The 57671-nt window shown below is 30.2% G+C and carries 55 protein-coding genes (1 of these 55 running past the window's edge); 6 read left to right on the top strand and 49 right to left on the bottom strand.

Annotated features, from left to right (window positions below; genetic code table 11):
- The 3 genes in view from B5E92_RS05605 to B5E92_RS05595 are tightly spaced (at most 13 nt apart) and all read right to left on the bottom strand, a layout consistent with a single transcriptional unit that may run on beyond the window.
- Window positions 1-202 carry the 5' end (the start) of an HAD family hydrolase gene (locus tag B5E92_RS05605; RefSeq protein WP_087300038.1) on the bottom strand. 422 nt of this gene lie to the left of the window's left edge, so only the first 202 of its 624 coding nucleotides appear in the window; the start codon lies at window positions 200-202; its stop codon lies beyond the left edge, outside the window.
- Window positions 202-903 (bottom strand): purine-nucleoside phosphorylase, encoded by a 702-nt coding sequence (gene deoD, locus B5E92_RS05600; RefSeq protein WP_087300036.1) that lies wholly within the window; start codon window positions 901-903, stop codon window positions 202-204. Before deoD ends, B5E92_RS05605 begins: the two co-directional genes overlap by 1 nt.
- Window positions 904-916: 13 nt before the next feature.
- The gene (locus tag B5E92_RS05595) at window positions 917-1381 is read right to left on the bottom strand and encodes a hypothetical protein (RefSeq protein ID WP_087300034.1); all 465 of its coding nucleotides are present in this window, start codon (window positions 1379-1381) and stop codon (window positions 917-919) included.
- Window positions 1382-1672: 291 nt separating this feature from the next.
- Between B5E92_RS05595 and B5E92_RS05590 the strand changes: the two genes are divergently transcribed.
- Genes B5E92_RS05590 through B5E92_RS05580 form a run of 3 tightly spaced genes read left to right on the top strand, consistent with a single transcriptional unit; the run spans window position 1673 to window position 3414 of the window.
- Window positions 1673-2038 carry a hypothetical protein gene (locus tag B5E92_RS05590; protein WP_087300032.1) on the top strand — a complete coding sequence of 122 codons (366 nt, stop codon included), beginning with the start codon at window positions 1673-1675 and terminating at the stop codon, window positions 2036-2038.
- 15 nt (window positions 2039-2053) lie between these two features.
- A complete protein-coding gene (locus B5E92_RS05585; RefSeq protein WP_087300030.1) occupies window positions 2054-2479 on the top strand; it encodes an NfeD family protein in 426 nt (141 codons plus the stop codon).
- Between the two features lie 11 nt (window positions 2480-2490).
- Window positions 2491-3414: an SPFH domain-containing protein gene (locus B5E92_RS05580; RefSeq protein ID WP_087300028.1), complete on the top strand. Its 924-nt coding sequence runs from the start codon at window positions 2491-2493 to the stop codon at window positions 3412-3414.
- A gap of 18 nt (window positions 3415-3432) precedes the next feature.
- Here the strand turns inward: B5E92_RS05580 and B5E92_RS05575 are convergent, their stop codons facing one another.
- Entirely contained in the window at window positions 3433-5004 is a 1572-nt protein-coding gene (locus tag B5E92_RS05575; protein ID WP_204245239.1) for a DUF1593 domain-containing protein, read from the bottom strand.
- A gap of 137 nt (window positions 5005-5141) precedes the next feature.
- The gene (locus tag B5E92_RS05570) at window positions 5142-6125 is read right to left on the bottom strand and encodes a LacI family DNA-binding transcriptional regulator (protein ID WP_158095193.1); all 984 of its coding nucleotides are present in this window, start codon (window positions 6123-6125) and stop codon (window positions 5142-5144) included.
- Between the two features lie 199 nt (window positions 6126-6324).
- Here B5E92_RS05570 and asnB point away from each other — a divergent pair, with 199 nt between their 5' ends.
- Window positions 6325-8145 (top strand): asparagine synthase (glutamine-hydrolyzing), encoded by a 1821-nt coding sequence (gene asnB, locus B5E92_RS05565; protein ID WP_239406406.1) that lies wholly within the window; start codon window positions 6325-6327, stop codon window positions 8143-8145.
- 9 nt (window positions 8146-8154) lie between these two features.
- On the opposite strand, the gene B5E92_RS05560 is transcribed toward asnB, so the two are convergent.
- The 6 genes from B5E92_RS05560 to B5E92_RS05535 form a co-directional block, all read right to left on the bottom strand.
- Window positions 8155-8532, bottom strand: a complete 378-nt coding sequence (locus tag B5E92_RS05560; protein ID WP_087300024.1) for a hypothetical protein — start codon at window positions 8530-8532, stop codon at window positions 8155-8157.
- An 89-nt stretch (window positions 8533-8621) separates the two neighbouring features.
- Window positions 8622-9380 carry a type I 3-dehydroquinate dehydratase gene (gene aroD / locus B5E92_RS05555; protein WP_087300023.1) on the bottom strand — a complete coding sequence of 253 codons (759 nt, stop codon included), beginning with the start codon at window positions 9378-9380 and terminating at the stop codon, window positions 8622-8624.
- A gap of 125 nt (window positions 9381-9505) precedes the next feature.
- The gene (locus B5E92_RS05550) at window positions 9506-10390 is read right to left on the bottom strand and encodes an ROK family protein (protein ID WP_087300021.1); all 885 of its coding nucleotides are present in this window, start codon (window positions 10388-10390) and stop codon (window positions 9506-9508) included.
- Between the two features lie 60 nt (window positions 10391-10450).
- The gene (locus tag B5E92_RS05545) at window positions 10451-11356 is read right to left on the bottom strand and encodes an ABC transporter permease (protein WP_087300019.1); all 906 of its coding nucleotides are present in this window, start codon (window positions 11354-11356) and stop codon (window positions 10451-10453) included.
- On the bottom strand, window positions 11353-12270 hold the full coding sequence (locus tag B5E92_RS05540; RefSeq protein ID WP_087300017.1) for an ABC transporter ATP-binding protein: 918 nt from the start codon (window positions 12268-12270) through the stop codon (window positions 11353-11355). Before B5E92_RS05540 ends, B5E92_RS05545 begins: the two co-directional genes overlap by 4 nt.
- On the bottom strand, window positions 12254-15331 hold the full coding sequence (locus B5E92_RS05535) for a VCBS repeat-containing protein (protein WP_087300015.1): 3078 nt from the start codon (window positions 15329-15331) through the stop codon (window positions 12254-12256). Before B5E92_RS05535 ends, B5E92_RS05540 begins: the two co-directional genes overlap by 17 nt.
- A 266-nt stretch (window positions 15332-15597) precedes the next feature.
- On the opposite strand from B5E92_RS05535, the gene brxF reads away from it, so the two are divergent.
- A complete protein-coding gene (gene brxF, locus B5E92_RS05530; protein ID WP_087300013.1) occupies window positions 15598-16026 on the top strand; it encodes a BREX-3 system P-loop-containing protein BrxF in 429 nt (142 codons plus the stop codon).
- A gap of 20 nt (window positions 16027-16046) precedes the next feature.
- On the opposite strand, the gene B5E92_RS05525 is transcribed toward brxF, so the two are convergent.
- From B5E92_RS05525 to B5E92_RS05480, 10 genes are read right to left on the bottom strand one after another with little or no spacing between them, the layout of a single operon-like run.
- Window positions 16047-16655 carry a V-type ATP synthase subunit D gene (locus B5E92_RS05525; RefSeq protein WP_087300011.1) on the bottom strand — a complete coding sequence of 203 codons (609 nt, stop codon included), beginning with the start codon at window positions 16653-16655 and terminating at the stop codon, window positions 16047-16049.
- Window positions 16656-16657: 2 nt separating this feature from the next.
- On the bottom strand, window positions 16658-18100 hold the full coding sequence (locus tag B5E92_RS05520; RefSeq protein WP_087300009.1) for a V-type ATP synthase subunit B: 1443 nt from the start codon (window positions 18098-18100) through the stop codon (window positions 16658-16660).
- 13 nt (window positions 18101-18113) lie between these two features.
- Complete coding sequence (locus B5E92_RS05515; protein WP_087300007.1) at window positions 18114-19865, bottom strand: V-type ATP synthase subunit A; 1752 nt, start codon at window positions 19863-19865, stop codon at window positions 18114-18116.
- A 15-nt stretch (window positions 19866-19880) separates the two neighbouring features.
- On the bottom strand, window positions 19881-20477 hold the full coding sequence (locus B5E92_RS05510) for a V-type ATP synthase subunit E (protein WP_087300005.1): 597 nt from the start codon (window positions 20475-20477) through the stop codon (window positions 19881-19883).
- 12 nt (window positions 20478-20489) lie between these two features.
- Window positions 20490-20798: a V-type ATP synthase subunit F gene (locus tag B5E92_RS05505; RefSeq protein ID WP_087300003.1), complete on the bottom strand. Its 309-nt coding sequence runs from the start codon at window positions 20796-20798 to the stop codon at window positions 20490-20492.
- 19 nt (window positions 20799-20817) lie between these two features.
- Window positions 20818-21249 (bottom strand): ATP synthase subunit C, encoded by a 432-nt coding sequence (locus B5E92_RS05500; protein ID WP_087300001.1) that lies wholly within the window; start codon window positions 21247-21249, stop codon window positions 20818-20820.
- 20 nt (window positions 21250-21269) lie between these two features.
- Window positions 21270-23162 carry a V-type ATP synthase subunit I gene (locus tag B5E92_RS05495; protein WP_087299999.1) on the bottom strand — a complete coding sequence of 631 codons (1893 nt, stop codon included), beginning with the start codon at window positions 23160-23162 and terminating at the stop codon, window positions 21270-21272.
- Window positions 23163-23174: 12 nt separating this feature from the next.
- Complete coding sequence (locus tag B5E92_RS05490) at window positions 23175-24536, bottom strand: hypothetical protein (RefSeq protein ID WP_087299997.1); 1362 nt, start codon at window positions 24534-24536, stop codon at window positions 23175-23177.
- A 14-nt stretch (window positions 24537-24550) separates the two neighbouring features.
- Window positions 24551-25582, bottom strand: coding sequence for a V-type ATPase subunit (locus B5E92_RS05485; protein ID WP_087299995.1), 1032 nt, complete (start codon window positions 25580-25582; stop codon window positions 24551-24553).
- Between the two features lie 9 nt (window positions 25583-25591).
- Window positions 25592-25903 carry a hypothetical protein gene (locus tag B5E92_RS05480; RefSeq protein WP_087299993.1) on the bottom strand — a complete coding sequence of 104 codons (312 nt, stop codon included), beginning with the start codon at window positions 25901-25903 and terminating at the stop codon, window positions 25592-25594.
- A 518-nt stretch (window positions 25904-26421) separates the two neighbouring features.
- On the opposite strand from B5E92_RS05480, the gene B5E92_RS05475 reads away from it, so the two are divergent.
- A complete protein-coding gene (locus B5E92_RS05475; RefSeq protein ID WP_087299991.1) occupies window positions 26422-28167 on the top strand; it encodes an aminopeptidase P family protein in 1746 nt (581 codons plus the stop codon).
- A gap of 38 nt (window positions 28168-28205) precedes the next feature.
- On the opposite strand, the gene B5E92_RS05470 is transcribed toward B5E92_RS05475, so the two are convergent.
- The 28 genes from B5E92_RS05470 to B5E92_RS05340 all read right to left on the bottom strand — a co-directional run.
- Window positions 28206-28508: a hypothetical protein gene (locus B5E92_RS05470; protein ID WP_087299990.1), complete on the bottom strand. Its 303-nt coding sequence runs from the start codon at window positions 28506-28508 to the stop codon at window positions 28206-28208.
- Window position 28509: 1 nt separating this feature from the next.
- Complete coding sequence (gene nrdG, locus B5E92_RS05465) at window positions 28510-29025, bottom strand: anaerobic ribonucleoside-triphosphate reductase activating protein (RefSeq protein ID WP_087299988.1); 516 nt, start codon at window positions 29023-29025, stop codon at window positions 28510-28512.
- Entirely contained in the window at window positions 29025-31337 is a 2313-nt protein-coding gene (locus B5E92_RS05460) for an anaerobic ribonucleoside triphosphate reductase (RefSeq protein ID WP_087299986.1), read from the bottom strand. Before B5E92_RS05460 ends, nrdG begins: the two co-directional genes overlap by 1 nt.
- Before the next feature lie 160 nt (window positions 31338-31497).
- Window positions 31498-32937 carry a 6-phospho-beta-glucosidase gene (locus tag B5E92_RS05455; RefSeq protein ID WP_087299984.1) on the bottom strand — a complete coding sequence of 480 codons (1440 nt, stop codon included), beginning with the start codon at window positions 32935-32937 and terminating at the stop codon, window positions 31498-31500.
- Window positions 32938-33018: 81 nt separating this feature from the next.
- On the bottom strand, window positions 33019-34647 hold the full coding sequence (locus tag B5E92_RS05450) for a B12-binding domain-containing radical SAM protein (RefSeq protein ID WP_087299982.1): 1629 nt from the start codon (window positions 34645-34647) through the stop codon (window positions 33019-33021).
- A 38-nt stretch (window positions 34648-34685) separates the two neighbouring features.
- Window positions 34686-35930 carry a M15 family metallopeptidase gene (locus B5E92_RS05445; protein WP_087299980.1) on the bottom strand — a complete coding sequence of 415 codons (1245 nt, stop codon included), beginning with the start codon at window positions 35928-35930 and terminating at the stop codon, window positions 34686-34688.
- Between the two features lie 14 nt (window positions 35931-35944).
- Window positions 35945-36499, bottom strand: coding sequence for a Fe-S-containing hydro-lyase (locus B5E92_RS05440; RefSeq protein ID WP_087299978.1), 555 nt, complete (start codon window positions 36497-36499; stop codon window positions 35945-35947).
- Entirely contained in the window at window positions 36496-37338 is an 843-nt protein-coding gene (locus tag B5E92_RS05435) for a fumarate hydratase (protein WP_087299976.1), read from the bottom strand. The genes B5E92_RS05440 and B5E92_RS05435 overlap by 4 nt, the downstream gene beginning before the upstream one ends.
- A 39-nt stretch (window positions 37339-37377) precedes the next feature.
- Window positions 37378-38193 carry a MurR/RpiR family transcriptional regulator gene (locus B5E92_RS05430; protein WP_087299973.1) on the bottom strand — a complete coding sequence of 272 codons (816 nt, stop codon included), beginning with the start codon at window positions 38191-38193 and terminating at the stop codon, window positions 37378-37380.
- Window positions 38194-38483: 290 nt separating this feature from the next.
- A complete protein-coding gene (locus B5E92_RS05425; protein WP_087299971.1) occupies window positions 38484-39455 on the bottom strand; it encodes a dipeptidase in 972 nt (323 codons plus the stop codon).
- A gap of 84 nt (window positions 39456-39539) precedes the next feature.
- A complete protein-coding gene (locus tag B5E92_RS05420; protein ID WP_087299969.1) occupies window positions 39540-40391 on the bottom strand; it encodes a DegV family protein in 852 nt (283 codons plus the stop codon).
- Between the two features lie 11 nt (window positions 40392-40402).
- Window positions 40403-40657: a hypothetical protein gene (locus B5E92_RS05415; protein ID WP_239404256.1), complete on the bottom strand. Its 255-nt coding sequence runs from the start codon at window positions 40655-40657 to the stop codon at window positions 40403-40405.
- 176 nt (window positions 40658-40833) lie between these two features.
- A complete protein-coding gene (locus B5E92_RS05410) occupies window positions 40834-43863 on the bottom strand; it encodes a SpaA isopeptide-forming pilin-related protein (RefSeq protein ID WP_087299965.1) in 3030 nt (1009 codons plus the stop codon).
- Between the two features lie 371 nt (window positions 43864-44234).
- A complete protein-coding gene (locus B5E92_RS05405) occupies window positions 44235-45395 on the bottom strand; it encodes an iron-containing alcohol dehydrogenase (RefSeq protein ID WP_087299963.1) in 1161 nt (386 codons plus the stop codon).
- A gap of 19 nt (window positions 45396-45414) precedes the next feature.
- Window positions 45415-46050, bottom strand: coding sequence for a flavodoxin (locus B5E92_RS05400; protein ID WP_087299961.1), 636 nt, complete (start codon window positions 46048-46050; stop codon window positions 45415-45417).
- 12 nt (window positions 46051-46062) lie between these two features.
- On the bottom strand, window positions 46063-46710 hold the full coding sequence (locus B5E92_RS05395; protein WP_087299959.1) for a DUF4405 domain-containing protein: 648 nt from the start codon (window positions 46708-46710) through the stop codon (window positions 46063-46065).
- A gap of 299 nt (window positions 46711-47009) precedes the next feature.
- Window positions 47010-47177 carry a hypothetical protein gene (locus B5E92_RS15480; protein WP_158095192.1) on the bottom strand — a complete coding sequence of 56 codons (168 nt, stop codon included), beginning with the start codon at window positions 47175-47177 and terminating at the stop codon, window positions 47010-47012.
- A gap of 16 nt (window positions 47178-47193) precedes the next feature.
- Window positions 47194-48078 carry an alpha/beta hydrolase gene (locus B5E92_RS05390; RefSeq protein WP_087299957.1) on the bottom strand — a complete coding sequence of 295 codons (885 nt, stop codon included), beginning with the start codon at window positions 48076-48078 and terminating at the stop codon, window positions 47194-47196.
- Window positions 48079-48232: 154 nt separating this feature from the next.
- Window positions 48233-48616, bottom strand: coding sequence for a DUF956 family protein (locus tag B5E92_RS05385; RefSeq protein ID WP_087299955.1), 384 nt, complete (start codon window positions 48614-48616; stop codon window positions 48233-48235).
- A 38-nt stretch (window positions 48617-48654) separates the two neighbouring features.
- Entirely contained in the window at window positions 48655-49572 is a 918-nt protein-coding gene (locus B5E92_RS05380) for a PTS system mannose/fructose/sorbose family transporter subunit IID (protein ID WP_087299953.1), read from the bottom strand.
- A gap of 23 nt (window positions 49573-49595) precedes the next feature.
- Window positions 49596-50408: a PTS mannose/fructose/sorbose transporter subunit IIC gene (locus tag B5E92_RS05375; protein WP_087299951.1), complete on the bottom strand. Its 813-nt coding sequence runs from the start codon at window positions 50406-50408 to the stop codon at window positions 49596-49598.
- A 19-nt stretch (window positions 50409-50427) separates the two neighbouring features.
- On the bottom strand, window positions 50428-51423 hold the full coding sequence (locus B5E92_RS05370; protein ID WP_087299948.1) for a mannose/fructose/sorbose PTS transporter subunit IIA: 996 nt from the start codon (window positions 51421-51423) through the stop codon (window positions 50428-50430).
- Between the two features lie 199 nt (window positions 51424-51622).
- Complete coding sequence (locus B5E92_RS05365; RefSeq protein ID WP_087299946.1) at window positions 51623-52450, bottom strand: PRD domain-containing protein; 828 nt, start codon at window positions 52448-52450, stop codon at window positions 51623-51625.
- Window positions 52451-52463: 13 nt separating this feature from the next.
- Window positions 52464-54560: a PTS transporter subunit IIABC gene (locus B5E92_RS05360; protein ID WP_087299944.1), complete on the bottom strand. Its 2097-nt coding sequence runs from the start codon at window positions 54558-54560 to the stop codon at window positions 52464-52466.
- Between the two features lie 256 nt (window positions 54561-54816).
- Window positions 54817-55407 carry an ECF transporter S component gene (locus B5E92_RS05355; protein WP_087299942.1) on the bottom strand — a complete coding sequence of 197 codons (591 nt, stop codon included), beginning with the start codon at window positions 55405-55407 and terminating at the stop codon, window positions 54817-54819.
- 151 nt (window positions 55408-55558) lie between these two features.
- The gene (locus B5E92_RS05350; RefSeq protein ID WP_087299940.1) at window positions 55559-56203 is read right to left on the bottom strand and encodes a hypothetical protein; all 645 of its coding nucleotides are present in this window, start codon (window positions 56201-56203) and stop codon (window positions 55559-55561) included.
- Window positions 56204-56473: 270 nt separating this feature from the next.
- Window positions 56474-57091, bottom strand: a complete 618-nt coding sequence (locus tag B5E92_RS05345; protein WP_087299938.1) for a flavodoxin family protein — start codon at window positions 57089-57091, stop codon at window positions 56474-56476.
- Between the two features lie 22 nt (window positions 57092-57113).
- On the bottom strand, window positions 57114-57671 hold a 558-nt coding region (locus tag B5E92_RS05340; RefSeq protein WP_143357569.1), incomplete at its 5' end, for an aldo/keto reductase.

Here is a 57671-nt window from a genome sequence, read left to right as displayed (position 1 = left end):
TATCCATCGGAAATAACCAGGCACTTTTAGCCTTTTGAAAACTCACAATACCTATTAAATATAAAACAAACAAAATCCCAACTTTAAACAAACGCCAAAAAGCTAAGGGATGTTTTTTTAAATAATAGCCAAGTAAGGCCCGTCCTGAATCGCCATGAATTAAAGTATCATCAAAATCAAAAAAGGCAAATTTTTGTTTCATTAAGCAATCTCCAAAGCAATTTCCATCATGGTAGTAAATGTTTTTTCTCTTTCTTTAGCAGTTGTGATTTCATCACTTACCAAAGAATCAGAAACTGTTAATAAAGTAATCGCTTTTTTATTAAAATAAGCTGCAGTTGCAAATAGTGCATAAGACTCCATTTCTACTCCTAAACATCCCATTGAAGCCCATTTAGCGCCACTATCTTTGTCAGCATGATAAAAAATATCTGATGAAATAACATTCCCAACATGAAACGCTGCATCTTTTTTACGGGCTTCATTAACCGCTTTTTCTAATAAATCAAAACTAGAAATAGCACTATAAGTACCCGGCAATTCATATTGATGAGCAAAATTAGAATCCGTACAAGCACCTTGAACAATAATAATATCTCTTAATTTAATATCCTTTTTCAAAGAACCGCATGAACCAATTCGAATAATGCTTTCTACCCCATATTGGCTATACAATTCATGACAATAGATTCCCATTGAAGGCATTCCCATACCAGAACCCATTATTGAAACCTCTTTTCCTTTATATGTTCCTGTATAGCCTAACATATTACGAACAGTATTAAATTCCTTAACATTTTCTAAATAAGTATTTGCTAAAAACTTAGCCCGTAAAGGATCTCCAGGCATTAAAACTGTTTTAGCAATTTCACCAGGATTGGCTTGATTATGTGGTGTTGCCATGTCATATTCCTCCTTAATTTTCTGATTTGACTAATCCGTCATTGAAATAATAATATGTTTCAATTTCGCCAGGCTCACTTAATTTTTCTCCTGATACCGCAGCAATTAGATTGTCTAAGTATTTATCAACATCTTCAACCCCTAATTGAGCATAGTACCCTTCTAAAACTAAAAATGGACCAAAGCCATAATCATCTTGATTAAAATCAATAATATTATTAACAAAATTATCATAGGCTGCTTTTACTTCATTAATAGTATTACGATCATCCATATTGTACTTAACAATTTTCATATGATCACCAAACTCTTCTTCAATTAGTGGTAAACCATTTTCGGTAAAATTTTGACAATTAGGACAGCTTTCTAAATAAAAATAATGTAGCGTATAAGTATCGGTATATTCTCGTTTTTCTTGACAACCCGCTACTGTAATTGCCAAAATGAACATCATTGTTAATTTAATTAATTTTTTCATATTACACCTCTAAGTCATTATACCCCAATCGCCCATAGTTGTAAAAGACTATAATCCCCAATTTATAGCAGTAGTCGTACTATTAATTTTGACAAACTTTAACTAGATATACTATGACTAATTACCTTTGTCTTTATAATATTATTTTGATTTAATGGGATAAAAATAGATTTTTTGTGTTCAATTTAAAAATCATGTTATAATAGTTAATTATATTTTTGATTTTATAATGTAATATTATTGAATAAAAATAATTTTTATAATATAATATTAATAGAAAGGATGATACTTATGGAATTTGAATGGTCAACTAATGATATTGCCAAAAAAACAGTTACTATCTATAGTACAAACTTAACATTAAATAAAGCGGCATGTCGTCATTTTGAAGATGTGGAATATGTTTTATTAGGAATTGATCGAAAAAATAATGTTTTAGGAATTAAGCCAGTAAAAAAGAAAGAAATTAACGAGCAAATATACCCTGAAGATCAATTGCATCGAATTTCTATTGGAAAAAGCTATGGCCGTATTTCAAACAAAAATTTTATAAGTGATTTAGCTAATAGTTATGGCTTTGATTTGGAAAATAATAAGTGTGTTAAATTTTCAGCAAAGTTTGATGTTGTCCATCAAATTCTATTAGTTAATCTGTAAAGGAGGGGAAGATAAATGATACCAATCTGGTTAGGAATTACCATTGTCGCTGCGATAATCGAAATCCTTACAACTGATTTAGTTAGTATCTGGTTTGCTGCTGGTGGTATTGTTTCTTTGATTGCCTGTCTATTAGGTGCTAGTCAAACGATTCAAATCGTATTATTTGCAATTGTTAGTATTTTTACAATTATAATAGTACGACCTATAGCTAAAAAATATTTACGAACAAACATTGAAAAAACTAATGTCGATCGTGTGATTGGTAAACATGGTTTAGTAACTAAAACCATCACAGCTGATAATAAAGGTGAAGTAAAAGTTATGTCAACTTCATGGCCAGCAACAAGTCTTGATAACGCTGTTATTAGCGAAGGAGATTATTGTGAAATAGTTGCCATTGAAGGAGTTCATCTTGTAGTTAAAAAAATTGAAGAATAGAGGGATATTTTATGACTGATTTATATGTTTATGTTTTATGGGGTATTTTAGCAATCTTATTGATCATCATTATTGCTACAACAATTAGAATCGTACCACAATCAAAAGCCTATGTTGTTGAACGAATCGGAGCTTATAATCGTACTTGCAACGTTGGTTTGCATATCTTAATTCCATTTTTAGATCGAGTAGTTAATAAAGTTTCTTTAAAAGAACATGTTGTTGATTTCGCACCACAACCAGTTATTACTAAAGATAATGTTACTATGCAAATCGACACTGTAGTATATTATCAAATTACTGATCCAAAACTTTTCACTTATGGTGTTGATCGACCAATTAATGCAATTGAAAATTTAACAGCAACTACACTTCGTAATATTATTGGTGATCTTGAATTAGATGAAACACTAACTTCTAGAGATATTATCAATTCAAGAATGCGCAGTATCTTAGATGAAGCAACTGATCCATGGGGAATTAAAGTTCATCGTGTTGAAGTTAAAAACATTATTCCACCTCGTGATATTCAAGAAGCAATGGAAAAACAAATGCGTGCTGAACGCGAAAGACGTGAAGCTATTTTACAAGCTGAAGGTAAAAAGACTGCTTCTATCTTAAATGCTGAAGGTGATAAAGAAGCAATGATCTTAAGAGCAACAGCTGATAAGGAAGCTAAAATCGCGATTGCTGAAGGGGAAGCTGAAGCCTTAAGACTTGTATACGAAGCTCAAGCTAAAGGTATTAGATATATTAATGATGCAAAACCTGAACAAGCTTATGTTACATTACAAGGTTTTAAAGCATTAGAAGAATTAGCTAAAGGTAAGGCTACAAAAATTATTGTTCCTAGTGAAATTCAAGGTCTTGCTGGTTTAGTTAGTTCAATTAAAGAATTAGTTGTTGATGAAAAACCTGAAGATGATGAAAAATAGGATGCGCTAGCATCCTATTTATTTTACAGTAATTATAACTCTTTGATAATGTTTTAATTGATGAGCCCCATCATCTTGGACTTCTACTACCATGTGAATTGTATCACCGCTTTTAGCATCTTCTGGAACTACAAATGACATTTTAGCTTCGTTGCTATTTTTAATTTCAATTGTATCTATTTTTTCATTTTCACCAACTTGGCGAGTAATATCCATTTGTAAACCATCTAAATCTTGAACTTCTTCTTTAGTAGTCACTTTGCTATCTTGATAAGTATCAGCTTCATGATAACGCCACCATCTATAAGTTAAATTATTATCATCTCGGTCTTTACCTTTAGCTGTTAATGTTACTTCATCACCAGCACTAGCTTCGATATCAATTCCTTCTTCAACACTAACACTAGGAGCATGATTTACAGCTTTGTCATCATCTGTCAAACACCAATCTACACGTGCTGCAAAATCATTTTGGATATCAGTAAACCAGCGACTTAAACTATATTGTGCTTCGTATTGTTTAGAATATGGATTATAATCAAGAACTGAGTTAATACCATCTTCACCAAAACGACCACCCCAGCCACCATAGCTAGGATCTTCTAAACTTCTAAGACCAGTATCAATTAAATATAAGAATGATGGTGAATCCCCTTCAGAAATAAAATCATATTGTTGATAATTTGGATTGTTAGTTAAATAATCTTGGGTTCCACGTAATTCTTCATAATTTTCACCTTCAATGATTTTCCCATCACCCATTAAAGCGTAGTTTTCCATTAAAGGACCTTTATCTTTAACAAGATTTTCATAACACCAATCAGCTTTTAAAGTTTCATTTAATTCATCGCTATGCATTTGCCAAGCATATGCAAAATGCCAGAAATTACTACGATCATTAATAATTTCAATATCAGGCCAGTTTTTAGCAATATAATCACTATAACTATCATCTTGATCTAAAATAATATATAAAACAAGTTTATCATTAATTTTCTTTTGAATATCTTCCCATTCATCAGTGTCTTTATATTCTTCTTCGATAGATTTTAAAGCACGAGCAGTTGTATTAGTACCACCCCAAGTTTGAACATATAAAGTACGCTGGTCATCATCTAAGAATAAATCTTTCAAAAATTCAGAACCTTCAGTTACTTCATCCATTTCACCTTTATTTTTTATATTACCAATTTTAGTAACTGATCTTAAATAATCAGGTTCTGGATAATCTTCATCATGAGCTTTTAAATTATCATATACAGCTTCATAATCATCTAAAAAATCAAAGATCCAATCTGTTCCTGTCCATCTAAATGGTTCAATTCCTTTTTCGCTATCTCCAGCATAATGATACATTGAACTCGTTAAAACAATACCACTAATATCCATATCATTAGAATACAACAAAGCACGAATAACTGAGTTCATATCATCTACTTCACCATCAGTTGTAATTACAGTTCTCGCCTTTTCCTGGTTTGTTTGAGTTACCACCTTCTGGTCTTCACCACCTGAAGAACAACCTACTACCACTACCAGCATACAAAAAACTATTGCCAGTTTTTTGAATACCATAAAATACTTTTTCATTTTTTCTCCTTTCTCCTTTGGTTTAAATAAAGTTTAATCATTTAAACATTTTTCAAACATACTATAAACCTTTTGTTTAGATTTGTAAACCCTTTCATCAAAAAAAATAAAAAAATAGTGATATTTAATCAATATCACTATATAGTATCCCCTTCAATAAGACGACAAGTTGAATAAATTTTAAACTTTTCAACATCATGATCCTCAATTTCTTTTTTCAATAATGATAAAGCTACCCCTGCTCTTTTACCATGTATAATTTTTAACGCTGTTAGATGATGCCCATAACAAAAATAGTCGGGAATTTCATCAATTCCAATTAAATTAATATCATCTTTAAAACTCAAATTCATTTCTTGAATCGCCTTAATTGTCCCAATTGAAACCTGATAATTTTCACTAATTAAAACTTTAGGAAAAGATTTATCAACCAATTCTGTTTTCATCGCTTCATATACGCTTTCAACATCATTACCCGTTATAAAAATTCTACCTGTTAGATTATACTTACTAATTAAATCAGTAAATGCCATTCTTCTTTTCCTAAAATTATAATTATCATGACTATTGGCTAAATAACAAACCTCATTAAAACCTTTTTCGACAATTAATTTAATTATCTTTTCCATTCCTTGATAATTATCAATCATTACATAACTATAATTATCATCATCAAAATCATTATCATAAATAATCAATGGTTTTTTAATTTGTTTAAACAATTTAAAAATATCTTCATCAAGATCGTTTGCAAAAACAATTGCACCTACAACATGACCTTGATTACACTCCATGATCAATTTATTAATTTCATCGATATCATCATTAATATAATCAATACCAAGGGAATAACCATCTTTTTTCGCTTCTTTGTTAAATTCACTTAAAACTTCGCTCCAAAGATCAACTTCACCACCATAAATATTTTCCTTTTTGGAATAGTTAACTATTTTGATTATATTATTTTCAACAATATCAATACCTTTTTCCATTCGATCTATATATTGAAAAATCATTTTTTTCGTTTCTTCACTTACACCTGGTTTATCATTTAACGCTAATGAAACTGTCGCTTTTGATAATCCCAGGTCACGGGCAATTTGTGCTGCTTTGATTTTCATCATCTCACCTGCTTTCTATTTATAAACCAACCTATTTTCTTTTATATAATATCATAAAAGTTATTATCCCGCTATTTTCTTTTAGCTTATTTAATAATTTTATTATTACAAAAAAGTATTTTTATTAACTAATAAGTGTTTGAACATAGTTTTCAACATAAATAAAAAAATTCATCATACAATGATATGGGGTGAAAATATGTGTGGATTTTTATGTATGTATAATTATAACCAGGATCTAACTAGTGAAGTACCACAATTTACTAAAATGCTTGAATTATTAAGATATCGTGGTCCTGATGATTTTAATGTTGTTAATAATAAACATGTTTTACTAGGCCATTGTCGTTTATCAATAATTGATTTAAACGGTGGTAAGCAGCCATTTAAATACACTTTTAATAATGTTGAATATACCATTATCTATAATGGTGAAATTTATAATATGAACCAGTTAAAAGAACAACTGCTTAATGATGGTTTCCATTTTCATAGTCAAAGCGATACTGAAGTATTACTACTTAGCTATATCGCTTATGGAGCACGCTGTTTAAATTTATTGGATGGGATCTTTTCTTTTGTCATCAGTTATCAAAATAAACTTTTTATTGCTCGTGATCAACTAGGAGTTAAACCGCTATATTACTATCATCATGATGATTTATATATATTTAGCAGCGAAATAAAATGTATATTGATGTATTTAAAACAATGTGTTGTTGATAAAAACGGGGTTAGAGAGCTATTAGGTTTAGGACCAAGTGTTTCTCCAGGCAATACTATTTATAAAGATATCTACAGTTTACGTCCTGGTCATTATATGACTGTCTTTAATGGTTATAATGATATTGACCGTTATTGGGCCTTAGAACGTCATAATCATAATCGTAGTTATGAAGAAACAGTTTATGATGTTCGTTCGCTCGTAAATCATAGTATTCGTAAACAGTTATTAAGCGATGTTCCTATCTCCTGCATGCTCTCTGGTGGTCTAGATTCTTCAATCATTACCGGTGTTGCTAGCCAATACATTTCCAATCTAGCGACTTATAGCGTTGACTATCAAGATCAAGATAAGTATTTCCAGCCTTATGAATATCAAACAACCCGTGATGAACATTTTATTAATGAAATAAAAACTATGTACAAAACCAATCATCGAACTGTAACTTTATCACAAAAGAATCTAGTAATGGCTTTAAAAACTGCAATGATTGCCCGTGACGCTCCTGGTATGGCCGATGTTGATTCAAGTTTCTTATTATTTTCTAAAGAGATTTCTAATCATCATAAAGTAGTTTTATCGGGTGAATGTGCTGATGAAATTTTTGGTGGTTATCCTTGGTTTTATCGTGAAGAATTAATCAATATTGAAGGTTTTCCATGGATGCGTGATTTTGATAAACGAATGGAATTATTCAATGATGATATTCAAGCTTTAAATATTAAAAATTATGTTCTAGATAAATACCACCAGACTTTAAATGAAATTGATTATCATGATTATAATTTCAAAGATGCTAATAAAAGAAAAATGATCTATTTAAATATGGAATGGTTTATGCAAACGTTATTAACCCGTTCTGATAGTCAAACGATGCATAGTTCAATTGAACTAAGGGTTCCTTTTGCCAATAAAGATATTGTCTCTTATCTTTACAATGTTCCATGGGAATATATGTATCATAATAATACCGAAAAAGGATTACTTCGTGATGCTTTTAAAGACTTTCTACCTGAAGATATCTACAATCGTAAAAAGAATCCGTACCCTAAAACCCATTCTCCTATTTATCGAGATTTAATTGTTGAATTATTAAAAGAGTCTCTCAATGATAAAGAAAATATTTTATTACGCTTTTTCAATTATGATAAACTGATTAATTTAATCAATACTGGAGGTCAATCGTTTAAATATCCATGGTTTGGTCAATTAATGACCGGACCACAGTTATTAGCGTATTTCTATCAGATTTATTTATGGGGTCGGATTTATCAAATTAAAATAGAACTAGAATAATCTTTACGATTATTTTAGTTCTATTTTTACTAACCCATCTTCTAGAGTAATTTCTTTAATATAATCATTTGCAATTTTAATGCAATCAGGTTCTATTTGTAAATAAGGATTATCTTTGATTAATTCGGTTAATACTTTCTTTAAATCTAAATTAATAAAACCATACTTTACTATTCCATCAAAATTAATAATTATCTGATCTTTTACAACAACTCTTGCAATTGCTTTTATTTTGGTTTCAATATTATAATAATTTAAATTAGCTTTTACATGTAAATAATCATCAATTTTAATATTGATATCATGAAGCGTGATATCTTTATAATCAAAAAAATACGGATACAAATTTAAGCAAATCTTTTCTAATTCTTCTTGTTTTATAATCATTTTATCACCTGATACATTATATGTCGAAATGATTAAAAAATTGCCTGGAAATGACAAGAAAAAAGTTCTTACTAATAAATAAGTAAGAACTAAATATTTTCATGAATAATTTTTAAGACCTGTTTTAATGAATCAACATCAATTTGACCTGGAGCTGAACCATTATCAGCTTTACCAAAAGTAATAGCTGAACCAAATTGTTCACCTAATAGTCTTGTTGCTAGACCCATATTCGACATTGATATTGTTACAATAGGACGATCATAAATTTCTTTTGCTCTTAATGATGTTTCCATTAAAGCTAAAACTTCTTTATAATCTTCTGGCATAACCGCAATTTTAAAAATATCAGCTTCTGATGAATCCATCAATTTAAATTTTTCCATCATTGTATCAATACTTGGGGTACGTTTAAAATCATGCATCGACATCAAAACTTTTTTACCAGCTTGATGAATTAAAGACGTTAATGTAATTATTGCATTAGTACCACTAGATAATTCAACATCATAAATATCAAAAGCATTACTACTAACAGCCAATTTATATAATTCAATATATTCTTGAATACTTAACTGACCATTACCGCCTTCTTTTTCACTACGATATGTCAAAATTATTCCTTTTGTAAGTGATAATGAAGCAATTTCATTAAATAAACTTATTAACTCCTGATCATTTAGTAAATCAGCAAAATAATCGATTCGTAATTCTATTAAATCTATATCCAACTTTTCCAATCGCATCAACTCAGCGATAATATCTTGATGATTACGATTAATTACCGGTACACATACTTTAGGCATCCCCTCACCAATTGTAATGTTTTTAACCTTACAAATTTTCATATACCTATCCTCCTTAATTATATATAACCAGCTTATATATATATGATGAAATATCAACTTTTTCATCTTATATACTATAACACTATTATCACTAAGATGATACTTTTTTTGTTTAAAAATTCAAATTATTTTTGTTGAAAAAAATGATATAACGCCCCTATTAAATTAGCATTATTATAAAATTTACATGTATTAACCTGTGGCATAACTAGCTGATTAGTTTGTTTGTTAATATCATCAATTGCTTCATTGATCATTTTAATTAACAGTGGTTGTTTAGAGATTCCCCCACCAATTAAAATGATTTCTGGATCATAAATATATTGCAAATTATATAACTGCACGGCAATATCTAAGCAGAAATCCTTTAAAACTGATAATACTCGTTCATCTTGATTATTAGCTAATTCAAAGACATGATAGCCATCAATACTATCAACATTTAAAACCTTAGCAACCCGCTTACATAGTGCAGTCGTTGAAGCAATATCTGACCAGGTCAAAGCTTTATGGTTTTGTTTATCATAATTAACGATAATCGTACTAATTTCACCAGCAAATAGATTGCGACCATGATGAATCTGTTTATTTTTAATAATCGTTCCGCCAATACCAGTACCTAAAACAACAACTACCATATCTTGATAGTCTTTACCATTACCAAGCCAAGTTTCTGCTAATCCAGCACATTTAGCGTCATTTTCTATGGTAACTTTAATATTATCACAAGCTTTAGATATTTCTTCAGTCAAACAGACTCCTTGTAAATAAGGATGAGCAACGATTATTTCAATAATACCCTTAGCTGCATTAATTACCCCTGGTGAAGAAAAAGCAATTCCAGCGACCTCATTTTTATGTTCTAGATATATTTTTTTAATACTAGCTACAAACATCTCTAAACTAGTAATTTCCTGAGCCGAAAACTCCCATTGTTGACTTATTTGTCCTTGATCATTCATCAAACAATATTTTATTACTGTTCCCCCAATGTCAAATACTAAATACATAAAATTTTCCTCCTTGTCATTATCATAACATATAAAAAGGATTAAAGTTTAGCTTTAATCCTAAATATCTTTATTTAAAATATTTTTATAAGTTAATCCATACAACAAGCAAGAACCTGCTATATAAACAATCATTATCAATGTACCATTTAAACTATTATTAAAAAAATCAATCGCATAGTTGCCTAAATCATAATCAGGCATTGCATTAATAAATAAGTTTGTAAATAAATTAAGCATATTCAACTGTGACAATGGTGCTTCTAAATTAGACACCAATCCAAAGAACTGATGACTAATTAAAGCAAGATGATAATTAATATCAAAATAATATAAGTGCCAGCTATTATAAATATCTTGCATATACAACCGCATGATTGGAATAATTCCAAAAACAATCATCGCTAGAAACACCAATAATATTACTGCAGGTGCTTTCTTTTTAAAACAGCTAGATAAAAAACTGCCAATACTCCCTATAATAAATATTAAAACAATCCCATAGCCAATAAACATGATACTATCTTTTAAGATTACTTCTAAAATATCCTTTTCTACCTGACTAAACAAAGTAAAACTAAAAATAAAGGTAGCATAAATTATTAATAAATAACCAATTGCTCCCAAAAATAACCCCAATATTTTACCTAGAACTAACTGTAATCTAGAAATTGGTTTTGATAACAACAGTCTAATCGTTCCTTCATGAATTTCACTTGCAAACAAACCAGTTGCATAATTAGCTACAATAACCCAGATAACTAACCCTGATAAAAAGACAAAACCAAAAACAATATACATAATTTCAATATTTAGGGCTAAATTAGAATAAGAAGTATTTTGATTAAATAAATTTAGATAAACTCTTGATAAAACAAAACCTAATGCACCTGATATTAAAACACTAACTAGTACTGGTACTGGTTTAAACATCTTAATAAAAGTCTTCTTTAACAATACTTTCATTCTTTTCCCTCCATAAATCGCTGATACAACTTATCCAAAGAAATATGATCATCTTGTAACAATTTAAGATCATAATCATTTTCATAAACAAATTTAACAATTTTCTTTTTACAAACCACCTTATCTTCAACCATTAATCTTATAACATTATCTTCTAGCGCAAAATGAAAATCATTATCTTTTAAATAAGCAATCAAAGCCTCATTATTACTACAACTAACTAATACATGTTTTAAATTAAATTGATTCAAAACAATATCTAAAGGCTGATTAATTATCACACTGCCTTTATTAATCATAATTACATGATCAATAATTGTTTCCAACTCTGTTAATACGTGTGAGCTAATCAATATTGTCATTTCTTTTTGTTTTACTAATTTTTTTAAAGTCAAAATAATTTCATAACGGCTAGTTGGATCAAGATTGGCGGTTGGCTCATCTAATAATAAAATCTCCGGATTAGCCAATAAAGCTTGAATAAGACCTACTTTCTTTTTCATCCCAGTTGAAAATTTAGTTACCTTTTTTAACATATGTTCTTGTAGATCAAATTCTCTTATCCATTTTAAAGAACTTGTCAAAGATTCATCATAACTTAAATTAGCCAGTTGGCCCATATACACTAAATACTCTAAACAGCTCATATCACTATAAAAACTAGGAAACTCAGGAACATAGCCAATAATCGCTTTAGCTTCAACCGAGCCAAAATAATGTCCTTTAATACTACCATGACCACTGCTTGGCAACACTAAGCCCATGATCGTTGAAAGGGTTGTTGATTTTCCAGCTCCATTTGGTCCAATTATGCCATATATCTTGCCTTTTTCTAATGCTAGATTGATATCATTTAAAGCTTTGAACTTCCCAAATTTTTTATTTATATGATTAGCTTCAATTATCTTTTCCATTTTTTATCCCTGCCTTTTTAATTAGATAATACTTAGGACCCATCACTAAGCCAGCACTGCCAAGTAGAATAACAACCATTAATATCATGATCATATATCGTGACATTCCACTTTTTTCAACAACTATTGTAGTTTGTAAATGCGTTACTTTGCCATGACCATCATCATAAGAAAACAATAATTGATGATCACCTGGTAACATTTTGAAACTAATCGTATTTTCAGTAGTCATCGTTACTAATTCACCTTGATCATATACGGACATAATACCATTTTTATTACTTTCATATTTAACTGTCAAATCACCATTAGAAACTTCATTATTATTTAAACCCGTCATTTTAAAATCACATTGAAAATCAAAACTATATAAGCTTACATCATCTGTTTCTAATAACAACCGACCATTTGTTAATGCTTTAGCACTCTTAATTTTCTTTTTCACACCAGCAACTACTTGTTCATCCTGGTAATCATATATTTGTTGTATATTTTCATCAAAGTAGATTATTAAATTTTGTCCCTTTACCGCAACTAAATCATTATCAGTATAATCTTCTTTACTTAATCGAATTCTTTTTAGCTCTTTAAGACTATTACCATCGATTATAACTAAAAACGTGCCATAATCATCATGTTCATAACTATCGAGATAAGTTAAATAACCATATTCATTAAACCCGTCATCATTTAAATCATTAATAGCAACAATTTTTGAATCATCATTTATCTTAAACTCTACAATATTATCTAATGGCACTGGTGTATCACTACTATACAAATTACTTTCAAAGCTGGTATAACTAAACAAAACACTACCATCTTGACCACTGATTACATCAAAAAGATAATCACCATGATTAAAGATAATATCTTTTTTACCATCATGATTAAAATCATTTTCACTAAGACTAAAAGTTTCCCCATAGTCCAAAACACCTTGTTCCATCAAAGCAAATTTCATTTTTAAATCTTTACAATTTATCACTTGATAATTTTGGCACTTATTATCATTGTAACCATTGATAACAATCTCATTGATTCCATCACCATCAATGTCTCCTAGTACTTTACCAAAAGCATTATTTAGTAGTTTTTTATCATATGTTTTAAAAATATTAGTTTTTTCATAACTGATATTATAGCCATCTTTTTTAGAATAATAGAGTCGCATTTCTGTTTCCCCTAAATTTATCAAATCAGTTATGCCATCATTATTAATATCACCTGTTTCTAAAGCCATGGTCATCCCTTCAAATGATGGCTGATAATAACTTTTAAAAGTTTTAGTTACACCATCGATAAGATAATCATCTACTAATATTTCCTGGCTGCCATCATTATTTAAATCACTAAAATAATCGATTTTAGCACCCTTTAAATAATTTTCATAATATTTACCATCAAGATACCCTTTATCTAATAAAACCTTGCTATCGCTTATTTTGCCACTATTTAAATCAATATCAATAATATGACTAGCTATAACTTGATTAACATTATTAATTTCATTGACTAAAGCTAAAATATGATTTTGCTTAGCAACATAATTAATAGCTTCAAAACCATTATTTAAATAATCACTACTAACTGAAAAGCTCATTAATAAACTTTCATCCAAAGCTATCTTTCTAATTTCTGTAATTTTTCCATCTTTTTTATACGTAACTAATGTACCATCATCAAGATCTACAATTTTATTAGCAATCTTACTTTCTAGTACATTACCAGTGACTTTTAACTGTTGATCAAGAAGCCAGGAAAAACTATCATTTACTTGCAATAAATAACCAGTACTAACTTTCTTTAGCTGGATATTATTATTTTCTTGTCCTGTTTCACCTACCAGAATTTCATTTTGAGCCAAAAGAGAACCATTAAAATCATATATTAGCACTTTTAATTTTCCATCATTTAAAGACGCGGGAATTATAATGACATCTTGATTCTGGTATTTACAAGTTACTAGATTACTTGATTGTAAATTATAATTTTCTAAAGCAAATTTTGCTTTAACACTCATATCATTTAAATCCACTAGATAAATACCTGGCTTTTCACGATCACTTCCATTTTGGTTAAGAGCCATATTTCCAAAATAACTGCTTACTAATAGTAAATCCTGCGAAATCATTTGCATCTGATAGCCCATAAAGTCATAATCATTAAGACCAGTTGGTGCTAATTTTGAATACATAGAATTATCTTGAAGATTTTTACTTAGAACGCTTTCGATATTTTCATTTAATACTACTGTTTTAATAATTTTACCGGTTTGTTTATCTATTTGACATAAACTGCTATCTTCGAGAGTGACATAAATGTTTCCATTTATTTCAATTAGATCCCAAACATTTAAGTTCACCTCTTGCTTACCTATATACTCGATATTTATTGAATATGGATTTACCAAGGAATTACGATAAAGTAAATCACCATGTTTATCTAAACAAATAATCTGTCCTAATTGATTACCAGCAATTATCCGATCTTTTAAGACTACCATTTTCCATAAGTTATCTTTATCTTCATAATCAAAAATAATTTCTTGTTTAACCGGATCAAAAGCAACTAAATGATAATCATAAATATAATAAATAATTCCATCACTATAATTAATTGAACGAATTTTACTATTCTTGATTAATTTATTACCTTTTTCATCAAACATCTCATAAGTATGTTTTGATGAATAAACAACTTTAGAAGATTTAGCACTAATAATTTTTATATCATCATAATTATCTTCACTGTCTAAATATACAAATACATCCCTGATACCATCTTGATCAATATCATCAATAACCATAAAATCTTTAACAGGAAATTCTGTATCAATCTTAAAATCACTATTAACCAATAATAAACTATCATCACTAGATACCATAAGTCCCTGTAAATCATCAGACAAGACTATTTCCTGTCCCAAACATTTTGCATTAATAACTTTCCCTTCATTATAACTAACTAAACTGCTATTTGAAGTAATAGCTTTAATATCTTTAAAATTTACATTACACAAAATTAAAGTTACTAAGCATATCTTAACAATCCTTTTCACATTCTTTTCCCTCCTAATATAACTGTATTATTTCAATTGATACAGTTATATTATAACATTCAGTTAACTGTATCACAATAAACGATACAGTTTATATTTCTTAATAATTCTAAAGAAATCGACACTAAAATACATATTTCCCAGGAAATAACAATTAAAATTATGATTTTGCTATTAAAAAGAGAATAATAATGTTAAAATAAAAGTAATAGATGATTCATATTTAATAGATTTGGGATAAAAATAGATAAAGGAGGAATGGACCCATGGATCAATTAAAAAAAGAAATCGAAGCCGCTAAAAACGGAGAAAGTAAATTAATCTTAATCATCGGTAAACCTGGTAGTGGAAAATCTAAAGTTATTCATGAATACAGTGATGAAACAGGTGTACCAATTTTAAATCTAGATCAGATTTTTGGTACTAGCTGTGATGATATTGAAACTGTAATGAATGATTTTTTAAAGAATTATGACAAAGATGTCTTACTAATTGATAATAAACGTGTACTTTACGCTAAAGATTCTAAGATTGATATGCTTTCTTTTTTGAAAAAACTAACTGAAAAAATAATAGTAGTAGCTACTTGGAATGGAATGATCGAAGATAATAAGTTAATTCATATCCGTTCAAAATTACCAGCAAATTTGGAATACCCATTAGATAATGAAAATATAAAATTTATTCAAAAATAATAGTCGTAGAAATTCTACGACTATTTTTTCATTTCTTTAATTACTTTTTGACGAGTAAATTCTTCACGTTCTTTTTCTTCTAAGGCCTCAGTAATTACTTTTACTGTTGATTCAAAACGAGGAATTGAAATATTTTTTAACGCATTAGCTCTTTTTTGAGTTTTTCTAATTGTATTAGCTAAACGATAAACACTATTTTCAACCTCCGCTAATAATACTGTTAATTGTTTTACTTTGTAAAAACAATTATAAGCATAGTCAACTTTAGAATTAGAACGTTCAATATCATATGTCATTTTCAATGGTTGTTTATTATAAGAAATTTTAGGAATTTCAACTCCCATAACACTACGATAAGCAATTGAAATACCATAATCTTCAGGAATACTATTTACAATATCACTAATTAACCCCATTGAAATATTAGCTTCTTGTAAAGCATCGTAAGCTTCTTGATATGAAGAAGTTATTTGTTCACGGATTACTTTAACATCATCTAATAATGACATCATTTCTTTGATCAAAACATTTCTTTTTTGATCCATTAAGCTATATCCTAGGTTAGCTAATTGCAATGATTTTTTCATCGCAATTAGATTACCTTTAGTAGGAACTACTTTAAGAGCCATGATTATTCACCTTCTCTTTGTAATTCTTTAATAATTTTCTTTTCTTTGATATTAAAACGTTGCATTGCTTTTTCATGATTATAATATTGGTCTAATAAAGCATTATCCAAACGATCTAATGCTTCTCTTGGTAATACTGAAACTAAGTCCCAACCAAGATCCAAAGTTTCTTCAATGCTACGATTAGTATTAAATCCTTGATTAATAAAATGTTCTTCAAATAAATTACCAAAAGTAATATATTTCTTATCTAAATCTGATAACTCATCTTCACCAATAACTGATGTTAAAGAACGAACATCCTGGACATGGGCATAACATGCAAATAACTGGTTAGCAATATCTTGATGATCTGCTCTTGTATACCCTTCACCAATACCATCTTTCATCAAACGGCTAAGTGATGGTAAAACACCAACTGGTGGATAAATACCTGCTGAGTTTAAATCTACATCTAATGTAATTTGTCCTTCAGTAATATAACCAGTTAAATCCGGAACCGGATGAGTAATATCGTTATTAGGCATAGTTAAAATTGGAATTTGAGTTACTGAACCCTTAGCACCTTGAATGATACCAGCTCTTTCATATAATGAAGCTAAGTCTGAATATAGATATCCTGGGTATCCTTTACGAGCTGGAATTTCACCTTTACTTGATGAGAATTCACGTACGGCTTCACAATATGAAGTAACGTCAGTATAAATTACTAATACGTGCATATCTTGTTTAAATGCTAAATATTCAGCAGCTGTTAATGCACAACGTGGTGTTAAAGTACGTTCAATGATTGGATCGTTAGATAAGTTTAAAAACATTACAACTCGATCCATAACGCCTGCTTCTTTAAAACTACGTTTGAAATATTCAGCAACGTCATTAGTTACCCCCATAGCTGCAAATACAACTGCAAATCCTTCACCAGATTCATCAGCGATTTTAGCTTGTTTAACGATTTGAACCGCTAAACGGTCATGAGGTAATCCAGATACTGAGAAGATTGGTAATTTTTGTCCACGAATTAATGTTGCTAGACAGTCAATAGATGAAATTCCAGTATTAATATAGTTTCGTGGATAAACACGAGCAACTGGATTTAATGGCAACCCATTAATATCCATTTGTTCTTCAGCATAAATTTCTCCTAAACCGTCAATTGGACGACCAGCACCACTAAAAATTCTTCCTAAGATTTCTTTAGAAACTGGCAATTCCATTGGTTTACCAAGTAATCTGGTTTTAGTGTTTTCAAGTGATAAGCCATTAGTTCCTTCAAAAACCTGAACTACAACTCTTTCACCTTCGATTTGAACAACACGTCCTAAACGTGTTGTTCCATCATTTATTTGTATTTCTACCATTTCATCGTATGAAGCACCTTTAACGTGGTCTAAAACGACTAATGGTCCATTGATTTCATTTAAACCTACATATTGTAGTGACATAATCATTTTCCTCCTACGCTACAGAATTTATTGCTTCATCAATATCATGATAATAAGTGTCTAATTTAGCAATGTTATCATTAGGAACATCATATTTCATCTTGATTACTTGATCAAAAATACCAGTATCAACAATACGACGAACTACTTTCCCTTGATTTACAGCTTCTTTACAACGTTTATTTAGATATAAGATGACTTCCATCATTTTTAATTGTTTTTCCATTGGTACATAAGTATCATCTTTATGGAAAGCATTTTGTTGTAAATAACCAACTCTTACTACTTTAGCAATTTCAATAATTAATTTTTGATCTTCTGGTAATACATCAGGTCCCATTAATTGTACGATTTCATTTAATTTAGCTTCTTCAGCTAAAATATATGAAATTTCTTGACGATCACTAACAAATTTAGGACTAACGTTTTTGTTGTACCATTTTTCAAGATCATAAACATAATCACTATAGCTTTGAGTCCAGTTAATAGCGAAATAGTGACGAGCATAAGCTAATGCTTTATCTAAAGCCCAGAAACAACGTACAAATCGTTTTGTATTTTGAGTAACTGGTTCTGAAAAGTCAGCACCTTGTGGTGATACGGCACCAATAATTGATACTGAACCATCTTGTCCATTTAAAGTTTCCATATATCCAGCTCGTTCATAGAATTGAGATAAACGAGATGGTAAGTATGCTGGGAACCCTTCTTCAGCTGGCATTTCTTCAAGACGACCAGAAATTTCACGAAGTGCTTCAGCCCATCTAGAAGTAGAATCTGCCATAATGGCAACATGATATCCCATATCACGATAATATTCTGCTAAAGTAATTCCAGTATAGATACTAGCTTCACGAGCAGCAACTGGCATGTTTGAAGTGTTGGCAATTAATACAGTTCTATCAGTTAATGGTTTACCACTTTTAGGGTCAATCAATTCACTGAATTCTTCAAGAACTTGAGTCATTTCGTTACCACGTTCTCCACAACCTACATAAACGATAATATCAGCATCACACCATTTTGCAATTTGGTGTTGAGTCATTGTTTTACCTGTACCGAAACCACCAGGAATCGCTGCAGTTCCACCTTTAGCAATTGGGAACAATGTATCAATAACACGTTGTCCAGTTACTAATGGGATACTAATTGGTAAACGTTTAGCAGTTGGACGAGCTTGTTTAATTGGCCATTTTTGACATAATGTACATTCGATGATTTTTCCTTGATCATCTTCAATTTTCATCACTACGTCATTAACTGTATATTGCCCATCATTAGCTACTTCAACTACTTTTCCGCTAATTAAAGGACTGACCATACATTTATGAACAATTAAATCAGTTTCTGGTAAAGTAGCATAAATATCGCCACCTTTAACATAGTCACCAACTTTAACTGTCATTGTTACATCCCATTTTTTATTGACATCTAAAGAATCAACGTTACTTCCTGCTTGAATAAAAGCACCTGTTTGTTCTTCAAGAGCTTTTAAAGGACGTTCGATTCCATCGAAAATATTTCTTAAGATACCTGGGCCAAGCGTTGCACAGATAGGTGATCCCGTTGAGACAACTGGTTCACCAGGTTTAAGACCAGTAGTTGTTTCATATACCTGGATGGTAGTAAATTCTTTAGAGATTGAAATTACTTCACCCATTAATGAATCATTACCGACATACACCATTTCTAACATTGAAAAAGATACAGTATCTTTTACTTTGACAACGGGTCCATTAATTGAATAAATTACATTATTGCTCATATTTAACCCCCTGTTTTATTTAATCATTAATCCTGATGTTTTATAGAACCAGTCTTTTTGATTCTCTAAAGCAAAGTCTAATGATTCATCAATTACGACATTATTTGCTTTATTTTCAATAATAAAACCACCTATTTTAATTTGATCACTTGTTTTAACATCTAAATCAATACCATAAGCACTAATTAAATCAGCTTGATACTTTACATCTTCTTGACGTAAATATAATGTTGAATTTTCCATTTGATATGTAGTACCAATAGATTTCATGTGATCAACTAAATATCCGTGATATTCATCACTGTTTACAAAAGCAACTAGTTTTTCTTTTGCTTGATTAAAAATATCAGCTACATATTCATCTCTTTTAGTAACTAATAATTTAGTTTTTTCTTCTTGAGATAAAGAAGCTTCAACACTAGCATTAGAAGAAATTTCAGCTAATTCTTTATCTAATAAAACATCAGCATCTTTTTTAGCTTCAGCTTTAATCTGGTTATAGATTTCTTCTTCTAATTCCTTAGCTTCATTTAAAATCTTTTCTTCTTCCTTGCTAGCTAACCTTTCAATTTCTTCTTTCATATAAAGAAATACTTGTTCTTTCTTTTCCATAGCATTCCCCTTCTATAACTTAACCCCGATTGCTTCAGATACATATTTGTCAATCGTTTCTCCAATCATTGAATCACCATGACGATCTGGTATCTCTACTAGCAATGGTTTTTGTTGTTTTAACTTGATTTCTGAAATAATATCAGGCGCTAATTCAATTAATTTAGTAGTAATTAAGATAATTCCAATCGAATCATCTTTTAATTTTGTTTCCAATAACTCCAAAAATTCACGACGTTTATGGACTACTTCGCCTTCAATTCCTACTAATCTAAGTCCAACTTGAGTATCGACATTATCACTTATACAATAAAATCGCATAATGATCACATTCTTTCAATTAAAGATTGTTAATAATTAAGATTGAAATTAATAACCCGTAAATAGCAACCCCTTCACCTAAGGCTACGAAGATTAATGATTTACCAAAGTTCTTTTCATTTTCAGAGAATGCACCTATAGCAGCTGGAGCAGCAGCAGCAACGGCAATACCTGCACCTAATGCTGATAATCCAGTAGCAAGAGCAGCAGCTAAGAAACCTAACCCTTGAGCAATTGTACCTGTAATAGATTCAGTTCCGGCAGCTTGTACTCCGTTAGTAACAGCAGCTAAATATAAAGCTAAACATACAGCTCCGGCAAATCCTGCTACGTGAGTAGCTAATCTAATTTTTGCTGATTTAACACTTACTTTTCCTTTAAATACTGAAATTAATGGTAATGATAATAAAATAACTACTAATGCTGGTAAAATAAATTCTAAAACTGTCATAATGACTTCCTCCTCAACTTTTAATCCTCTTTAATAGTTCTAAATGGAATTCCGTTTCCTTCATAATATCTACTAAACATTTCGTAGAACTCTAAACGTAAAACTTGAATTCCGACAATTAGTCCTTCTAGACACATTACGAACACGTTACCAATAACGATAACAATGTACTCACCAACTCCTCCAACCATTCCAGCTAGAGTATATACAACCAACATCATTCCGGCATGTGATAATACGAACCCACCTACCCTTAAAAATGACATGGTGTTAGTGATAAATGATAAAACAACTTCGAATAATTCAAAGAACCCTTCTACAAAGAAAGCTCCAAATCCATTAGGAAACATTTCTTCATTTTCTTCAAATTTTCGAATCAATGGTTCCTTTAAGAAAATTAATAGTAAAGGAACTACAATTAAAATTAGAACATAGAATATATTAACAAATCCTAATCCTAAAAACATATTAATAACTAAGCCTAAAATAGAAATATAGAAAACAAGTCCACAAATTCCATTTTGGCTTAAAATAGCTTCGCCTAAATTCTTTTTCTTAAAATTCAAAAATACATTAAATGCCATTGAAATAATAATTAATATAATTCCTAAACAGATGGCTGCAATTAATAAAGTCATTGTATTATCTGGAGACATGGCATTAAACATTGGTATCAATATTTCTTCACTACCAAATACCGAACCAAATACAATACCAAAGATCATACTAGAAATACCTAAACGCATTCCTACTGCCCCTAATTGTAAGCCAAATTTTTTATAAGCAATAAATCCAACGATTGATAAGATTGCACCTTGTCCAACATCACCAAACATAATTCCAAATAACAATGTATATGATAAGGCAACTAACATAGTTGGATCAGCATCATTGTACTTAGGAACTCCATACATCTCGACAAACATTCTAAACGGTTTTGAAAACCAGTTATTTTTTAATAATGTTGGCGGTTGTAAACGCGCATCGCTATTGGCTGGTTTGATATCAACGAAAACATTTTCAATTTCTTCAAAATCTTTTTTAAATTTCTTAGAATTCTTACTTGGTACAAATCCATTAACAGATAAATGATCACCAATAACTACAACATATTTTTGCATTACAGCAACATCATTTAGATGTTTAGAAACAGTATAGATTCGATTCAATTCATCTTGATTATCTTCAAAGAGTTTAGCTATTCTTTTTTGTAATTTATTACTTTGTTCCTTAGCTACGCGAGCTTCTTCTTCAATTTCACCAATAGCTAGTTCTGGTGAACCATGAACAAAGTTAGGAATATAAATTCTTTCAAAATATAAAGATGAAAAGATATTGTCTACTTCTGGAGCATCCCCTGGTGTTGTAATATACATACACCATACATAATGTCCATCATTTTCAAAATCTTTAAAAACAAATGGTAAAGATTCATAATAATCTAATTTCGCGACATTATTTACTGGAATCTTCCCAAATCTAATTTTTAAATACGCACAATTAAATAAATCATCGAAATCAACATCTATTCCAGCTACATGTTTCAATTGAATTACGGCCTCTTGATTTTCAACGATCATTTTTTCTAATTGTTCTCTAACCGCATCAATTCTTTCAACATCTAATAACAAATCATCTAAATATTCTTTAACTCTTAAAACGTTGATCTGATTATTTTTTACTGGTATCTCTTTTAATTCAAATTGATATTTTTTCGATGCATCATTTAATCGTACTAAGATCTCCTCATATAAATTATCTTGATTATAAACACTTAATCCTGTAACGCTATCAATAAACTTTGTGGCCAACTCTGGATTAAAATCATCATGGTCAAAAAGCTTTAGCAATACCTCATTATAGTGCTCCTTTTCAAAATTTATACTGAGTAGATCTAATTTAGCAATCGCCATTATACCCCTCCTCTACACTTTTATTGATCTACGGACAATCTTTTTGATGATTAGCAGTATAATGATTGCTACAACCCATATCGCAACGCCAAACATTAAAGTATGAACAATATGAATTGGCATATCTATAAGCGGTGTATAAAGTTCGATTTGATAAAAGCATGTTCCATAAACCAAACCACCTAGTAATACCGCTACACCAACACGTTTTAAGATTTCACTAAAATTATTAGTGCCCTTAATTGATACTATAAACCCAATTACGATTAATAACAAGCCAACACCGATATCTCCTAGACAAATTGCGCCAATTAATAGTGATAAAATGGCTACAATTGTTGTTGGATCAAAACGATCTCCTGTCTGGATCGATAAAATATTACTAAACGGTTTAGTTAACCAGTTATTTTTTGTTAATACTGGTGCAATAATATTTCTATTTTCATAAATATTTGCAGGTAGTTCAATTACTTTTACACTTTCAACATCATCAAATCGATTTTTTATTTCTTCAATACTTAAACTTGTAAAGAGATAAATGGCAGCTTTTTGTGAAAAATCAACTACATAACAGCATTTGTCATATAATTTTTTCAAATTATATACTCTAGTAAAATCTTCTAAAAGCTGTTCTTGATATTCGTTTTTAACATTTTCTAATTTAACTTCCATTTTGGCTGCATATTTTTCCATTGCCGCAGCTTCTTCAGTTAACATTTCAATTGCTTCATCCATTTTACCATGAGCAAATTCTGGTAATTCTACTGATTCAAAAGCCATTGATGAAAAAGCATTGTCAATTTCAGAAATATTTTTTGTTAATCCTACATATGCAATCCAAACATATTGTTTAGTACGACTTAATTCTTTAAAAACGAATTCATAATCACGATAATACTTAATTTTATCGTATTCACTTACCGGTAAACGACCAAAACGACAAGTGATGTATTTTGTATTTTTAACATCATCGACACTTATATCTGATTCTCTAAGATTTTTTAATAATGTAATTGCCTGATCATTTTCATCTTTTTCTTTTAAGATATCTTCTTTAATTGTAACAATTTCATCAATCTTAGTATTTACTTCTTCAATTAAGTTTTTAACTGATGCTACATTTATTTCTTGATATTCATTATCTTGAACATTTCCGTTTAAACCTAAACGATTCAAGACATGATAAAGGTTATCAAGGACTTCATTATATGGATTAGTTTGATCCATAACTGATACACCTTTAACATTATTGACTATTTTTTTCGAATCTTGAGGAAACATTTCTTCCTGATATTCAGTCATCTTAATAAGCATTTTTATTAAATCTCTATTTTCAAAAGAAATATTGTAAAAATGCGTTTTTATAATTGCCATAATAACATGTCCTCCTATGCATAAATCAACGTATCTTCAATACTCGATGCGTCACGGCCATATCTAATACCTTCGATAATATGTTTTAAATTATCTATTTCAATTCTTTGTAGAATTGAATATGTCAAATATACTAATGGCCCGCTGCTTGAAAAACGCATATTTCTTTTTGCCACATTATATTTAACCTCTTCAACATAATATTCTATATATGGATAATCATGATCACCCAAATATACTTTAAATCGTGAATTAGCTAACAGTTTCATTAATTCATCTGCATCAGCCGCTTCAATCAATTTATCATACATCCGAATCGGAATTCGTGAAAATTCTAAAAACAATGAATTTTTAATTACCTCATTAGATTCATTAAAATACTTTTTATAGCGATAGATCTTAGTAATATTGGCAAGTTCAATTGTTACAAAAATCAAATCAAGCAAATCTTTTCTTTCACTACCACTAAAATATTTATTTATCAATTCGACATAAACATGATAATACAACGACTTTAACTTTCTTTCTAAGCCATTAATATCTATTGGATCTCTAAAATCAAAATTAGCTAAAATCCGATAATAACGGGTATTTTTTAAATAAGTAATCAATCCTTTATAACTATCAACATTTACTAGCCCATAAACATTAAAACTCAATTTACTAGCTAAGTAATCTGGTATTTCCAAAGAAAAACTAGCAGTATCTTTTTCTTTGATACTAATAACTTTATCAACGATCAATCCAATTTCAATCGCTATAATTTCCTGGCGATAAAAATCAAGATTTTTTCGTGGTGCATACTTCATCAATCTAGTACAGCGAGAAAAATATTCTTCATTTAAAGCTGCCTCTAACTGATGACGATGAACGTTTCGCACATTAATGTTTTTTAAAGCATCACTATAATTAGTTTGTGTCTTTAAATAAGTGACCATATCACCAAGTGTTTGCTTACGACACAACTCACTATATGATTCCTCTTTAAGACGATTACCATACATTGCTTTTGCTTTAGCACATAAAGCATTTGATGACAAAGCCATAAATATCACCTACTTACCTAAACATCTTGTGACAATGTCACTTACCCAGCGCTCTTTATTTTGATTGTAAAGATTTTCTAATTTTAATAATGTCTCTTGATAATTTTGTTCTAACTGTTTAGCATCAGCTTGATTTTTATCTTGCAGCTGTGCTTTATGTTCTTCAATTTTCTCATTTTGTTTAGAAACAAAACTATCGTAGATTTCTTTTCTTTTTTCATTCATGTTCGCCTGAGCGTTTAATTTTTTAGCTTTAGCAGCTTCAACACGTTCAACACATTGGCGATCAACTTCTACTAATCTTTGAATTACATCGTCCATAAATACAATCCCCCTTTGCTTGTGTTTAGTATACTCCTAAATTTTCAAAATGCAATGGTAATAATACAATTTTAATTAGGAAATAAAACTGCTATTGTGACCCCTTATAATTAGCTAATATCACAAAAAATTTACCTAAAAAATCAACTATTTAATCCAAAATAAAAATCTATTTAAAACCATCAAAAATAAATTTATTACAATTATTCAACAAATTTAATTTTCCTACCAATTTAAATCCACTATTAAGATTCATTTTCCTAAATTACTAATTTCGTAAATTTTTCTTAACAAAAACTATTAAAACCAATTAAATTCATCATATAATTTTATCTTTTTTATTAATAATTATTCGATATTATTAACTAACTACTCTTTTTAAAACAAATAATTAACAATAATTTATATAAATTAATAATAGTTGATTTTTTATTTTATCAAATAACTAGTTTATCAATTATTTTGTTTGAGTGTCCTTTAAACTTGTGCTAAAGTATTAGATAAGTGAGGTTATAAATATGGTTAAAGAAAGAATAGAAGAATTAAGAAAATTAATGAAAGAACATGGAATCGATCTTTATATCATTCCTACAAGTGACTATCACCAAAGTGAATATGTAGGTGAATATTTTGGCGCTCGTAAGTATATGTCTGGCTTTACTGGTTCGGCTGGAACTTTAATTGTTGGTTTAGATGAAGCAAGATTATGGGTTGATGGACGTTATCATATTCAAGCTGAAAAACAAACTGCCAATACTGGAATCACATTGATGAAAATGGGATTAGCCGGGGTTGATACAATTAATGAATACTTAGAAAAAAATGCTGATAAAACTGTTGGTTTTGACGGTCGAGTAATGTCATATCAAGAAGTTTTAAATATGAAAAATAAAGTTATCAGCAATGTTGATCTTGTAAATGAAATCTGGCATGATCGTCCTAGCATTAGCCATGAACCAGCATTTATTTACGATGAAAAATATTGTGGTGAATCTCGCGGTTCAAAATTACAACGTTTACGAAAAGCAATGAAAGATTGTAATCATCACATTATTACTAGTTTAGATGATATCGTTTGGCTATTTAATATTCGTGGTAATGATGTTCCTTGCAATCCAGTTGTTTTATCGTATGCATTAATTAATCAAGAAGATGCTTATTTATATGTTCAAGATGGCGTTATTGATGCTAAAATTGAAGCAATATTAAAACGTGATAGCATCTATATTAAAAACTATAACGATATTTATGATGATGTTGAAAAATTAACAGGTAAAGTTTTATTAGATAAACAAATTGTCAATTATGAAATTTGCCGTCGTTTAAACTGTGAAATTGTTAATGGACCAAATCCAACTCAATTATTTAAAGCAATTAAAAATAAAACCGAAATCGAAGCTACTAAATACGCCCATATTAAAGATGGTGTTGCTGTAACTAAATTTATGTACTGGCTAAAAACAAACGTTGGAAAAATCCCAATGGATGAAGTCAGCATTTCTGATAAACTTGAAGAATTCAGAAAAGCTCAAAAAGATTTCTATGACTTAAGCTTTGATACTATTTGTGCTTATAAAGAAAATGCAGCATTAATGCATTATAAAGCAGAACCTGGTAAATGTGCGACCGTTACTAATGAAGGGTTATTATTAATTGACTCTGGAGGACAATATTTTGATGGAACAACTGATATTACTAGAACATTTGTATTAGGAAATATTAGTGATATTGAACGTCGTGATTATACAGTTGCCTTAAAAGCTTTATTAAGATTACAAGATGCTCGTTTTATCGCTGGAACAACTGGACCAAATTTAGATTTATTTGCTCGTGAAATGGTTTATAAATATAATCTAGATTATCGCTGTGGTACTGGTCATGGGGTAGGTCATTTCTTAAATGTTCACGAAGGACCTAATGGTTTCAGACCAAAAGATCGTCCTGGATCTAATGCAATGTGTGCTTTTGAACCAGGTATGATTACTACTGATGAACCAGGTATCTATATTGAAAATAGTCATGGTGTTCGTCATGAAAATGAATTATTATGTGTTGAAACAGCTAATAATGAATATGGTCAATTCTTAAGATTTGAACCTATTACAATGGTGCCTTTTGATTTAGATGGTTTAGATTTAAACTTATTATCTAATCATGAAATTGAACAAATCAATGAATATCATCAATTAGTATTTGATACTATTGCTCCATATTTAACTAGTGAAGAAAAAAGCTGGTTACAAGCTAATTTATTAATTAAATAGCTAAAATAAGCTCTAAATCAAACGATTTAGAGCTTTTATTAACTAATGCAAACAACAATTAAACTAACCACATTAGTAAGAATTGGAAAATACCAATGACTATACTTACCAATCTTCTTTTTACCAATCCAATCTGGTTTCTTTAATGAAATTATCATATAAAGACAATGACAAACAAAACCAGCCAAAGTTGTAAATAATACAAAAGACCATTTATTTACATAAGTAACATTTCCTAAACCCGAAATATGTCCAACAATTTCTTGAGGAATCATTGAATTAAAAATGATATAAACTAAAATTGGTATAAAACATAAAAATCCATATTTTATCTTTGCCATTTTAAATTTCTATCTCCCCATATTCATCAATTATATATTCGATTACTTTGCCTTGTTTTAAAGATTCTTGAATATTGATCAATCGTTGATTAGAAGAGCCACGATACAATAGTGCCAAACTTCTTTTTTCTTCTACATAAAGACCATCAACTAACATATCACCAAGCTTTAATAACGATAGTTTATTTTGATCACTTATAATTTGTTCATAAGTATAACCACTATAAATAACAATATTTAAGTGATGTTTTTTTACTTCCTGGCAAATATATTTTAATGGTTCAATTTGTAACATTGGTTCGCCACCTGATAACGTAATTCCATCTAATAATGGATTATTAAAAATCTCTGCTAAAATTTTATCACAGTCTTCTACATAGCCACCATCAAGAGGATGGCTTTGAGGATTATGACAGCCAGGACAATGATGCAAACAACCTTGAGTAAAAATCGTATATCGTAATCCTGGACCGTCAACAATTGAATCATTGACGGTACCAAATAATCTAATTTCCATTATTCTTCATTACTTTCTACATCATGTTTTACTCGATCGCTTTCTTCAGCTTTTTTAGCATCGTTAAAACGATCTAATGAACCAACTAAATAACCGGTAATTCGCCGAATTCGTTCAAAACCATGATGTTCTTTTTCACTACGCCCACAAAGTGGACATACATCATCAATAATTCCATTATAACCACAAACCGGATCACGATCGACTGGATGATTAATTGCCCCATAACCAATTCCGTTATCATGCATTGCTCGAACAATTTTTTCAAATGCGGCAATATTTTTAGTTGGATCTCCATCCATTTCAATATAACTAATATGACCACCATTAGTTAATTCATGATATGGTCCTTCTAATTCAATCTTTTTATAGGCACTGATTGGATAATAAACAGGAATATGGAAACTATTTGTGTAATAGTCACGATCAGTAACTCCTTCAATTTCCCCAAAGAGTTTTTTATCCATTTTTACAAATCTTCCTGATAATCCTTCTGCTGGTGTAGCAATTAAACTAAAATTAAGATGATATTTTTCACTAGCTTTATCCATTGCATTACGCATATGACCAACAATTTGTAATCCTAATACTTGAGCTTTTTCACTTTCACCATGATGATGACCAATTAAAGCTTTTAATGTTTCAGCTAATCCGATAAATCCAACCGTCAAAGTACCATGTTTTAATACTTCTCTTACTTCATCTTCTGGTTTTAATTTATCGCTATCAAGCCATACTTTTTGTCCCATTAAAAACGGATAATTCATTACTTTACGACGACATTGAATTTCAAAACGTTCTAATAATTGGTCGATACATAAATCAAGCATTTGATCTAATTTATCAAAAAATTCATTTACATCACCACGACTACGAATCGCTAAACGTGGTAAATTAATTGATGTAAAACTTAAATTTCCACGCCCAAAACTAATTTCTTTATCAGGATCATAAATATTTCCCATCACACGAGTTCGACAACCCATATAAGCAATTTCAGTTTCTGGTGTACCTTTATAATATTGTTTATTAAATGGCGCATCAATAAATGAAAAGTTAGGGAATAAGCGTTTTGCTGAAGTTCGACAAGCCAATTTAAACAAATCGTAATTAGGTTCTCCTTTATTATAATTAATACCTTCTTTAACTCTAAAGATTTGAATTGGGAAAATTGGTGTTTCGCCATGTCCTAATCCAGCTTCTGTTGCTAATAAAATATTTTTCATGACCATTCTACCTTCACTAGAAGTATCCATACCATAATTGATTGAACTAAATGGCACTTGGGCTCCAGCTCTTGAATGCATTGTATTTAAATTATGAATAAAGGCTTCCATGGCCTGATATGTTTCTCGATCAGTTTCTTTATACGCATTTTTAGTTGCAAAGTCGATGATTTTATCAACATTTTCTTCAATATTATTATTTGCTAAAACCTCTTTTAACTGTTTATCAAAATCTTCATTTTTATCTAAAGCAGGTTTTATAGTCATTTCTTTTTTTATCTTCTTTACTACTTCATCACCGTCAATATCACATAATAATGAAATGGCTTTAGCTAAGTTTTGATAAAAATGTTTATAATATGATTTGCTAACCCCTGGTGCCATTCCATAATCAAAATTTGGAATAGCTTGTCCACCATGTTGATCATTTTGATTAGATTGAATAGCAATACATGCTAGTGCTGCATATGTACTAATACTATTTGGCTCTCTTAAAACACCATGACCAGTTGAAAAACCACCTTTAAATAACTTAATCAAATCAATTTGACAGCATGTTGTTGTCAAGGTTAAAAAATCCATATCATGAATATGAATATCACCATTAATATGAGCACGAGCATGTTTCGGATTTAAAACAAACATTTCATTAAATTGTTTAGCTGCTTCAGCACCATATTTTAACATTGTTCCCATTGGCGCATCGGCATTGACATTAGCATTTTCACGTTTCAAATCACTATCTTTACTATCGGCAAAAGTAATTTCTTCAAAAGTTTTCATTAATCGTGACCGCATATCACGTTCTCTTGTTCGATTAGCACGATATAAAATATATGCTTTGGCAACTCGAACATAACCTTTTTCAATCAATACTTCTTCAACAGTATCTTGAACTAGTTCAACAGTTGGTAGCTCGCTTTTTTTCTTTTCTAGTTTAACTTCAACTATTTTAGCGATATCCATAGCATTTTTTAAATCATATTTACCACCGGTTGCTTGAAAAGCTTTATATATAGCTCCTGCAATTTTATCTAATTCAAATGCGACTAAACGCCCATCTCGTTTTCGAATATTTTCAATCATTACAATTCCCTCCATGTACTTACTAGTATATCGCATTTAACTAATTAAATCATGTTATATACTTCATCGCTACCTATATTTTATCACTGCAAGTCATAACTACCAATCACAAATTTATCTATAAAAACCTAATATTCGGTTTTAAAAAAAGATGCCGAAATTATTCGACATCTGATAAATCTTCACCATTAGTTTCAATAACTTTTTTATACCAATAGAATGATTTCTTTTTGCTTCTAGAAAAATCACCTTCATGAGCATTATTATAATTTACATAAATAAATCCATAACGTTTATCATATTCACCAGTAGAAGCAGATACGATATCAAATGGTGACCACATTGTATATCCTAATAAATCTACACCATCATAATCAACAGCATCACGCATTGCTTCAATATGAGATTTGAAGTAATCAATACGATATTGGTCATTAATCGAACCATCTTCTTCTACTTTATCATAAGCACCAAAACCATTTTCAACGATCATCATTGGTAATTCAAAACGATCATAGAACCAGTTTAGACACCAGCGAAGTCCTAGAGGGTCAATTTGCCATCCCCAGTCAGAAGCTTTTAAGTATGTATTTCTTACAAAGTCTTCTCCTGAATAATCAAATGTTTTTTCATTACGTCCTTGATATTTTGTTGCAAAAGACATGTAATAAGAGAATCCAATATAATCAACTTTACCTTCTGTTAAGACTTTTTCATCTTCTTTAGTAATAAAGTCATATCCTTTTCTTGCAAATAATTTTAACATATGTTGTGGATAATGTCCGCGAGCATGAACTTCAACATACCAGTATTTTTGATGCATAGCACCTAAAGCATTCATAACATCTTCTGGATTAGAAGTAGCTGGATAAACGGCATTCATACCAATCATACAACCAACTTTTAAATCAGGATTGATTTCATGTGCTGCTTTTACAGCTAAAGCTGATGCAACTAATTCATGATGAGCTGATAAATACATTAAATATTCAGGATCGTCACCTTCTTTTAATAAAACAGCCCCTTCTTGAATCAAGTTATGTTGTGTGTAATCAGCCTGGTTATTAATTTCATTGAATGTCATCCAATATTTAACTTTGTGTTGATATCTTGCAAAACATACTTTTGCGAATTTAACAAACATGTCAATTGCTTCACGATTTCTAAATCCACCATATTCTTTAGCAAGCGCCCAAGGCATTTCAAAGTGTGATAAAGTAACTACTGGCTCAATTCCATATTTATGACATTCATCAAATAAATCATCATAGAATTTTAAACCAGCTTCATTTGGTTCTTTTTCATCACCACGTGGGAAAATACGTGTCCATGCAATAGAAGTTCTAAATGCTTTAAATCCCATTTCAGCCATTAAAGCAATATCTTCTTTATATCGATGATAGAAATCAACACCGACATGGTTAGGATAATCTTCACCTTCGATAACACCATCTGTTAAACGACGAGGTGCTCCAGTAACATTATCTCCTGCTGTTTCAACATCACTACAGCTAATTCCTTTGCCACCTTCTTGCCAGGCACCTTCACATTGATGGGCAGCAACTGCTCCACCCCATAAAAAATCTTCTCTAAATCCCATATACTTTTCCTCTTTTCTATAAAATATCATTACTTATATTATATACTAAAGAAAGAGAGATTTTAATGAATTTTTGGTTAATTATAAAAGATATTTTTTGACATTGGCATGATAATTTTTATATATAGCAACAATATATCCACTATCTAATTTTTCTACCAAACCATATCTAAATAATTCTTCTTGATCTAAATGATACTTTTCAACTAACTGATGCATAACATCACGAGATTGTTGTTTACTTATACGACTTTTCCACCAGCGTTTTGGTTTTACTTTGGTTAATCGTAAATAATCTTCTATCAATAAATCTTCATATTCATAATTTAAATATTGGTTTAAATAACTAAATAATTCATCATTTTGAAACTTAAACAGCTTAAAATCATGTTCTAGATAATACTTACCAAATTCCATAAAAAAGTAAAATGGTGAACTGACATTATCCATGACCTTATTCATTGTTATAGGCATTTTGCCACTATTCCAGAATTTTTCCAGCATTTCTTCAGCCAAATGAATTTTTTTAATATCCTCTTTAGATAAATCATTACTTTCAATTAACTCGTATGGTGGTTTAGAATCATAAACATAGCCATACTTATTAGCTTCATTTCGTAAACTAGTTCCTCTTAATAGTTTTAAAAAGCCAAGTTGTAATTCTTTAGGTCTAAAAGCAAAGACATCATCAAAAGATTTTGCAAAACGACTAAGATTTTCTAGTGGTAAACCAGCAATTAAATCTAAATGAAAATCAATTTTATGATTAGACTGTAATTGTCTAATTACTTCACTTAATCGATTAAAATCTTGATAACGACGCACAATTTCATTTGTCGGATCATAAGTTGACTGAATCCCTATTTCAAATCGCAACAAACCATCAGGGGCATAATCATTAATATAATCAATAATTTTTTGATCTAAAACATCACCATTAATTTCAAACTGGAATTGCATGCCAGGCTTGGCATTTTTAAAAACAAATTCTAAAATAGCTAATGCATGGGAAGTTTTAGCATTAAAACTTCGATCTAATAGCTTTATCGTTTTAACACCACTATTAATAATTAACTGTAATTGCTCTTTTAAATAATCTAAACTAAAAAAACGTAATCCTTTTTCTAAAGACGATAAACAATATTGGCATTGATATGGACAGCCACGGCTAGTTTCAAAATACAAAATTCGATTAGCCATATCTGGTAAATCCCTTGATAATAAATATGGTGATTCTAACGATTCTACATAAGCTAAGTCAACTGGCTTAGTCTGGCGATAATCACGTTTATTTTTACTACTGATTCCTTGAATATCAACCTCTTGATTATTTTCAAGACAATCTAATAACTGTTTAAAAGCAACTTCACCTTCACCACTAATTAAATAATCAATTTCAAAATTATCTAAAAAATAATCAATCTCATAACTTACTTCTGGACCACCAACAACAATAATTAAATCAGGTTTAATACTTTTTAATTTAATAATTAACTCACGTACTAAATCAACATTCCAGATATAAACACTTATCGCTAAAATATCAATTTCTTGCTTAATTATATCTTGTACAATATTATCAAGATTATCTTTGATAGTATATTCTTTAAAATCAGTATTGTGATAAGCGATAGTCGCTACATATAATAATCTAACTGATAATGATTTATGTATATATTTTGAATTTAATGTTGTAATTAATGTTTTCATATCCACCTCATTAAAATAATCTAGAGTAAAACCCTAGATTATTTTTCTTCAACTTCTGGCATAACATTGTTGTATAAACAATATTCTTCAAAAGTCCATTTATTTTTTACAATTTCTTTGGCAACATCTTCACCTACATAGCGTAAATGCCATGGTTCATGAGCAATACCAGTAATACCATCAGTACCATCTTCAAATCTGATGATAAAACCATATTTATAACAATTTTCAACTACCCAGCGATATTCTTCAGTATCACCAAATGTAATTCTTTCACCATCAACAACACTTTGAGAAGTTAAATCTAGACCCAAACCAGTTTGATGTTCACTAGCACCAGGTGCTGCTACGTATTCAGAAGCATATTGACCACCATATCGTGTTTCAAAATCGTTATAAATTGCTACTTGAGTTTCATATGAACGATAAGCACTATTTACAACTAATTCTAACCCTTCTTTTTTTGCAGCTTCATACATCTTAGTTAATGCTTTAGAAGTTTCTGGTGTCATTTGTGAATTTTCACAATCTGGAGCAACCGGAATATCTGGTTCTACTAATTCTGGTTCATAATCATCTGGTAAATAGAAACCTTTTTTAACTAATGTTAATAATTCATCAGGATTACTGATAGTATAACTATCTTGAGGGTCTCCATTACTAGAAATAATAAATGGATAATTAGTTATACAAACTGCATAATTATAATCTTTATATGTAGCATAAGCACTAATATAACCAGCTAAATTTTGAATTTTATAACCTTCAACCTTACTATATGGTTCTAAATCATTAGCACTATAATTATTATCAATTAAATATTGGAAATCATCTTCACTAGCACCATCTTCAATTAATTTCCAAATATCATCATTACTATATGAAAGACTTTTTAATTTAGGTACTTGAGTTTCATATAAATTATCAACATAGCTAACAACATCAGCATATTCTAATTTTTTATTTAATCCTAAATATCTTTCATATTCGTCATACCATTCAACATTATCAGATTCTTCAATCCAGTTAACGATATGATCCATTTTATCATGTGCTAAAATTTCATTCTCTTCTTCTTTAGTTAATGATAAAATCTCACTAGCTTGTGAAAACGAATATCCTTTAAACATCAGTTGAATTCGAGTCAAGTTTAAAACAATAACTACTGCGATGATTACAACAGCAATAACCACACCGATAATAGCCACTCTACCAACTCTTAAACGACTACTACTACCACCATAGCTACTATAATAACCATAATCTCTTTTTTTTCTAAACATTCTTTTTACTCCTTTTATTTATATGAATCTAAATAATCTTTTCGACCAATTTCATATTGATCATTACCTTCACTATCAATAATTACTACTAACGGCATATCTTCAACGACCAAACGGCGAATTGCTTCAGGTCCTAAATCATCAAAAGCAATAACCTCACACTCTTTAATACAATGCGACATCATCGCCCCGGCACCACCAATAGCACCAAAATATACACCGGTATTTTCTATTATTGCTTTTTTTACAGCATCTTGACGATATCCTTTACCAATCATTGAACGTAAACCTTGTTCAATTAAGCGGGGCGCATAAGCGTCCATACGTCCTGAAGTTGTTGGTCCGCCACTACCAAAAACCTGTCCTGGTTTACTAGGGGTTGGTCCAACATAGAAAATCACCTGATCTTTTAAAGGGAATGGTAATTCCTTTCCTTCATCAAGTAATGCCATTAATCTTTTATGAGCAGCATCACGCCCAGTATAAATTACTCCACTTAGCAATACTTCATCGCCAGCATGTAATTGTCTAATTTTTTCTTTTGTAAGCGGCGTTGTTAATTTAATCATAATCTAGCCTCCTTATGTCGAGAAACATGACAGCAAATACTAACTGCAACAGGCATTCCCGCAATATGAGTTGGATAAGTTTCAATATTTAAAGACAACGCAGTTGTCTTACCACCATATCCAGCTGGACCAATTCCTGAAGCATTTACTAATTGCAATAGTTCATCTTCTAACAAAGCATAGCGACTATCTTGATGATGAGTTCCTATTTCACGTAACATTGCTTTTTTTGCAAGCATTGTTACCTTATCAAAAGAACCACCAATTCCTACACCAATTACCATCGGTGGACAGGCATTAGGACCAGCATCATTAACAACTTTTAAAACAAAATCTTTTACCCCTTGAACACCATCACTTGGTTTTAACATTTTTACTTGTGACATATTTTCAGAACCAAATCCTTTAGGGGCCACTACTATTTTAAACTCATCACCTGCTACAATATCAAAATAAATTATTGCAGGAGTATTATCTTTAGTATTAACACGATCAAATAATGGATCATCAACAACCGACTTTCTTAAATACCCTTCTTGATATCCTTGACGAACTCCTTCATTAATCGCTTCTTTTAAATCACCATCAACATGGACTTCTTGACCAATTGTCACATAAACAAATGCCATTCCGGTATCCTGACAAATTGGCATCATTTGTTCTTTAGCCAAAATTGCATTTTCAACTAAAACATCCAATGTCTTTTTAGCTAATGGATAAGGTTCATTTTCTGCTTTATTTTTTATCGTATTAAAAACATCTTCTGGTAAATTGCAAGCAGCTTCTTTACATAATTGTTTTACAGTTTTTATAATATCTTCACATTTAATTTCTCGCATCTTTATTCCTTTCATAAAAAAAGGTATTTAACAACCTTTTTAAACAATATTTTCCTGAACATCTGGATAATATAATGAATAATATCTAAGTGACATCAACTCAACAGTTGTAAGCAATGTATGCTTGCCTGTTTTTCTTTGCTTGCTATCACCTAATATGATAGTATAATCAACATCTATTCCAATATCAATACCAGGATTATTAGTAATCAAAACAACTTTGCAATGAGCTTTTTTTAAATACTGCAATACCTTAGTATTACTTTTTAAATAAAACCCATTTACAGTCATAATAATAGCAACACTATTTCTATCTAAAGATCGTGCACATTCAATTTGCCGTTGTGTTTCCATATAAGCCATTGTAAACTTTTCAAGCATCAATAAATCAGTTTGAAAATGTAATGCTGCCGAATGTGAAAACTGTGTTCCAAAAAAAGCAACCGAATCACTATCATGAATCAATTCTAAAACTTTATCAATAACATTCCAATCTAAATAATGTGTCAAATTAGCGACTGCATGACATACTTGCTTACTATAATATTCAGTACATGCCTGTGGTTTATCTTTCATAACATTTAAAGGAACATTAATCAAGTTATTAAACTTTTTACTATCAGAAGCAAAAGAAGAACACTCCTGCTTTAAATGTGCATAGTTTTCATATCCAAGAGCACGACAAAAACGGGAAATTGTAGCAGGGGAAACATAACATTCTTTAGCCAGCTGGCTAATTCCCATTTTAGCTACTTTGGAAAAATTGTGTGCCATATACCAGGCAATATTATAATTTGTATCTGCCTCGCTAGCTGTATCTAAAAAGATAATCAAACGATAAAACAAACTTTTCATTATGCTATCCTCCACTTATGTGTATTATACACTATATTTCGATAATTTAAAATAGCTCACTTATAGCTGTAAAAAAATTAATTTCACATATTTTTTTATATTCTTTTTACATTTTGACCAACCTTTTAATATATATTATAAGCGTAGTCAAAAGATATTCAATTTTCCCTTCAATATAATGACTACAAGATATAACGATATCCTTCCCTGATATCATATATTATTAGTATCCTTTCCCTGATAACTAATAAAAAGATGGCAAGTGCTTTTCCCCACTTGCCATTTTACGTTTATAATACTTCTTGATATACCCGCAAAACATTTCTATAAAAAACTTTTTCAATTTCATCATTAGTCAATCCGGCATCTTCTAAAGCTTTTTGTAACAAAGGCATCATCGAAGCATCTTTAATTTCCAGATTTTGACTAATTCCATCAAAGTCACTGCCTAAACCAACATAATCAATTCCAACTAGATCTTTAATATATAAAATATGTTTTACCATATCTTCAATACATGATCTTTCATCACCAGTATCAGACTGTTTTAAAAAGTCACCACAAAAATTAATTCCCATTACCCCACCACGTTTTGCCAGTTCTTTAATCATATCATCACTTAAATTACGAGCAACATCACAAACACTACGAGCATTACTATGTGAAGCAACAAATGGTTTAGTTGTATATTTCAAGACATCATAAAATCCGGCATCACCTAAATGAGATACATCGATGATCATTTTCAAGCGTTCCATTTCCTGGATATAAGCAATTCCAAAATCAGTTAATCCCTTATCAGTATTAATGCTTTTTAAACGAGCAAATCCTTCACCACTTAACATATTAGGATAACCTATCCCATTTGGATGATTCCAGGTTAACGTGATCATTCTAACACCAAGACGATAATAATTGCGCAAAATCGCTAAATCATTGTTAACAACGGCCCCTTCTTCTAATGTTAATAATGCTGACATCAATCCTTTTTCTTGATTATCAATAATATCTTGATAACTAAATACTGGTTTAATAATATCCTGATTTTTTGCTAGTTCTTGATAATATAAATCAATTAATTGCTGTGCTTTAGTTAACGGATCAGGATTACTTTTTAAATTAACAAACATTGCAAAGTTTTGTAAAAGATAATCCCCTTTTTTCATCTTGTTTAAATCAACGTTAAAATCATTTTCTTTTAAACTGCCACCTTCTTTATATATTCTTGAAATAGTATCACAATGCATATCCACAACTTTCATTTTGCTAGCCCCCTTTATATTATTAAATAATACAATAAAATGATATTTATATTGCATTATAAATATCACTTTAAAAACATTATTTTATTTACAAATATAGTGAATCGCAATACAACCAAGTCCACCATGACAAGTTAATACCGCTGGAAGTTTATTAACAAAAACTTCAATCCCCTCAAAAATATCTTGTAATAAATTTTTAGCTTTAATAGCTAATTCTTCATTATCAGCATGAGAAATATAGATTCTAAAATCCTGAGCATTAACATTAGCTGATTTAAACTTTTCAATCATTGTCTTAATAACTTTACTTCCTGTTCGACTCATAGCAAACTTATCAACACAGCTACCATCCTCTTTTAAATACAACAACGCTTTTACTTTTAAAATCGTTGCCATTTTAGCAGCCAATGGTGATAATCTACCAGAACGAGCTAATTGTTTAAAATCTAGTGGTGCTAAAAATGAAAATACATTAGCACTTTTTCTTTCTAACATTTCAAAAATTTCAGCAACACTACAATCATTATTAGCCATTTCTTTAGCACAAATAGCCATATCCATAACTGGAGCACCAATTTGACGACTATCATAAATATACATATTATCCATTTCTAAATCATTTTTAACTAAATTAAAACCGCTCCATGTCCCGCTTAAATCACTACTGCATGTTATAACAATAATCGCTTCATAATTTTCACTTTTCCATTTTTCCATTAAATTTTGTAAATAACCAGTATTAGGCTGTGAAGTTGTTGGAATACAACCATCTCTTAATTTTTGATATAACTCTTCTGTTGAAATATCAATTTGATCTTTATATTCTTGATGATCAATCAGCACACTTAAAGAAACAAGTTCAATTCCATATTTTTTAGCCTGATCCCCGTTCATTGCACTTGTTGTATCTGTAACAATTAAATAATTTTTCATAATATTTTACCTTATAATTCAATTTCCATTTCTTGATAATCTTTTGTTAAATGCTGATATTTTTTTAACCAGGTAACAGCTTCCTTATATTCCTCTTCAGTCAATAGTTCATCTAAAATATCTCGATAAACTAATGCACAGACATCATAGATACTTTGCCATAAAGCATCAAACTTATTTTCAGCTTTTTGATCAGCCTGCTCACTTTCTAAATAAGCAGCTAACTGATGTCCAGACTTGACTGCTTCATCTAGTTCTTTTGCCATTATTATACCCTCCTGTGTTCTTTACAAAATTATAACATTTATTTAAACAAAAAGTGAAAATATTCATAATTATTTTATAATTTGTAATTTATTGTTATTTAAACAAAAAAAGAAGGTTTAAATTATATTATCATAATATAATTTAACCTTCTTAACATAATTTATACTATCTAAAATTAATTTTCTTTTTTAGCTAAATAACCTTTTAAAACTAAAACTATCAATAACAATCCACTACTAAAAGTAATAACTATTAAATGATCAAATGAAACAGTATCATCAGTCTTAACAGCGGTTATTGCCTGGTCATACATGATAACTTTTTGGACTTCAGTAGTATTTTCAACCGTAAAAGTAAGTTCACTAGCAAGTTGATATCCATCAGGGGCTTTTGTTTCAATTAATTTATATTCTTGTCCCACTACTAATCCTTGGATCAAATGACCACTTCCATCAGACTGCCATTGATCAATAATATTTCCATCCTGGTCTTGAATTTGTAATTTAGCTCCTGCTAGACCTTGATTATTAGCTTTATCTAATTTCAATACTTCTACTTTAGTAATCTGATTTTCAATTTCTAATTCATGACTATAAACTTTGGTTGTCGTATCATTTTGCTCAAAGGCAACGATATGTTTTTTTTCATCAAGAACCAAACCTGGTAAAGTGGCAATTTCTTCAAGTTGATATTCTACTTGACCTGTTCCTAATGGTAAGTTTTCAATCGTTAAATTGCCATCTGATGATAAATTATATTCACCAACAACATCACCTTGATCATAAATAACACTACCATCAATTGGAGAAACTATTTTACTGTTAGCTGTTAACCTAAATTTAATTGGTGATAAATCCTGGATATTTACCCGACTAGAATCACCTTCACCTAAATCAATTTTCTTAATAACTGTTAGTTTACCACTAGGAGTATCGTTAACTACATTGATTTCTAAAATTGGATCACCATCTTCATCTGTTGTATAATCACGAATGTTTTCAATCGTAAATTCAATTGGACTTTCTAGAGCCAAAAAGCCTTCTGGCGTTTTTACTTCTTCAAGATAATATTTACCTGGATCTAATTGTAATGGTAAAATTACTGTTCCGCGATCATTATCATGATTACTATATGAATCATTTACAATGACATTATCACTATTGGTAGTAAAAGTGTCATAGTTTTTACCACTAACTTTTTGAACAATAGTATCATTAGCGTGATATATTATTTTACCGTTAGAAACAATATCTTCTTTAGCTTTAATTTTAAATGAAGCACTGCTTAAAGTTACAATTTGATTAGTTTTTTGATCACGCTTAACTAATTTTAATTGCGTAGTGTAAGGACGATTATTAATATCGATAGTTTTTATCTGATCAATATCGCTATATTCACTATAATCATCTGTTATGTCAATTAAAAAATCAGGAGCTGTCATATAATCCTGCGGTGTTTTAGTTTCTTTAACTAAATACGTACCATATGGCAAATATTTAGTTGCTGCCCGACCGTTTTCATCAGTAGTAATTACATCATATACACTAGCATTATCCCAGCCAACATTATCAACTTCACTTTTAAGTTTGAACGTAAATTCACAGCCTTGTAAACCTTTAACAAAACCACTTATCCCTTCTTTTTCCCCAGATTTATGAACCTGTATTTTTTGCATGTTTACTCTATTAGCTGTTTCTTTGGTTTCTAAAATTTTAGAAACGGTTTGACCTTGATAATTTATATCAACATTAATATCATTAGGATTTAATACTAAAGTATCATTAGCTTTACTTTCATGAAGATAATACTTACCCACATGTAAATTATCAAAAGTTATCTGCCCTTGTTCATCAGTTATTCCCTTTGCAACTACATCACCCTTATTAAAATATGTAATTGTTTTAGCCTGGTTGGTAATATCATCACGAGCAATCAATTGATATTCATTACCTTTTAAATAACTATCACCTAATTTACCATCAGTTTTACTAGTATCAATTTTCTTGGTTAATTCTAACTTACCTAATGGTTCTTCATTACTAACACTTTGACTGGCTGTTTCATCTTTATTAATCGTAACTGTAAAAGTTGTACTATTCAATAAATAACCATCAGGAGCGCTAATTTCTTTTAACTCATATGTTCCAATTGGTAAGTTTTCAACTACTAATTTACCATTAGTAACCGTTATGTTTTCATCATAACCTTCAAAACTAATTGATTTTAAATTAAAGATAGCTCCATCAATCAAATCATTATTTGTATTAGTTTTACTAAGTTCTAAACGACCAGTATCGATCCAATCAACATGATATGTTAAATTGGCAACATCATAAGTATAACTGCCATGAGTCTGGGTATTACCACTGCCATAAATTGCTAGCGGTACAAAACGAGTACAATTACTACCGGCAATATTACCACTAGTATAATCTTCTGTTACACTTAATGGTGCTGTTAAATAAAAACTTTGACCACCACTAACACTGACAGTTCCAGTTTCAGAAGCATTAGTAGTCACATTATGAAGAGTAACCCCATCTTGTAAAGTAACATTGATCACTGCATTACTAGCCCCGTTGAAAGTAACTGTATTAGTCTTTTGTAATTTAGTAGCTGGATCAAAACTAGCAGTGAAAGAATCACTTAAAGTTGGACTAACTGGCATTGGTAAACTAGCTATATAATTATATAACCCTTTTAATCCGATTCCTAAAGTTTCTAATCCATCCAAATCAACACCCATCATATCACCACTATAAGCAATTGATAATAAAACATGAGTATAAAGATAATGGGTTTCTGGTGCTGTTAATCCATCACCTTCTAGTCCTGTACCACTACCATCAAGCTGTCCTTCTAAAGCAGCTGGTCCCCCATAACCATAGTAAAGCAGCTTACTAATCATTTCATTAGAGTTTACTAATTCTTCAGCTGTTTTATTACCAGAACTAGGACTATTTTTACTTGATTCCAGGCAGTAAGACCATTGCCCATTAAAAGTACACATCCAGGTACTCCACTGTTTAACGCCTAATTTCCTTGCCCACCATTCTGGATAATCAAGTTCTTTAACGCGGGTAAATGGTCCCGTATAACTAGCGGCATTTATAGTATTAATACTTGTTAAAAGGCAACTAAAAACCATTAGTAAAGAAATTATTATTTTAAACAATTTCTTATTTCTTTTTTTCAACCTTATCATTTTAACTTTCCTCCTTAAAATAAAAAAAGCATTTTATAATGCTTTTAAACAAGGATCACGACAAAACATCTTTATTCCCCTCTTTCTATAAACTGTTCTTTTAGAAAAACGAAATTCAATAACTAAAGTATTTGATAATTAAAAAAGTACCCGAACGGGTACTTTGAGAAAATAGAATATTCGCTTTCCTTGGCTTTATCTTATCATTTACCAATTTAGTTGTAAAGCAAGCACCAGGGAATAAAGATTTAATAAATTGTAATAAATTTTGTCTTTTATCTAAATTTTATCAATATTTTTAGCTTATTTATAATTTGATATTGATATTTTTGATACTGCAATTATATAAATTTGAGACAAATTCGATATTTTTATAGACATTCTTTTAAGATTTCGAAAATTTCATCGTGGCTTAATTGTTTACAGCATCCAGCTGTAATATTAGATGAATCTGCTACTTTTTTAAGCATATCTACATCAGTAATATTCATTTGTGTTAAAGTAGTTGGTAATCCAATTTCTTTAATAAAATCTGCTAATGCTTCAATTCCTTTTAAAGCTGTTTCTTTTTCAGTTAAATTAGTATCATCTACATGCCATACTTCTTTAGCAAAACGAGCAAATTTAGAAACTCCTGCTTCATAAATATGACGATATAATACTGGATGAATTACTGCTAATCCTTGACCATGATTACAATCAGTATAAGCTCCTAATTGGTGTTCAATTTGATGAGCTTGGAAATCAGTTACTTTTCCTAATTTTAAAATACCATTTTCAGCCATTGCTGAATCCCACATTAATTCACTACGAGCTTGAATATCTTGAGGCTCTTTAATTGCTGCTCTAATATTTCTAATAGTATTACGCATGATTGCTTCATTGATTTCATCAGAAACATTGTTTTCAAGCGGTTTTCCAAAATATGTTTCCATTGCATGGCTTAATGTATCAAAAGCTCCAGAAACAACTTGTTTCATTGGGACTGTTAATGTATAAGCTGGATCTAATACAGCAAACTTTGATAAAGCTCCTAACATTCCGGCTTTAATTTTTAATTCTTCGTTAGTAATAACAGCACCATTATTCATTTCTGATCCAGTTCCTGAAGCTGTTGTAACAGCTGCCATTGGAATAAATTCAGTTGGTAATTTTCCATCAACAAATTCCATTTGCCAAATATCTTGATCAACTTTAGCTTGGGCACTAACAATCTTACAACAGTCAATAACTGATCCACCACCAACAGCGATAATAAAATCAATTTGATTGTCTTTAACAATTTTAGCCCCTTCTAAGACTTTAGCATAAGTTGGATTAGACATAATACCATTAAATTCAAAAATATTTTTACCAGCTTCTTTAAGTAAAGTGACAACTTCATCATAAATTCCAGTTTTCTTAATAGATCCGCCACCATAAGCTAATAATACGTTATCTCCTACTGTTTTTAATTCAGTATTTAGAGCTTCTTTTAAAGCCCCTTGTCCAAAATAAACTTTAGGCATATTAGTCATTTTAAAGTTGTTCATAATATAATTACCTCTTTTCTTATTTAATAAAACCTAACTCTTCTAGCCAGTTTGTAACTGTTTGACTTTGGTCTTCTTCAATATCATTTCGACTTACAGCAAGACCATCTAATACTGTAACGTCTTTATCACTTAAATACTCACGCATATCATCTTCAGTACCACTCATACCACTACCACCGTGAGTTACAAATGGAACAATTGTTTTACCAGTCAAATCATAATTGTCGAAGAATGTTAAGATAACTTGCGGATAAGTATACCACCAGATTGGATAACCAATAAAGATAGTGTCATATTGATCCATATTATCAACTGTTGTTGAAATCTCTGGACGAGCATTGGCTTCTTTTTCAGATTCAGCAATATCAACAGTTTCTGAATATGAATCTGGATATGGTTCAACTGTTTCAATTTCTACTAATGTACCATTAGTTAAACTTTGAATTTCTTGAGCAATCGCTTCAGTATTGCCCGTTTTTGAAAAATAAGCAATTAAAATATTACTATCTTCTGTTGTTGTTGTTTGATCATTAGTAGCATCTTGACTTTCATTTGTATTTCCACTAGATTCATCGTTATTACTTTGGTTATTAGATGAACATCCAGTAACAAATACCAGCATTACTAATAAAGCTAATAAAAATTTTTTCATTAATCTCACTCCTTATGTTTTTTTAATATTTTTAATTGCAATATATGTTAAAAGTCCAAATAAACTGAAAATTCCTAAATACTCAAATATATATCTCACCAAATTTATACTGCTATCAACATTAACAAAATCAGTCAACATAAATAAATATGTAATCAATTGATTTTTAATAAACATAATTAAACCAAATAATGCTAATCCATAAGGAATAACCAAAAAGATAATTGTTTTTACTACTTTAGAACTATCTTCAAATTTCTTAGCTAGTGGTCTTGAAATACTTTGAATATGCAATCCAAAATGTACTGCCATTAATACAAAACCCCAATAAGATAAAGTTAAATGAACTCTTCTAGCTAATGAAACTGGCATAAAACTTAAAAATGGTAATAATCTTGACATTGATAACCCGCTCAATACTAGAAAAACAACATCGACTAATAAAAGAAAATTAACTACGATATAGACCTTTTTTAATAATGGATACTTTCCTTTAAAAACTGTTTTGTACCAGTTTCTATTTAAAACATGATGAATAATAAAGCATATCGCCATCAATATTCCTAATACTTCGTGAACTGTTTGACCAGTGTTGAAAAAGGCCATCAAAAATAATAACAGTATAAACATAACAACATCTAAAATACGTTTTACTTTCAACTAAAAACACCACCTTCTTTTCGATTTAGATTTTATCAACCGGTAGTTACAACCGGTCAATTGTTTTTTTGAAAACACATAATTTCACAAAATAATATTAACTATTGAATATATTGGTTAACCAGCGATCATATCATCATCAAGCTACCTTACTTTTTAACTGAGGATAATCGCTATTTTTTTCATTTGAATCTGATTAGATAATTCATCTAGATTTTGTGAATATTCCTGTTCAGTTTCAATTTCAAAAAAATCAGCCTCAATATTTTCATCAATAATATCGACAATTTCTTGAATATCTAACTCCCCTCTTTTATATCATCACTAGAACAGTCAAATGAATTGGGTCGATAATAAGCAACTAAAATACTTGTATCTTCATTTGCCATTTGATCTTGATTATTTTGACAACTACTTAAACCAATAACTAAAAACATCATCAAGATAATAGTGAAAACTTTTTTCAATATTAATCCTCCTTTTTTATTTAGTTTTATCGATTTGCTGTTGCCAAAATGCTATTGCATCATTTATCCATCCTTCTGCCAAAGTCCCAACTCCTAAACCAAAACCATGACCTAAATTAGGATATACATGAAATTCTGTAGGAATGCCACAATGCTTTAAACGATTTATTCTTCGCTCCATAGTTTTCCAATAAGCAATACCATCATTTTTACCAACACAAACATAAGTAGGTGGATCATTTGGGGTGTAGTCATTATGCCCGGTATATTGCATTACTACAGTACCAGCACGTGGATATAGATTTTGACCAAAGGAACCAGGACCATATGAACCTAAATAAGCAGCCATTCTCGCACCAGCTGAACCACCCCAAAGTGAATAACAATTAGTATCGACTTCTAATTCTTTAGCATGTTCAAAGATAAACGCTATCGCCCTAGCTAGATCAACACATGCCGTTTGTCCGCTATATGTGCGATATTGTAAAGCAAAGGCGTTATATCCTTGTCTAGATAGTTTTAAAGCATGAGGAAAGCTTTCATGAATTGAGCCAACATAAACAAAACCGCCGCCAGCGCTAATCAAAGCAAATGGAGCATTCTTTTTACCTTTAAAGAAGAATAATCCCGTATCTTCTTTACTTGGATCACTTGCTTTTTCTTCAGGTGAATAGATATCATAGAATATTGTTTGCCCATTGTTTACTTGATTTTCAAAGTATTCTAATACTTCAATTGTTGTATTGGTATTAATATAGCTATGATAAGGTAATAATGAATTTATATTACTTATTTTCATTGTTGGTGTTGGCTGATTAAAACCACTAGGAAAAATAAATCTGCCAAAGTTTTTAAATTTTGGGTTATTAATAACACTATTTACTAATGTATTTGAATTCATTTTGACCTCCTTATATCAATTAATAATATATTTTTCTTTTTCTAACTATATTTTATTAAAGTTATTTTTTAAAGTACAATACCAATATCGCATTTCAGTATACCTGGCAAGCATAATAAAAAAACTGCCGTTTTACCGACAGTTTTAGTTATTTTTATTTTTTCTTTTTTCTGATAAAAATCGATTTTAAGCCCCGACCAACAACCTGGAAAAAGCTTAGTGATCTAACCATATTTTGAGAAGGAATATATTTATTGACCGCTCTTAATAGCGCTTTATTATCCCTTGTAGAAAATGTGAAATTTCCATTTTGTTTAGTCTTGATGGCAAAGCGAGGAATCCATTTTCCTTTAAACATTACTGAAGCCATTACACAACTAACCTCTTCCCAAGGAATCTGAATATAATCGCGAATATTTTTTTCATTATAAAATTCAAAAGCTTTATCGCCAACCATTACTTTCCCATAAGTCGCTAAACCTAAATAAGAAGTGGCTTTAATTGTTAAATCTACTTTAGTGTTTAAAGATTGTACCATGTTATTCCTCCTAAATATTTTTTATCGATATTTTTATCTTACATGATTCTACAAAGACGTGCAATAATACCAACTGCGAATAATGCAACGATAATTACAATTGGTGAAACTTTCTTTCTTAATAACCAGCAGCATAATAATGTTAATAATAAAGCTGCTAAACCTGGAATTAATTGATCTAAGTTTTGTTGTAATGTAGTTACTTTTTCAACATTTAGACCATCTGCTCCTAAAGTACTATATTGTTCTAAAGCATATTTAATTCCATCAGCTCCAGATTTAACTTTATCCCAATCAATATATGCACCTTCAGATTGAGTTACTGTAGATACGATTGGTGTAAATGAAATAGTTACCCAACGTTGAACTAGAGCACCAATGATAAACATCCCTAAAATTGAAGCTCCTTGAGTAATTTTACCAAGTAAACCACCTGATAAATCTTGAGCAATTGATGTACCAACTTTATACCCAAATTCTTGTGTATACCAGATAAATGCCATTCTGATAATATTCCATGCAAAGAAGAATAATAAAGGTCCAATAATGTTTCCACTTAATGCTAAAGAAGCACCTAAAGCCCCAAGAATAGGTCTTAAAGTAAACCAGAATACTGGATCCCCAACCCCAGCAAGAGGTCCCATCATTCCAACTTTAACCCCTTGGATAGCTTGATCATTAATTTTGGCACCATTAGCTCTTTCTTCTTCTAATGCTAATGTAACCCCCATAACTGGAGCAGATACATATGGGTGAGTATTATAGAATTCCATATGTCTTTTTAAAGCTGCAATTTGATCATCTTTATTAGAATATAATTTTTTGATAGCTGGAATAATTGAATAACACCAACCACCATTTTGCATACGTTCATAGTTCCAAGAACCTTGAAGGAACTGATGACGCCAAGCGACTGATAAACGATCTTTTTTTGATAATTTAATTTTTTCTGCCATTGTTTTTTTCCTCCTTCAAGATTTTAATAATCATTTAATATATCACCTAATGGATCGCCAGAACTAGTTCCACCGCTTCCAGAACCACCATTTTCTTTTAATCCTAAATAGATTAATGCTAATGCAACACCGATAGCACCTAATGCAATTAATGTTAATTCACCAATAGCTGCTAATACGAAACCTAAAGCAAAGAATGGCCAAGTTTCTTTAGTTGACATCATATTGATAACCATTGCATAACCAACTGCGGCAACCATTCCACCACCAACAGTCATTCCGCCAGATAACCAGGCAGGCATTTGATTTAAAGCATCAGTTACTACTGAAGCTGGTACGATACAAAGTGCAGCAGCAGGAATAGCAATACGAACCCCTTGTAATAAAATTGCTAAAACATGCCACATTTCCATTGTTCTAAAATTTCCTTTTTCAGCAGCACTATCCATAAAATGCACCATTGGAATTGCAATAGTACGACAAATCATTGTTAAGAATAAACCAGCTACTGAAAGTGGGATAGCAACAGCAATTGATGTAGAGATTGCTGTTTGAACATCAGTAGTTCCACCTTGTAATCCTAACACCATGATAATAGCAGAAGCAACAGATGCTAAAGCTGCATCGGGAGCAACTGCTGCTCCAACGTTTGCCCATCCTAAGGCAATCATTTGTAATGAACCACCTAAAATAATTCCTTCAGTTAGATGTCCACTTACTAAACCAATTAATGTACATGCCACTAGCGGTTGATGAAATTGGAATTCATCTAAGATTCCTTCCATACCAGCTAATAAGGCAACTATAACGATTAAAATTATTGTAATTAAAGACATTATAATTCCTCCTGTTTAATTATTTTGATGCGTTAGCTAATTCAGCTTTAGCTTTTTTCAATAAAGTATCCATGTTTTCATTAGAATCACTAGGTACTTTACGTACATCAAATTTAATTCCTTTTTCTTTTAATTTTTCAATTGTTTTAACATCATCTTCACCCATAGCAATTGCTTTATTAACAACAACTTTTCCAAGTGAATGAGCCATAGATCCAATGTTTAATTCTTTAATATCGACCCCACCTTCAATGGCTTTTAAAGCATCTTGAGGTGTTTCGAATAATAACATTGCTTTAGTGTTACCAAAACGTGGATCTTTAGCAACTTCAATCATTTTGTGAATTGGAACAACGTTAGCTCTTACTCCTGGTGGCGCAGCTTGTTCAATCATTTGTTTACGCAAATTATCATGGGCCACAGAATCAGAAACAACGATGATACGATTTGGTTGTGTAGTTTTTGTCCATGTAGTAGCAACTTGTCCATGTAATAATCTTGTATCAACACGTGCTAATACATATTTTATTTTACCATCACCAATAACTGTTCCTTCTGGGATTGCTCCTTGAGGTGTAGCAACAGGTGCTGCTTTTGCTGATGGTTTTTCTGGTTCTAAAGTTTCTGGTTTAACTTTAACCCCTTCACGAGCAACTTCTGTAATGTGTGTTGCAATTTCATGAGCTGTTTCCATTGACATTCTTGAAGCATAAGCTTCAATTAACATTGGTAAATTAAGTCCGGTAACAATAGCCCATGTGTCTTCATGACCAGCAATTAAACCATTAGCTTGGTTAAATGGTGTTCCACCCCATAAATCAACTAAGAACAATACTTGTTCTTGATTTTCGAAGGTAGCAATTGCTGCTTCCATTTTTGCTTTTAAATCATCAGGTCCTTCGCTTGGTTGCAATGTTACAGCTTTAACATCTTTTTGCTCACCAAAAATCATTGACCCAGATTGCAAAATACCGTTTGCAAATTCTCCATGACTAGCAAGGATAATTCCTACCATAATATAAATTCCTCCCTTTCTTTTAAATACTCAACAACGCAAAAAAAGCAGACATAACTATTAAAAGATATAATAATCCCATGGATATTAAATCTTAAAAATAGTTAATGCCTGCCTCACCAGTTACACACTATTAAGTATTCTTTTATGCAACAATCATAGCATTAAAGGGCTAAATTTGTCAAGCAACGTTTTAAAATTAAACGATACTAGATAAAATTCGCTCTAGATGTAGTGCTAAATAACCAACTTCAGTTTCTGGTAATTCTTTATTTAAAGCTTTAGATAATGCATTACACATATTAACCGCTTGTAAATAAGCAAATGGAAATTTTTCTTTAGTAAACTCACTGATATCCATCTGTAACTTTTCATTAGTATTTAATCTTAAAATCAAAAACTTGATATGATTCATTAACCGAGCATAAGATATTGAATTAACATCAATAACGATATTTAAATCTTTTTGTAATTTATCAATACTTTCATGAATAACTCGCGTTGCTTCCATTGATTCAACAACTTGATTTGATGAGATTGCTGAATGGATATGTAACGTAATGAATCCAACTTCATCATCATTGATTTTAACTGCTACAAATTTATCGATTACTTCTTTTCCTTGTAAAGCTACTTCATATTCATCAGGAAATAATAATTTAATGTCATCTAAAAATGGATTTGAAGGCATGATATTTTCAGCCATTCTTTTAATTGCAAAATAAATATGATCAGCTAATGGTAAAAGTATATCGTTATCAACACGACCAAATTTTTCAACTGCTAATTTAATGATTTCAAAAGCAATTTCAAGATAAACTGGATCAATGTAATTAATAATATTATTAGATTTCATTTTTGAATTATAGTTTTTCTGCATCAAAAATTTTTTGGCATTTTTAGGTATTTCGATTTCTTGATTAACTTTTTTACCAAAACCAATCCCTTTATACATAATAATTACTTCATCATTTTCAAAAGCAGCTAAAACGGTATTATTATTTAATACTTTTATTATTTTATACATACTCTATCCCTTTTCAATTACATAACCTTAATATTGTTGTACCACTATCTTTTTTGCCATATTCTTTTTCAATTTGACAATTATCATCTATCTTTGTAACTACTAATAATATATTTTCACTAACTGCATTTTCCTTGATATACTCTAAATCCGCGTTCCATAATAAATCACCTTTTTTTACTCTTTGATTTGCATTTACCAATAATTCAAAACCATTTCCTTGTAAATTAACGGTATTAATTCCAAAATGAATCAATAACTCATAGCCATTATCAAGCTGAATACCAAGAGCGTGTTTAGTTGGATAAACCATCGTAATAATTCCATTGCATGGTGCTACAACTAAACCATGATAAGGTTTAATCATTACACCATCACCTAATAACTTATGGGCAAAAAGATCATCACATGAATCCTCAATTGGTAATACTTCTCCATCAACAACATTACCTATTTCAATTACTGAAGTTTCTTTATTTTCTTTAACTGGTAATTCATCATATTCAGGGGGAATATTTTGTAAATATTCCTCTAATCTTACTTTAACTGAAGATGCTTTAGGACCATAAATAATTTGGATATTATTTCCTTGTAACACTATTGCTGCTGCCCCAGCTTGTTTCAATAAACTCTCACTTACTAAATCAGTATTTACAATCGCCGCTCGTAATCGGGTAATACAACAATCTAAATCACTAAAATTATCTCGGCCCCCTAATCCACGAACAATCATTTGGATTTGTTTATCTACTTCTATTTCATCAAATATTTTTTTATCACCAATTTTAGGCTTTTTAAAAACAACTAAACGGTCATCATCTTCTCTACCAATTGTTTTCAAATTCAATTTTTTAATCAAAAATCTAAAACTAAAATAATATAATCCAAAATATACAATTCCTATTGGAATCATTAAAAGCCAGCTTGTTTTACTATTCCCTTGTAAAACCCCAAATACAATAAGATCAATCAAACTGCCAGAAAATGTTAAACCAACTGCGATATTACAAATATGAGCAATCATATAAGCACTTCCAGCTAAAATAACTTCGATTCCAAATAACAATGGCGCTGAAAACAAAAAAGTAAACTCTAATGGTTCCGTAATTCCTGTTAACATACTTGTAAGCGAAGCTGTTAATAATAAACTACCAATTGCTTTTCTTTTTTCCGGTTTAGCACATTGATACATCGCTAAAGCTGCTCCTGGTAAACCAAAAATCATAAAAATAAATTTACCAGTAAAATATTTAGTTGCTTCACTGCTGAAATGAACTACACTAGGATCAGCTAGCTGAGCAAAGAAAATATTTTGAGCCCCATAAACCATTGTGCCATTAACTAACATTGAACCACCAATTGCAGTTTGCCAAAATGGTAAATAAAAGACATGATGTAAACCAAAAGGCACTAGTAATCTTTCAATCATTCCATAGACAAAGGTACCAAAATAACCAGTAGATGAAATTAGGTGTCCTAATTCAAAAATCAAATTTTGAACAAATGGCCAAAAATAAAACATCACAATTCCAACGAAAACATAAACAATTGCCGAAATGATTGGAATAAAACGTTCTCCTTCAAAAAACGATAAAACACTAGGCAGTTCAATTTGATAAAAACGATTATGCAAAAAGCCAACCCCTAAACCAACAATTATGCCACCAAAAACCCCCATTTCTAAAGAATTAATTCCACAAACCGAAGTAATCGTCCCTTGTAAAACATGACCAGCAATCTGATCATTTATAAGCATTCCATCTAACGTTAACATACTATTGATAGTTGTGTGCATAACAAAAAATGCTATAATCGACGATAAAACTGCTACTTCTTTAGCTTTTTTAGCCATTCCTAAAGCAACTGACGCTGCAAAAATTAATGGTAGATTATTAAACAGCACTGTTCCAACTTTTGTTAAAATCGTTAAAAAGCTATTAACAAATGTTCCTTGTCCTAAAAATGCGTCTAAATGAAGGGTTTGAATAGTAGTTTCATTAGTTAAAGATCTACCTATCCCTAAAAAGAATCCTGCAATTGGTAACAAGGCAATTGGTAACATAAAGCTACGTCCAATCCTTTGCAATACTCCTAAAATTTTTGATTTCATACTTCCCTCTTTCATTTTACAACCATTAAACTGTACCGTCCCTCTTTTGGAACAGTCTTTTCAATCATTTAAAAGGTTTATATAAAAAAAGCCATAAAACTATCTACATAATAGACATTAGTTGGTTTTATAACTATATAAGCATATGGACTTTTTTTATCTATTAAAATACTAACTTATCTCTATAAATTATTCTTATCATTATTAAAAATTTGTCAAGTTCTTTTTTGTTTTTTACAAATAAAACTAGCTAATATTATTCTTTTACCGCTAATTTTTTTAAGATACCATTATTTTTTAACCGTGGCTGGATATTTATATACAAAATCGATGAAATAACAATTGCAAGAATTGCATTTACAGCTGTTGTTATTGCATTCCAAGAAGCCAAAGCAGCAGCGGCATCATGTGGTGAACCTAAAACAAAAGCAGTATAAAAGTATGAGAAAACTGGTTCTCCTACTATATTAAATAACATTCCCGCACTAGTTGATAAAACAACTGCCTTCAATAATTTTTTCCCTTCTAATTTTTGAACGTGAAAAATCTTGTGTGCAACAAAACCAGTTACTAGACCAATCCCTAATTTTAAAATCATTGTTTTAGGAGCTACGATTGCATATGTTGGATCTAGTAAATCGGCAATTCCCATTCCTATTGCTCCTGCCAAGCCACCTTCTAAACCACCTAATAAAAGTGCTGCTAAAACACAAAAAGTATTTCCTAAATGAAATGAAGTAAAACCACCTGGTGTTGGTATTTTAATTTGAAAAAACATGAAAGATATATAACATAATCCTGCCATTAACCCAATCATTACGATTTTTAATATTTTATTAGTATGCATAATTCCATCTCCTTTAACCAACAACAGTATAAACCAATCTACACTAGAAGAAAATAGCTATTATTATAAATCTTTTTTTGATTATTATCTATAAAAAAGAAGATTTCTTATACTGTTGATACAAGAAATCCCTATTTTAAACATTTCAGCATTACTCTTCTTGCTTTTCTCCTTCTGGTGCATATGGTCCATATTGAAGTCTTGCAGCTAATCTCTTTTCTAAATAATATTCCACTTCTGAAATATCATCTATTTGATATTTTTCAAGAAATTTATTATAACTTTCTTGAAATTCGCCTAAAAGATATGTATCCTTATCAAATGGTTTATAGATATAATCAGACATAGTATGATATCCTTTTTCTATTTCTTTAGAATCACGATAATAAACTTTATCCTCATTAGCATTATATACATACCATGAATAATCTACTTCTGCATCAACTAAATAAAAATTATCGCTTTCGACATCATAAAAATAGAAAAAAGCATTTGAATCAGACATATCAATTGAGTTTCCAACTGAAATCATGTCAATTTCATTTTTATTATGATCATATTCAATTTTTGTATATAACTCTTTAGCATTGTAATCTTTTTGCATTTGGATTAGTTTCTTGTATTCTTTCTCACTTATTTTCCCTTCATCTTCGTAAGTAGAATTACTGTTTGTCGTATTTTCATTTGTATCTGAACTTGATCCAGTATCCCCTTTTGAATTATTTGCGGTATTATTACAACCTGTAATACTCATTAATGTAAAAATAGTAAATATAATGATCAATATCCTTTTCATAGTATCTATCTCCCTTCATTTCACATAATCACTAAAATATTTTACACAATATGGTATTATAGTTCAATATTGTATGAACAATAATGCAAAATAAAGCCATCGAGTTCTGAATATTAATTATTATTTTAATACTATATTTTTTATTTAAATAATTGCATCTTATTTTTAATTCAAATACTAATATTAGAAAATCGGCAAAAAAGATACAGAAAATAAATTCTGTATCTAGAAGATAAAATAATGATATTTTAATAACTAAGTACCTATTATTTAGCGAATAAAATTAGTATGAACTGATTCTTCTTTTTCAGGTAAACCATATTTTTCTTTACCTAAATGAATACTCTTGATTAAAAATGCCATATTTCTTCCTAATGTTCTCATTGTTTGTAACCCTTCAAGATCTTGTTTAACCTCTTCGGCATTATTTCCATGTACCATATTCCAATATTGACTAGAAACTACTGGCATTTGTGAAATTGTAAAGTATTTGTTGATTTCATCAAATGTTGCCGTATTTCCTGCCCGACGAGCTGAAACAACTGCAGCTCCAACTTTCATTGTTTTGTCTTCAGTCATACTATAGAATAAACGATCAACAAAAGAAATCAATGTTCCATTTGCAGATGCAAAATATACTGGTGAACCAATTACGATTCCATCACATTCTTTAAATTTAGGAGCAACTTCATTTACGATATCATTAAAAATACATTTTCCTAAAGTTTTACATTTACGACAACCAATACATCCACGAATATCTTTATGACCGACATGGATAATTTCGGTTTCAATTCCTTCGTCTTCTAAAGTTTGAGCTACTTCGCTTAAGGCTGTATATGTACAGCCTCTAGCGTTAGGACTTCCATTAATTAAAATAACTTTCATTTTATCAAACACTTCTCCTATCTTATCTGTTCAATCCAGCAATCATTTCTACTGTTGAAGCATCATAATGATCAAAGAATGAACTTTCTTTTTTATCCATTTTAGCAATTACTGCCATATCTTCATCACTTAATTCAAAGTCAAAGATATTAATATTTTCTTGCATTCTTTCTTTTTTAACTGATTTTGCTAGTAGTACAATTCCTCTTTGTACTAACCATCTTAAAATTACTTGCGCAATAGATTTACCATATTTATCACCAATTGCTTTTAATTCTGGATTTGTAAACATGTTGTTTCTTCCTTCAGCAAACGGTGCCCATGCTTCCATTTGAACTTCATATTTTTTATTATATGTTTGAGCTGTTGTTTGTTGATGGAATACATTTACTTCTACTTGGTTTACAGCTGGTTTAACATCACTGAAGATAGCTAAATCAACTAAACGATCGGGATAGAAGTTTGATACACCGATTGCTTTGATTTTTCCTTCTTTATATAAATCTTCTAATGCTTTATATGCTCCATAGTAATCATTGAATGGTTGATGCAATAATACTAAATCAATATAATCTAATTG

It is taken from the genome of Erysipelatoclostridium sp. An15, from assembly GCF_002160675.1.
GTDB classification, from domain to species: Bacteria; Bacillota_I; Bacilli_A; order Erysipelotrichales; family Coprobacillaceae; genus Thomasclavelia; species Thomasclavelia merdavium.
This window is presented reverse-complemented; position numbering and strand designations above follow the sequence as displayed.

Excerpts from the sequence above, each read along its gene's own strand:
- B5E92_RS05390 (WP_087299957.1), bottom strand. The coding sequence starts at position 48,078 with ATGAATTCAAATACATTAGTAAATAGTGTTATTAATAACCCAAAATTT.
- B5E92_RS05540 (WP_087300017.1), bottom strand. The coding sequence starts at position 12,270 with ATGGAAAAGATAATTGAAGCTAATCATATAAATAAAAAATTTGGGAAG.
- B5E92_RS05385 (WP_087299955.1), bottom strand. The coding sequence starts at position 48,616 with ATGGTACAATCTTTAAACACTAAAGTAGATTTAACAATTAAAGCCACT.
- B5E92_RS05485 (WP_087299995.1), bottom strand. The coding sequence starts at position 25,582 with ATGGCTTTGTCATCAAATGCTTTATGTGCTAAAGCAAAAGCAATGTAT.
- B5E92_RS05420 (WP_087299969.1), bottom strand. The coding sequence starts at position 40,391 with ATGAAAAATTATTTAATTGTTACAGATACAACAAGTGCAATGAACGGG.
- B5E92_RS05510 (WP_087300005.1), bottom strand. The coding sequence starts at position 20,477 with ATGGAAAAGAAAGAACAAGTATTTCTTTATATGAAAGAAGAAATTGAA.
- B5E92_RS05580 (WP_087300028.1), top strand. The coding sequence starts at position 2,491 with ATGACTGATTTATATGTTTATGTTTTATGGGGTATTTTAGCAATCTTA.
- deoD (WP_087300036.1), bottom strand. The coding sequence starts at position 903 with ATGGCAACACCACATAATCAAGCCAATCCTGGTGAAATTGCTAAAACA.
- B5E92_RS05525 (WP_087300011.1), bottom strand. The coding sequence starts at position 16,655 with ATGGCTCTTAAAGTAGTTCCTACTAAAGGTAATCTAATTGCGATGAAA.
- B5E92_RS05575 (WP_204245239.1), bottom strand. The coding sequence starts at position 5,004 with ATGAAAAAGTATTTTATGGTATTCAAAAAACTGGCAATAGTTTTTTGT.
- B5E92_RS05360 (WP_087299944.1), bottom strand. The coding sequence starts at position 54,560 with ATGAAATCAAAAATTTTAGGAGTATTGCAAAGGATTGGACGTAGCTTT.
- B5E92_RS05370 (WP_087299948.1), bottom strand. The coding sequence starts at position 51,423 with ATGGTAGGAATTATCCTTGCTAGTCATGGAGAATTTGCAAACGGTATT.
- B5E92_RS05470 (WP_087299990.1), bottom strand. The coding sequence starts at position 28,508 with ATGGCAAAGATAAAATATGGATTTTTATGTTTTATACCAATTTTAGTT.
- B5E92_RS05375 (WP_087299951.1), bottom strand. The coding sequence starts at position 50,408 with ATGTCTTTAATTACAATAATTTTAATCGTTATAGTTGCCTTATTAGCT.
- B5E92_RS05480 (WP_087299993.1), bottom strand. The coding sequence starts at position 25,903 with ATGGACGATGTAATTCAAAGATTAGTAGAAGTTGATCGCCAATGTGTT.
- B5E92_RS05430 (WP_087299973.1), bottom strand. The coding sequence starts at position 38,193 with ATGAAAAGTTTGTTTTATCGTTTGATTATCTTTTTAGATACAGCTAGC.
- B5E92_RS05450 (WP_087299982.1), bottom strand. The coding sequence starts at position 34,647 with ATGAAAACATTAATTACAACATTAAATTCAAAATATATACATAAATCA.
- B5E92_RS05455 (WP_087299984.1), bottom strand. The coding sequence starts at position 32,937 with ATGGGATTTAGAGAAGATTTTTTATGGGGTGGAGCAGTTGCTGCCCAT.
- B5E92_RS05495 (WP_087299999.1), bottom strand. The coding sequence starts at position 23,162 with ATGGCGATTGCTAAATTAGATCTACTCAGTATAAATTTTGAAAAGGAG.
- B5E92_RS05460 (WP_087299986.1), bottom strand. The coding sequence starts at position 31,337 with ATGATTGAAAATATTCGAAAACGAGATGGGCGTTTAGTCGCATTTGAA.
- B5E92_RS05445 (WP_087299980.1), bottom strand. The coding sequence starts at position 35,930 with ATGTTTAGAAAAAAAAGAGATTATGGTTATTATAGTAGCTATGGTGGT.
- B5E92_RS05365 (WP_087299946.1), bottom strand. The coding sequence starts at position 52,450 with ATGTATAAAATAATAAAAGTATTAAATAATAATACCGTTTTAGCTGCT.
- B5E92_RS05595 (WP_087300034.1), bottom strand. The coding sequence starts at position 1,381 with ATGAAAAAATTAATTAAATTAACAATGATGTTCATTTTGGCAATTACA.
- B5E92_RS05550 (WP_087300021.1), bottom strand. The coding sequence starts at position 10,390 with ATGTATTTAGTATTTGACATTGGGGGAACAGTAATAAAATATTGTTTG.
- B5E92_RS05570 (WP_158095193.1), bottom strand. The coding sequence starts at position 6,125 with ATGAAAATCAAAGCAGCACAAATTGCCCGTGACCTGGGATTATCAAAA.
- B5E92_RS05350 (WP_087299940.1), bottom strand. The coding sequence starts at position 56,203 with ATGAAAAGGATATTGATCATTATATTTACTATTTTTACATTAATGAGT.
- B5E92_RS05490 (WP_087299997.1), bottom strand. The coding sequence starts at position 24,536 with ATGGCAATTATAAAAACGCATTTTTACAATATTTCTTTTGAAAATAGA.
- B5E92_RS05545 (WP_087300019.1), bottom strand. The coding sequence starts at position 11,356 with ATGAAAGTATTGTTAAAGAAGACTTTTATTAAGATGTTTAAACCAGTA.
- B5E92_RS05515 (WP_087300007.1), bottom strand. The coding sequence starts at position 19,865 with ATGAGCAATAATGTAATTTATTCAATTAATGGACCCGTTGTCAAAGTA.
- B5E92_RS05425 (WP_087299971.1), bottom strand. The coding sequence starts at position 39,455 with ATGAAAGTTGTGGATATGCATTGTGATACTATTTCAAGAATATATAAA.
- B5E92_RS05345 (WP_087299938.1), bottom strand. The coding sequence starts at position 57,091 with ATGAAAGTTATTTTAATTAATGGAAGTCCTAACGCTAGAGGCTGTACA.
- B5E92_RS05505 (WP_087300003.1), bottom strand. The coding sequence starts at position 20,798 with ATGCGATTTTATTGTATAAGTGATAATGTCGATACTCAAGTTGGACTT.
- B5E92_RS05440 (WP_087299978.1), bottom strand. The coding sequence starts at position 36,499 with ATGATTAAATTAACAACGCCGCTTACAAAAGAAAAAATTAGACAATTA.
- B5E92_RS05400 (WP_087299961.1), bottom strand. The coding sequence starts at position 46,050 with ATGAAAAAATTTTTATTAGCTTTATTAGTAATGCTGGTATTTGTTACT.
- asnB (WP_239406406.1), top strand. The coding sequence starts at position 6,325 with ATGTGTGGATTTTTATGTATGTATAATTATAACCAGGATCTAACTAGT.
- B5E92_RS05380 (WP_087299953.1), bottom strand. The coding sequence starts at position 49,572 with ATGGCAGAAAAAATTAAATTATCAAAAAAAGATCGTTTATCAGTCGCT.
- B5E92_RS05355 (WP_087299942.1), bottom strand. The coding sequence starts at position 55,407 with ATGCATACTAATAAAATATTAAAAATCGTAATGATTGGGTTAATGGCA.
- B5E92_RS05405 (WP_087299963.1), bottom strand. The coding sequence starts at position 45,395 with ATGAACAACTTTAAAATGACTAATATGCCTAAAGTTTATTTTGGACAA.
- B5E92_RS05500 (WP_087300001.1), bottom strand. The coding sequence starts at position 21,249 with ATGACAGTTTTAGAATTTATTTTACCAGCATTAGTAGTTATTTTATTA.
- aroD (WP_087300023.1), bottom strand. The coding sequence starts at position 9,380 with ATGAAAATTTGTAAGGTTAAAAACATTACAATTGGTGAGGGGATGCCT.
- B5E92_RS05415 (WP_239404256.1), bottom strand. The coding sequence starts at position 40,657 with ATGGCAAAAGAACTAGATGAAGCAGTCAAGTCTGGACATCAGTTAGCT.
- B5E92_RS05560 (WP_087300024.1), bottom strand. The coding sequence starts at position 8,532 with ATGATTATAAAACAAGAAGAATTAGAAAAGATTTGCTTAAATTTGTAT.
- nrdG (WP_087299988.1), bottom strand. The coding sequence starts at position 29,025 with ATGGAAATTAGATTATTTGGTACCGTCAATGATTCAATTGTTGACGGT.
- B5E92_RS05435 (WP_087299976.1), bottom strand. The coding sequence starts at position 37,338 with ATGCGAGAAATTAAATGTGAAGATATTATAAAAACTGTAAAACAATTA.
- B5E92_RS05475 (WP_087299991.1), top strand. The coding sequence starts at position 26,422 with ATGGTTAAAGAAAGAATAGAAGAATTAAGAAAATTAATGAAAGAACAT.
- B5E92_RS05520 (WP_087300009.1), bottom strand. The coding sequence starts at position 18,100 with ATGTCACTACAATATGTAGGTTTAAATGAAATCAATGGACCATTAGTC.
- B5E92_RS05590 (WP_087300032.1), top strand. The coding sequence starts at position 1,673 with ATGGAATTTGAATGGTCAACTAATGATATTGCCAAAAAAACAGTTACT.
- B5E92_RS05585 (WP_087300030.1), top strand. The coding sequence starts at position 2,054 with ATGATACCAATCTGGTTAGGAATTACCATTGTCGCTGCGATAATCGAA.
- B5E92_RS05410 (WP_087299965.1), bottom strand. The coding sequence starts at position 43,863 with ATGATAAGGTTGAAAAAAAGAAATAAGAAATTGTTTAAAATAATAATT.
- brxF (WP_087300013.1), top strand. The coding sequence starts at position 15,598 with ATGGATCAATTAAAAAAAGAAATCGAAGCCGCTAAAAACGGAGAAAGT.